This window comes from Streptomyces xiamenensis (genome assembly GCF_000993785.3).
Taxonomy (GTDB): Bacteria; Actinomycetota; Actinomycetes; order Streptomycetales; family Streptomycetaceae; genus Streptomyces; species Streptomyces xiamenensis.
This window is the reverse complement of sequence record NZ_CP009922.3, coordinates 2384971-2441039: the sequence shown is the minus strand read 5'-3', so window position 1 is coordinate 2441039 and position 56069 is coordinate 2384971. Positions and strand designations below refer to the sequence as shown.

General features: G+C 70.4%; 49 protein-coding genes, 3 rRNA genes and 1 pseudogene (2 of these 53 only partly in view). 24 read left to right on the top strand and 29 right to left on the bottom strand.

Going from position 1 to position 56069, the window contains the following annotated elements; translation table 11 throughout:
- Window positions 1-263, bottom strand: partial view of an HhH-GPD family protein gene (locus tag SXIM_RS11190; RefSeq protein ID WP_046723804.1) — the beginning only. The gene continues 649 nt to the left of window position 1, outside the view; only the first 263 of its 912 coding nucleotides appear in the window; the start codon lies at window positions 261-263; its stop codon lies beyond the left edge, outside the window.
- 151 nt (window positions 264-414) lie between these two features.
- On the opposite strand from SXIM_RS11190, the gene SXIM_RS11185 reads away from it, so the two are divergent.
- Complete coding sequence (locus SXIM_RS11185; protein ID WP_030734904.1) at window positions 415-1272, top strand: hypothetical protein; 858 nt, start codon at window positions 415-417, stop codon at window positions 1270-1272.
- A 41-nt stretch (window positions 1273-1313) separates the two neighbouring features.
- Here SXIM_RS11185 and disA read toward each other — a convergent pair whose 3' ends face one another.
- Both disA and radA read right to left on the bottom strand, forming a co-directional pair.
- Complete coding sequence (gene disA / locus SXIM_RS11180; RefSeq protein WP_030734901.1) at window positions 1314-2468, bottom strand: DNA integrity scanning diadenylate cyclase DisA; 1155 nt, start codon at window positions 2466-2468, stop codon at window positions 1314-1316.
- 40 nt (window positions 2469-2508) lie between these two features.
- Complete coding sequence (gene radA / locus SXIM_RS11175; RefSeq protein WP_046723801.1) at window positions 2509-3954, bottom strand: DNA repair protein RadA; 1446 nt, start codon at window positions 3952-3954, stop codon at window positions 2509-2511.
- 117 nt (window positions 3955-4071) lie between these two features.
- On the opposite strand from radA, the gene SXIM_RS28535 reads away from it, so the two are divergent.
- On the top strand, window positions 4072-5784 hold the full coding sequence (locus SXIM_RS28535; protein WP_030734895.1) for a BACON domain-containing protein: 1713 nt from the start codon (window positions 4072-4074) through the stop codon (window positions 5782-5784).
- A 50-nt stretch (window positions 5785-5834) separates the two neighbouring features.
- On the opposite strand, the gene SXIM_RS11165 is transcribed toward SXIM_RS28535, so the two are convergent.
- On the bottom strand, window positions 5835-6542 hold the full coding sequence (locus SXIM_RS11165; protein WP_046723800.1) for a TetR/AcrR family transcriptional regulator: 708 nt from the start codon (window positions 6540-6542) through the stop codon (window positions 5835-5837).
- The gene (locus SXIM_RS11160; protein WP_046725586.1) at window positions 6532-7371 is read right to left on the bottom strand and encodes a sugar phosphate isomerase/epimerase family protein; all 840 of its coding nucleotides are present in this window, start codon (window positions 7369-7371) and stop codon (window positions 6532-6534) included. The genes SXIM_RS11165 and SXIM_RS11160 overlap by 11 nt, the downstream gene beginning before the upstream one ends.
- Before the next feature lie 259 nt (window positions 7372-7630).
- On the opposite strand from SXIM_RS11160, the gene SXIM_RS11155 reads away from it, so the two are divergent.
- Window positions 7631-8404, top strand: a complete 774-nt coding sequence (locus SXIM_RS11155; protein WP_046723798.1) for an ABC transporter ATP-binding protein — start codon at window positions 7631-7633, stop codon at window positions 8402-8404.
- A complete protein-coding gene (locus SXIM_RS11150) occupies window positions 8401-9138 on the top strand; it encodes an ABC transporter permease (RefSeq protein ID WP_046723797.1) in 738 nt (245 codons plus the stop codon). The genes SXIM_RS11155 and SXIM_RS11150 overlap by 4 nt, the downstream gene beginning before the upstream one ends.
- A 69-nt stretch (window positions 9139-9207) precedes the next feature.
- On the opposite strand, the gene SXIM_RS11145 is transcribed toward SXIM_RS11150, so the two are convergent.
- Window positions 9208-10152, bottom strand: a complete 945-nt coding sequence (locus tag SXIM_RS11145; RefSeq protein ID WP_030734880.1) for a Ppx/GppA family phosphatase — start codon at window positions 10150-10152, stop codon at window positions 9208-9210.
- On the opposite strand from SXIM_RS11145, the gene SXIM_RS11140 reads away from it, so the two are divergent.
- Together SXIM_RS11140 and ilvD are read left to right on the top strand one after the other, a co-directional pair.
- Window positions 10151-11089: a DUF3109 family protein gene (locus tag SXIM_RS11140; RefSeq protein ID WP_078846887.1), complete on the top strand. Its 939-nt coding sequence runs from the start codon at window positions 10151-10153 to the stop codon at window positions 11087-11089. The genes SXIM_RS11145 and SXIM_RS11140 overlap by 2 nt on opposite strands.
- 42 nt (window positions 11090-11131) lie before the next feature.
- Window positions 11132-12976, top strand: a complete 1845-nt coding sequence (gene ilvD, locus SXIM_RS11135) for a dihydroxy-acid dehydratase (RefSeq protein ID WP_030734874.1) — start codon at window positions 11132-11134, stop codon at window positions 12974-12976.
- A gap of 164 nt (window positions 12977-13140) precedes the next feature.
- On the opposite strand, the gene SXIM_RS11130 is transcribed toward ilvD, so the two are convergent.
- Window positions 13141-15300, bottom strand: a complete 2160-nt coding sequence (locus SXIM_RS11130; protein ID WP_030734871.1) for a protein kinase domain-containing protein — start codon at window positions 15298-15300, stop codon at window positions 13141-13143.
- Window positions 15301-15370: 70 nt separating this feature from the next.
- Between SXIM_RS11130 and SXIM_RS11125 the strand changes: the two genes are divergently transcribed.
- Window positions 15371-15877 (top strand): hypothetical protein, encoded by a 507-nt coding sequence (locus SXIM_RS11125; RefSeq protein ID WP_030734868.1) that lies wholly within the window; start codon window positions 15371-15373, stop codon window positions 15875-15877.
- Window positions 15878-16010: 133 nt separating this feature from the next.
- Complete coding sequence (gene proC / locus SXIM_RS11115) at window positions 16011-16817, top strand: pyrroline-5-carboxylate reductase (RefSeq protein ID WP_030734865.1); 807 nt, start codon at window positions 16011-16013, stop codon at window positions 16815-16817.
- Between the two features lie 73 nt (window positions 16818-16890).
- Here proC and SXIM_RS11110 read toward each other — a convergent pair.
- The 4 genes and pseudogenes from SXIM_RS11110 to SXIM_RS27390 all read right to left on the bottom strand — a co-directional run bounded on the left by SXIM_RS11110 (window position 16891) and on the right by SXIM_RS27390 (window position 19734).
- Window positions 16891-17894 (bottom strand): annotated as a pseudogene (locus tag SXIM_RS11110) (ABC transporter ATP-binding protein).
- Between the two features lies 1 nt (window position 17895).
- Window positions 17896-18660 (bottom strand): ABC transporter permease, encoded by a 765-nt coding sequence (locus tag SXIM_RS11105; protein WP_078635682.1) that lies wholly within the window; start codon window positions 18658-18660, stop codon window positions 17896-17898.
- 31 nt (window positions 18661-18691) lie between these two features.
- The gene (locus SXIM_RS11100; protein ID WP_030734857.1) at window positions 18692-19501 is read right to left on the bottom strand and encodes an ABC transporter permease; all 810 of its coding nucleotides are present in this window, start codon (window positions 19499-19501) and stop codon (window positions 18692-18694) included.
- Window positions 19502-19566: 65 nt separating this feature from the next.
- Entirely contained in the window at window positions 19567-19734 is a 168-nt protein-coding gene (locus SXIM_RS27390) for a hypothetical protein (RefSeq protein WP_168222761.1), read from the bottom strand.
- A gap of 99 nt (window positions 19735-19833) precedes the next feature.
- On the opposite strand from SXIM_RS27390, the gene SXIM_RS11095 reads away from it, so the two are divergent.
- From SXIM_RS11095 to SXIM_RS11075, 5 genes are all read left to right on the top strand, one after another.
- Window positions 19834-20934, top strand: coding sequence for a DUF5937 family protein (locus SXIM_RS11095; RefSeq protein ID WP_046723793.1), 1101 nt, complete (start codon window positions 19834-19836; stop codon window positions 20932-20934).
- A 442-nt stretch (window positions 20935-21376) separates the two neighbouring features.
- Window positions 21377-22906, top strand: a 16S ribosomal RNA gene (locus SXIM_RS11090).
- Window positions 22907-23096: 190 nt separating this feature from the next.
- A 23S ribosomal RNA gene (locus SXIM_RS11085) occupies window positions 23097-26219 on the top strand.
- A gap of 49 nt (window positions 26220-26268) precedes the next feature.
- Window positions 26269-26385 (top strand): 5S ribosomal RNA (gene rrf, locus SXIM_RS11080).
- Together the 16S, 23S and 5S rRNA genes form the textbook arrangement of a ribosomal RNA operon.
- A 61-nt stretch (window positions 26386-26446) precedes the next feature.
- Window positions 26447-26953, top strand: coding sequence for a GNAT family N-acetyltransferase (locus tag SXIM_RS11075; RefSeq protein ID WP_030736722.1), 507 nt, complete (start codon window positions 26447-26449; stop codon window positions 26951-26953).
- Here SXIM_RS11075 and SXIM_RS11070 read toward each other — a convergent pair.
- From SXIM_RS11070 to SXIM_RS11030, 8 genes are all read right to left on the bottom strand, one after another.
- On the bottom strand, window positions 26937-28151 hold the full coding sequence (locus SXIM_RS11070; protein WP_053116163.1) for a hypothetical protein: 1215 nt from the start codon (window positions 28149-28151) through the stop codon (window positions 26937-26939). The genes SXIM_RS11075 and SXIM_RS11070 overlap by 17 nt on opposite strands.
- A complete protein-coding gene (locus tag SXIM_RS11065; RefSeq protein ID WP_030736717.1) occupies window positions 28148-29611 on the bottom strand; it encodes an ATP-binding protein in 1464 nt (487 codons plus the stop codon). The genes SXIM_RS11070 and SXIM_RS11065 overlap by 4 nt, the downstream gene beginning before the upstream one ends.
- A gap of 37 nt (window positions 29612-29648) precedes the next feature.
- A complete protein-coding gene (locus SXIM_RS11060; protein WP_030736715.1) occupies window positions 29649-31199 on the bottom strand; it encodes an SCO6880 family protein in 1551 nt (516 codons plus the stop codon).
- Complete coding sequence (locus SXIM_RS11050; protein WP_046723791.1) at window positions 31196-32500, bottom strand: hypothetical protein; 1305 nt, start codon at window positions 32498-32500, stop codon at window positions 31196-31198. Before SXIM_RS11050 ends, SXIM_RS11060 begins: the two co-directional genes overlap by 4 nt.
- A complete protein-coding gene (locus SXIM_RS11045) occupies window positions 32490-33323 on the bottom strand; it encodes a DUF8175 domain-containg protein (protein WP_046723789.1) in 834 nt (277 codons plus the stop codon). The genes SXIM_RS11050 and SXIM_RS11045 overlap by 11 nt, the downstream gene beginning before the upstream one ends.
- A 136-nt stretch (window positions 33324-33459) precedes the next feature.
- Window positions 33460-33651 (bottom strand): DUF397 domain-containing protein, encoded by a 192-nt coding sequence (locus SXIM_RS11040; protein ID WP_046723787.1) that lies wholly within the window; start codon window positions 33649-33651, stop codon window positions 33460-33462.
- On the bottom strand, window positions 33648-33830 hold the full coding sequence (locus SXIM_RS11035; RefSeq protein ID WP_078846886.1) for a DUF397 domain-containing protein: 183 nt from the start codon (window positions 33828-33830) through the stop codon (window positions 33648-33650). Before SXIM_RS11035 ends, SXIM_RS11040 begins: the two co-directional genes overlap by 4 nt.
- Window positions 33817-34719, bottom strand: coding sequence for a helix-turn-helix domain-containing protein (locus SXIM_RS11030; protein ID WP_046723786.1), 903 nt, complete (start codon window positions 34717-34719; stop codon window positions 33817-33819). The genes SXIM_RS11035 and SXIM_RS11030 overlap by 14 nt, the downstream gene beginning before the upstream one ends.
- A gap of 222 nt (window positions 34720-34941) precedes the next feature.
- Here SXIM_RS11030 and SXIM_RS11025 point away from each other — a divergent pair, with 222 nt between their 5' ends.
- Together SXIM_RS11025 and SXIM_RS11020 are read left to right on the top strand one after the other, a co-directional pair.
- Window positions 34942-35394, top strand: a complete 453-nt coding sequence (locus SXIM_RS11025) for an ATP-binding protein (protein WP_046723784.1) — start codon at window positions 34942-34944, stop codon at window positions 35392-35394.
- Between the two features lie 62 nt (window positions 35395-35456).
- Complete coding sequence (locus SXIM_RS11020) at window positions 35457-35954, top strand: Uma2 family endonuclease (RefSeq protein ID WP_053116162.1); 498 nt, start codon at window positions 35457-35459, stop codon at window positions 35952-35954.
- Here SXIM_RS11020 and SXIM_RS11015 read toward each other — a convergent pair.
- From SXIM_RS11015 to SXIM_RS11000, 4 genes are all read right to left on the bottom strand, one after another.
- Window positions 35948-37996: a serine/threonine protein kinase gene (locus SXIM_RS11015; protein ID WP_052385414.1), complete on the bottom strand. Its 2049-nt coding sequence runs from the start codon at window positions 37994-37996 to the stop codon at window positions 35948-35950. The two genes, SXIM_RS11020 and SXIM_RS11015, sit on opposite strands and share 7 nt — an antisense overlap.
- 267 nt (window positions 37997-38263) lie before the next feature.
- Window positions 38264-38794, bottom strand: a complete 531-nt coding sequence (locus SXIM_RS11010; RefSeq protein ID WP_148236100.1) for a hypothetical protein — start codon at window positions 38792-38794, stop codon at window positions 38264-38266.
- 63 nt (window positions 38795-38857) lie between these two features.
- Window positions 38858-41215 carry a hypothetical protein gene (locus tag SXIM_RS11005; protein WP_046723781.1) on the bottom strand — a complete coding sequence of 786 codons (2358 nt, stop codon included), beginning with the start codon at window positions 41213-41215 and terminating at the stop codon, window positions 38858-38860.
- Complete coding sequence (locus SXIM_RS11000; RefSeq protein ID WP_053116161.1) at window positions 41215-41628, bottom strand: hypothetical protein; 414 nt, start codon at window positions 41626-41628, stop codon at window positions 41215-41217. The genes SXIM_RS11005 and SXIM_RS11000 overlap by 1 nt, the downstream gene beginning before the upstream one ends.
- Window positions 41629-41724: 96 nt before the next feature.
- Here SXIM_RS11000 and SXIM_RS10995 point away from each other — a divergent pair, with 96 nt between their 5' ends.
- Window positions 41725-42150, top strand: a complete 426-nt coding sequence (locus tag SXIM_RS10995) for a GNAT family N-acetyltransferase (protein WP_030736682.1) — start codon at window positions 41725-41727, stop codon at window positions 42148-42150.
- On the opposite strand, the gene SXIM_RS10990 is transcribed toward SXIM_RS10995, so the two are convergent.
- The gene (locus SXIM_RS10990; RefSeq protein WP_046723780.1) at window positions 42134-43057 is read right to left on the bottom strand and encodes a sigma-70 family RNA polymerase sigma factor; all 924 of its coding nucleotides are present in this window, start codon (window positions 43055-43057) and stop codon (window positions 42134-42136) included. The two genes, SXIM_RS10995 and SXIM_RS10990, sit on opposite strands and share 17 nt — an antisense overlap.
- 246 nt (window positions 43058-43303) lie before the next feature.
- Window positions 43304-43942: a SecDF P1 head subdomain-containing protein gene (locus tag SXIM_RS10985; protein ID WP_148236099.1), complete on the bottom strand. Its 639-nt coding sequence runs from the start codon at window positions 43940-43942 to the stop codon at window positions 43304-43306.
- A 131-nt stretch (window positions 43943-44073) separates the two neighbouring features.
- Here SXIM_RS10985 and SXIM_RS10980 point away from each other — a divergent pair, with 131 nt between their 5' ends.
- Complete coding sequence (locus SXIM_RS10980; protein WP_148236098.1) at window positions 44074-45675, top strand: protein kinase domain-containing protein; 1602 nt, start codon at window positions 44074-44076, stop codon at window positions 45673-45675.
- Here SXIM_RS10980 and SXIM_RS10975 read toward each other — a convergent pair.
- The 4 genes from SXIM_RS10975 to SXIM_RS10960 all read right to left on the bottom strand — a co-directional run bounded on the left by SXIM_RS10975 (window position 45658) and on the right by SXIM_RS10960 (window position 49205).
- Window positions 45658-46569 carry an Fpg/Nei family DNA glycosylase gene (locus SXIM_RS10975; protein WP_030736669.1) on the bottom strand — a complete coding sequence of 304 codons (912 nt, stop codon included), beginning with the start codon at window positions 46567-46569 and terminating at the stop codon, window positions 45658-45660. The genes SXIM_RS10980 and SXIM_RS10975 overlap by 18 nt on opposite strands.
- Before the next feature lie 34 nt (window positions 46570-46603).
- Entirely contained in the window at window positions 46604-47257 is a 654-nt protein-coding gene (locus tag SXIM_RS10970; protein WP_046723779.1) for an O-methyltransferase, read from the bottom strand.
- Between the two features lie 13 nt (window positions 47258-47270).
- Complete coding sequence (locus tag SXIM_RS10965; protein ID WP_030736663.1) at window positions 47271-47945, bottom strand: rhomboid family intramembrane serine protease; 675 nt, start codon at window positions 47943-47945, stop codon at window positions 47271-47273.
- A 111-nt stretch (window positions 47946-48056) separates the two neighbouring features.
- Complete coding sequence (locus SXIM_RS10960) at window positions 48057-49205, bottom strand: hypothetical protein (RefSeq protein WP_030736659.1); 1149 nt, start codon at window positions 49203-49205, stop codon at window positions 48057-48059.
- Between the two features lie 213 nt (window positions 49206-49418).
- Between SXIM_RS10960 and SXIM_RS10955 the strand changes: the two genes are divergently transcribed.
- From SXIM_RS10955 to SXIM_RS10925, 7 genes are all read left to right on the top strand, one after another.
- A complete protein-coding gene (locus SXIM_RS10955) occupies window positions 49419-50111 on the top strand; it encodes a UbiX family flavin prenyltransferase (RefSeq protein WP_030736657.1) in 693 nt (230 codons plus the stop codon).
- A gap of 75 nt (window positions 50112-50186) precedes the next feature.
- A complete protein-coding gene (locus tag SXIM_RS10950; RefSeq protein ID WP_030736651.1) occupies window positions 50187-50648 on the top strand; it encodes an Lrp/AsnC family transcriptional regulator in 462 nt (153 codons plus the stop codon).
- 83 nt (window positions 50649-50731) lie between these two features.
- The gene (gene mqnE, locus SXIM_RS10945; protein ID WP_030736649.1) at window positions 50732-51898 is read left to right on the top strand and encodes an aminofutalosine synthase MqnE; all 1167 of its coding nucleotides are present in this window, start codon (window positions 50732-50734) and stop codon (window positions 51896-51898) included.
- A 16-nt stretch (window positions 51899-51914) separates the two neighbouring features.
- The gene (locus SXIM_RS10940; RefSeq protein WP_234306954.1) at window positions 51915-52433 is read left to right on the top strand and encodes a GNAT family N-acetyltransferase; all 519 of its coding nucleotides are present in this window, start codon (window positions 51915-51917) and stop codon (window positions 52431-52433) included.
- A 75-nt stretch (window positions 52434-52508) separates the two neighbouring features.
- Entirely contained in the window at window positions 52509-52820 is a 312-nt protein-coding gene (locus SXIM_RS10935) for a DUF4229 domain-containing protein (RefSeq protein ID WP_030736643.1), read from the top strand.
- A gap of 355 nt (window positions 52821-53175) precedes the next feature.
- Entirely contained in the window at window positions 53176-54558 is a 1383-nt protein-coding gene (locus SXIM_RS10930; protein ID WP_030736641.1) for a dicarboxylate/amino acid:cation symporter, read from the top strand.
- Between the two features lie 294 nt (window positions 54559-54852).
- Window positions 54853-56069 carry the 5' portion of an AMP-dependent synthetase/ligase gene (locus tag SXIM_RS10925; RefSeq protein WP_030736637.1) on the top strand. It continues 685 nt past the right edge of the window, so the window shows 1217 of its 1902 coding nt (coding positions 1-1217); its start codon is at window positions 54853-54855; its stop codon lies beyond the right edge, outside the window.

Genomic DNA, 56069 nt, shown 5'->3' with positions numbered 1-56069 from the left:
CCCCAGGCGCGGACCGCCTCTCCGGCGGCCTCGGCGGCCAGGTCGGCGGGGCGTGGCCAGCGGGTGAGCCACTCCTCGTACACCGGCAGCACCCGGTTGACCGGGGTCTGCTGAAGCATGAACTCGCTGACCATGACCCCCCACGCCCCTGCTTCGGGGCGCCGCCAGGGCAGATCGCGGGCATGCTGGTCGAACCAGTCGATGACGGGGGTGTGGAGGGCGGTGGGTTCGGCTTCTCGCGTCGTCGTGCTCGTCGCAGTCATGGCCTGATGATCCTGGCATGTCCGGCGCACGGCGCCCAAGCGGCCCCGCCGTTGTGACAGCCCTGCGGGCTAACCGTTCGATACGCAATGGTGCCCTGCCCGGACCCGGGTGAGGCGTCGGAGCCCCGCCACCGTCTCGTAAGGTTTCCGCGTGGGATCTCTGCGCACTCCTGTCGGTCCGCTGCCCTCCTCCATCTATTGGCGGCGGAGGGTCGTTGTGCTGCTGGTGGTCGCGCTGGTGGCGGCGCTGGCCTTCTGGGCCACCCGCTCGGGCGGCGGCACGCAGAACACCGGCGCCTCGGACGGCGAGGACGGCCCCGCGCAGTCCATCACCCCCGGGCCCACCGCAGACGAGGACCTCATCGACGAACGGCCGGGCGGCCGTGAGGAGGACGAGGAGGACGGCGCGGGCGAGAGCGCGGGAGAGGACGATGCCGAGGGGAACGGCGCCGACTCCGGCGGCGAAGGGGACGACGCCTCCGGGGGCGGGAACGCTGACGGCGGCGACGCGGCCGGCGGGGACGGTTCGGACGGCACCGACGACGCGGAGGCCGGCTCCCGGACGAGCGGCGGCAGCGGGAACGGCGGTACGAGCGGGGCCGGGCTCCCCGGCTGCGGGCCCGGCGCGGTGACCCTCTCGCTGCGCAGCGCGGAGAACGCCTACGCACCCGGCGAGAAGCCCGAACTGCGGCTCAGCGCCGAGAACTCCTCGGGCGACGCCTGCGCGCTGGACTTCGGCCACGCCTCACTGACGCTCACCGTCGCTGACAGCGAGGACGAGGAAGTGTGGTCCTCCGCGGTGTGCCCCACCGGCAAGAGCCGTCAGCTGGTGGCCGTCCCGGCCGGGGACAGCGCCACCCACACCGTGCTGTGGGACCGCCGGCACAACGCCGGTGACTGCGACAGCGGCGAACCGGGGGCGCCGGCCGCCGCCGGGACGTACGTCGCCGAGGCCGCCGTGGACGGTTTCCCCGTCGCGAAGACATCCTTCCGGCTGAACCGCGACTGACCGCGGACGCGGGCCCGCCCCCTCGGGAGCGGGCCCGCCGCCTACACGTACCGTTCCAGGATCGAGGACTCGGCCAGCCGGGACAGGCCCTCGCGCACCGAGCGCGCCCGGGTCTCCCCGACGCCGTCCACCGCCTGCAGGTCGTCCACACTCGCCGCCAGCAGCTTCTGCAACCCGCCGAAGTGGTCCACGAGCCGGTCGATGACCAGACCCGGCAGCCGCGGAACCTTCGCCAGCAGCCGGAAACCCCGCGGGGAGACCGCGCCGTCCAGCGCCTCGGGCGAGGCGCCGTGGCCCAGCGCCCGCGCCACGATGGGCAGTTCCAGCAGCTCGGCGTGGGTCAGCGCGTCCAGCTCGGACAGCGCCGTGCCCACCCGGCGCGAACGCTTGCCGCCCGGGGGCTCCGTGCCCTGCGGCGATTCCGGCAGGTAGTCGCGCACGATCAGCTGCCGTTCCGGCTCCACGCCCGCGATCAGCTCGTCCAGCTGGAGCGACAGCAGCCGTCCGTCCGTGCCCAGCTCCACCACGTACTCGGCGATCTCGGCCGCGATCCGGCGCACCATCTCCAGCCGCTGCGCCACCGCCGCCACGTCGCGGACCGTGACCAGGTCCTCGATCTCCAGCGCCGACAGGGTGCCCGCGACCTCGTCGAACCGCAGCTTGTACCGCTCCAGGGTGGCCAGCGCCTGGTTCGCCCGCGACAGGATGGCGCCCGAGTCCTCCAGGACCCGCCGCTGCCCGTCCAGGTACAGGGCGATCAGCCGCATCGACTGGCTGACCGACACCACGGGGAACCCGGTCTGGATGGAGACCCGCTGCGCCGTACGGTGCCGGGTGCCGGTCTCCTCGGTCGGGATGCTCGCGTCCGGGACCAGTTGCACACCCGCGCGGACGATCTTGGTGATGTCGCGGTCCACGATCACCGCGCCGTCCAGCTTGCACAGCTCGCGCAGCCGGGTCGCGGTGAACTCCACGTCCAGCACGAAACCGCCGGTGCACAGGGATTCGACGGTACGGTCCACGCCGAGGACGATCAGGCCGCCCGTGTTGCCCCGCAGGATGCGCTCCAGGCCGTCCCGCAGCTGGGTTCCGGGGGCCACCGCGCTCAGCGAGGCGCGCAGCAGTCCGTCCGCTCCGGAACCTCCCCCGGCACCCCCGGCCCTGCCGGGACCCGCCGGCCGGTCGTTGGCTGCCATCTCTTCCTCCGGTGACGAAACCGCTTGAGTCCGGATGAGTCTACCGGCGTGCCCCCGTCACCCGTTCTGACGCTCCGCTCCCGGCCCGCTCACCGCCCCCGTCATCGGTGCCCCGCGAGCGGCGCGGCCCGCGCGGCAGTACCCGCAGCGCCTCGCCGATGTCCGCGACCTCCAGCACCCGCATGCCCGCCGGGGCCTCGCCAGAGTCCGCCGGGACCAGCGCGTGCGTGAACCCCAGCCGGGCCGCCTCCGCCAGCCGCCGCTGCACCCCGGTCACCCGCCGCACCTCGCCGGCCAGACCGACCTCGCCGATCGCCACCAGGTTGTTCGGCAGCGGGGTGTCGCTGGCGGCGCTCGCCAGCGCCAGCGCCACCGCCAGGTCGGCGGCCGGCTCCGAGAGCCGCACCCCGCCCACGGTGGCCGTGTAGATGTCGTTCTTGCCCAGCGAGGTGATCTGCCCGCGCTGCTCCAGCACCGCCAGCATCATCGACACCCGGGAGGTCTCCAGGCCCGAGGTGGTACGGCGCGGCGACGGGATCTGGGTGCTGACCGTCAGCGACTGCACCTCGGCGACCAGCGGGCGCCGTCCCTCCAGGGTGACCGTCAGGCAGGTGCCGGGCACCGGCTCCTCGCGCCGGGTCAGGAACAGGCCGGAGGGGTCGGCGAGCGAGGTGATGCCCTGGTCGTGCAGTTCGAAGCAGCCGACCTCGTCGGTGGCCCCGTACCGGTTCTTCACGCCGCGCACCAGGCGCAGCCTGGCGTGCCGGTCGCCCTCGAAGTGCAGCACCACGTCCACCAGGTGCTCCAGCAGCCGGGGCCCGGCGATCGCTCCGTCCTTGGTGACATGGCCCACCAGCAGCGTGGCCATGCCGCGTTCCTTGGCGGCCCTGATCAGCGCCCCCGCCACCTCCCGGACCTGGGCCATGCCGCCGGGCGCGCCGTCGATCTCTGCGGAGGCCACGGTCTGCACCGAGTCCAGCACGAGCAGGGAGGGCTTCACCGCGTCCAACTGGCCCAGCACGGACGCCAGATCGGTCTCGGCGGCCAGGTACAGCTCGTCGTGGACCGCCCCGATCCGGTCCGCCCGCAGCCGCACCTGACCGGCCGACTCCTCGCCCGTGACGTACAGCGTGCGGTGCTCGGCCGAGGCGGCCTTGGCGGCCACGTCGAGCAGCAGGGTGGACTTGCCGACCCCCGGCTCGCCGGCCAGCAGCACCACGGCGCCGGGCACCAGGCCGCCGCCCAGCACCCGGTCCAGCTCCGGCACCCCGGTGCTGCGCGCGGTCACCCGCCGGGTGTCGACCTGGCCGATCGGCACGGCCGGGGACACGACCCGGGCCACCGCCGCCGTCCGCACCGCGGGGGCGCCGCCCACTTCCTCCACGGTGCCCCACGCCTGGCATTCGGGGCAGCGGCCCAGCCATTTGGCGGTGGACCAGCCGCACTCCGTACACCGGTAGGCGGGGCGATCAGATTTACGAGCCATGCGTCGACGTTAACCCCGGGCACTGACAGCGGATCAGCGCCCCTTGTCACCCATTAGGAGGAACCTTGTGCCGGTCGGGTTCTTGGGCGTCCGCCGGGCGCCTACCGTCGCCTGGTAATGAACAGCTGCCCCGAGCGTGCCACACGCACCACGACGCGCCCCCGCCCCGCCTCGGCGCCCGGCGCTCATCGCGTTCCCCGCGGGCGGGCGGCGGCGGACAAGGCCGCCTCCGGCAAGGCGGCGGGCAAGGGGACGGATCGGCGGGGCCGCCGGGCGGCGTACGAGGACGCCCATCTGGACGGCCTGTTCACGTACTGCCTGTCCATCATGTGCGAGCACGACACCGCGACGGCCGCGCTCGGCGAGGCGCTGGCCCTGGCGCGGCGGCAGCACGACCGGGGCCGCCGGCCGGCCGCCCCCGGCCAGTCCCGGGCGTGGCTGTACGCGCTGGCCCGCTGGACGTGTCTGCGGCGGCTCGCCGTGCAGCGGGAGGCGGGCGGCGCGGCGGAGCCCCGGGCGGCGGGCACGGCCGGGGCGGAGGCCCAGCTGCGCCGCCGTGAACTGGCGGCGCTGGCCTGGCCGGAGGCGGCGGGCACCAGCCCGGAGCAGCGGGAGGCGCTGGAGCTGGCGGTGCGTCACCAGCTGTCGCCGGCCGAGGTGGCGCTGGTGCTGCGGCTCTCGGTGGACGCGGCGCGGGCGTTGCTGACCAGCGGGGCGTGCGAGGTGGAGCGCACCAGGGCGTCGCTGGCGGCGGTGGAGACGGGCGGCTGCCCCACGGTGGCCTCCCTGGCCGGCGAGGACCGGCTCATGCTGCTGCGTCCCGGTCTGCGCCGGGAGCTGGTGCGGCACGTGGACGGCTGCGCGGTGTGCCGGCGGGCGGCCCAGCGGGCGATGGCGGGCGTGACCTGGCCGGGGACGGCGCCGGGCGAGGCGCGGCTGGCCGTCGTGGCGGCGCCGCGTTCGGCCGTGCACGCCGCGCTGCTGGTGGTGGAGCGGGCGCGGGCCCAGTACACGCCGCGGTTCGACCGCTCGGGGTTCCCGCTGACGGAGAAGGACCGGGCGGCGCGCCGGGACCGGCTGCGCAGCCGGGCGGTGACCACGACGGTAGTCGCCACGGTGCTGGCGGCGCCCGCGCTGGCGCTGTGGGCGGCGTACCGGGGCGCGCCGGTGACGGGGGAGGCGAGCGGGCAGGACGCGTCGGCGTCCGAGGACGACCGCGGCCTGGGCACGGCCGGCGGCGACGACTACGCGTACGAGAACACCGGGCGCTGGGAGGACTCGGCCGAGCTGGACGCGGACGGCGGGCGCGAACCGGCGGGCGAGGCCACCAGGGAGACGCAGGAGCGGGAGCCGGTTGACGCCTCGCCCGAGGCGGACCCCCAGTCGCCGTCGCCGCCCGCCGCGTCGGACGGGGGCTCGGGCGGGGGCACCCGCCCGGCGCGGCCGGGGCGGCTGACGGTGGACGCCATGTCCACCGGCACCGGTACGGAGATCACACTGACCGCCTCGGGCGGCGCGCCGGTGCGGTGGAGCGCGGTGTGGTCGGCGGAGTGGCTGTGGCTGAGTGCCACGTCGGGCACGTTGCAGCCGGGGGAGTCGGTCACGCTGGTGGTGACGGTGGACCGGGCGCGTGAGCCGTCCGGGCCCTGGCAGGGCCGGATCACCATCGAGCCCGCCGGTGCCACCGTCACCATCGAGGGCCACGGCCGGCAGTCACCCGAGCCGACCCCGACCCCGCCGCCGCCGACCGAGGAGCCCACCCCGGAGCCGACGGAGCCGCCCGCGACCGACCCGGCCCCGTCGGACCCGCCGCCCGCCGAACCGACCTGACCGGAGCCGAACTGACCCGAGCCGACCGGACGGTGCGGCGTACGGCCCGCTCAGCCCGTCGGGGCGGTGCCGGTCAGGTGGTGCTGGACCACCGGGGCCAGGCGGGCGATCAGGGTCTCGGCGTCCTCGGTGGCGATCGGCGGCATCTTCAGCGCGTACCGCAGCAGCACCGTGCCCACCAGCTGGGCCGCCGCCAGTTCGGCGCGCAGCTGCGCGTCGGCCGCGTCCAGGGTTCCGGCCAGCCGCGACAGCAGCTGGCCCGCGATGAACTCGCGGAAGATCCGGGCCGCCGTCTCGTGAGTGAGGGCCGAGCGGACGATCGCCAGCAGCGGCGCGCGGGTCACCGGGTTCTCCCAGATCCGGAAGAACATCCGGGTGAACTCCTCGCCCGCCCGTTCCGGCGCGACCCGGTCAAGAGCGGCGATCCGGTCGGTCACCGGCGCCGCCGTCAGGGCCACGGCCGCGGAGAACAGACCTTCCTTCGTACCGAAGTAGTGGTGCACCAGTGCCTGGTCGACCTCCGCGCCGCGTGCGACGGCCCGGACCGAGGTCTTCTCGTAGCCGCGCTCGGCGAACAGCTCGCGGGCCGATGCCAGGATCCGCTCCTGGGTGCCGGGCCCGCCGCCGCCCTCGCCCCTGGCCGGCCGGCCCCGTCGCCTGCGCGGTGTTCCGTCGCGCCCCTCCGTCCCGTCCGGCGGGGCCCCGTCGGCGCGCCCGGCGGATCCGTCCGTGGTGGCCCGGGTGTCCTCAGCGCTCACCGTCGGGGCCTCCGGCCGCCGCCCCGGCGCGCAGGTGCATCCGGGTGTAGGCCAGCGCCTCGGCCAGGTCGGCCTCCCGCTCGGCCGCGGACATGGCGCGCCGGGTGTTGACCTCGATCACCACGTGCCCGTCGTACCCGGCCGCCGCCAGTGTGTGCAGCAGCTCCGCGCAGGGCTGGGTGCCGCGTCCCGGCACCAAATGCTCGTCCCGTCCCGATCCGCTGCCGTCGCCCATGTGGACGTGCCCGAGCCGGTCGCCCATCCGGGTGGCCATGGCCAGGGCGTCGCTGCGGGAGGTCGCCGCGTGCGACAGATCGAGGGTGAAGTGCCGGAAGTCCTCCTCGGTGGGGTCCCAGCCGGGCGCGTACGCCAGCATCTCGCGGTCCCGGTACCGCCAGGGGTACATGTTCTCCACGGCGAACCTGACGTCCGTCTCGTGTGCCATCCGGCCGACGCCGGCCACGAAGTCCCTGGCGTAGCCGCGCTGCCAGCGGAACGGCGGGTGCACGACCACGGTGCTCGCGCCGAGCCGGTCGGCGGCGTCGCGGGCCCGGAGCAGCTTGCGCCACGGGTCGGTGGACCACACCCGCTGGGTCACCAGCAGGCAGGGGGCGTGAATGGCGAGCACCGGGACCCCGTACTGGTCGGAGAGCCGGCGCAGTGCCTCGATGTCCTGGCTCACCGGGTCGGTCCACACCATGATCTCCACCCCGTCGTAGCCGAGGCGAGCGGCTATCGCGAAGGCGGCCGCGGTGTTCTCCGGATACACCGAGGCGGTCGACAGCGCGACCTTCGTCCCCGGTTTCGCCTGATGTGCCACGCGCTCCAGCCTAGGGCCTGTCGTCAAAGTAGCGCCGTCCGCCCGTAGGGCGGGCCCCGCGGTGTCCGGTGCGGTGCATCGCAAGGTGGAGGGTCGCCCTCATAGCGGGTTATTCGGGCGATGCGACAACGCAGCGAGGTGCCGTGCCTGGGGGCACCTCCCGGCCGAAGGCTGGGGGAGCGCCGTGGGGCAGGCGGGACTTTGACGACAGGTCCTAAGGGTCCGCTTTCGCTTGACGGGCGCAGCCGTGCGCAGCAATATTCATCGCATGATGAATAAACGCCCGGATGCGGAGGCCGTCGCCGCCGCGGTACGGGCCACCGGTCTCGATGTCGTCCGCGGCGGCGCCCGGGTGATCAGGGATCTCGACTTCACCGTCCCATCCGGCAGCGTCACCGGGCTGCTGGGCCCGTCCGGCTGCGGCAAGACCACCCTGATGCGCGCCGTCGTCGGCGCCCAGGCCCGGGTCGGCGGCTCCCTGGAAGTGCTCGGCCTCCCGGCCGGCAGCCCGCCGCTGCGGCGCCGGCTCGGGTACGTCACCCAGGACCCGTCCGTCTACCGGGATCTGACCGTGCGGCAGAACCTCGACTACTTCGCCGCCGTGCTCGGCATCCCGCGCGCCCGGCGCGCGGGAGTGGTCTCCGCGGCGCTCGGCGACGTGGACCTGACCGGCAAGGCGGACGCGCTCACCGCCTCGCTCTCCGGCGGTCAGCGCTCCCGCGTCTCGCTGGCCGTAGCCCTGCTCGGCACCCCCGAGCTGCTGATCCTGGACGAGCCGACGGTCGGCCTCGACCCGGTGCTGCGGCGCGATCTGTGGGACCTGTTCCACCGGCTGGCCGCCGAACGCGGCACCACGCTGCTGATCTCCTCGCACGTGATGGACGAGGCCGACCGCTGCCACCGGCTGCTGCTGATGCGCGAGGGCGTCCTCCTCGCCGAGGGCAGCCCGGACGAACTGCGCGCCACCACCGGCACCGCCACCATCGAGGGCGCGTTCCTGCGCCTGGTCGACACCGCCGCCGAGGGAGGCGCGTCCGCGTGAGCCCCGCCCGTACCCTCGCCACCGCCCGCCGCGTCCTGCGCCAGCTGCGCCACGATCCGCGCACCGTGGCGCTGCTGCTGCTCGTCCCGGTGCTGCTGCTGACGCTGCTCTACTACGTCTTCGACAACAAGAACGCCGAGTTCGACCGCATCGGATCGTCCCTGCTCGGCATCTTCCCGATGCTGACCATGTTCCTGGTGACCTCCATCGCCACCCTGCGCGAACGCACCTCCGGCACCCTGGAACGGCTGCTCGCCATGCCCCTGGCCAAGGCCGACCTGATCCTCGGCTACGCGCTGGCCTTCGGCACCCTCGCCGTCCTCCAGGCGGGACTGGTCACCGGGCTCGCCGTGTGGCTGCTGAACCTCACCGTCGCCGGATCGCCCTGGCTGCTGCTGCTCGTCGCCGTCCTCACCGCCCTGCTCGGCACGGCGATGGGCCTGTTCGTCTCGGCCTTCGCCGCCTCCGAGTTCCAGGCGGTGCAGTTCATGCCGGCGTTCGTCTTCCCGCAACTGCTGCTGTGCGGGCTGTTCACGCCCCGCGACACCATGCAGCCGGTACTCCAGTACGTCTCCAACGTGCTGCCCATGTCCTACTCCGTCGATGCCGCCGAGCAGGTGCTCCGGCACAGCGGCATCACCGGCCACTACCTGCGCGACCTGGGCATCGTCGCGGCCGTCGCACTCGGCGTCCTGATCCTGGGCTCCGCCACCCTGCGGCGGCGCACCGCATAGGACCGCGCGCCGCGCAGGACCTCACCCGGGAACCGCGCCCGCCCGTCCGGGCGGGGCGGCCGGGCATCGTCACCGCTCGGGCGAGCCGTTGCGCATCCCGTCCAGCCGGCGCAGGATCACCCCTTCGCGCAGCGCCCACGGGCAGATCTCCACCGACTCCACGTCGAACAGATCCAGCGCCGCCTCCGCGACCACCGCCCCGGCCAGCAACTGCGGAGCCCGCCCCTGCGAGACCCCCGGCAACTGGGCCCGCTCCGCCGCCGGCATCACCGTCAGCTTCGGCGCCCACGAGCGCAGGTCCTCACGGCTGAGGTCACGCCGTACGTACAGCCCTTCCGCCGCCCGTGCCGCGCCCGCCAGCCGCGCCAGCTGCCGGAACGTCTTGGAGGTGGCCACCACCCGGTCCGGTGCCCCGAAACGGGTGAAGTCGCCGACCACCCGGGCGATCTCGCTCCGCACCTCGCGCCGCAGCGCCTTCACCGCCGCCGGGTCCGGCGGATCCCCGGGCAGCCGCGCCGCCGTCAGCCGCCCCGCGCCCAGCGGCAGCGACACCGCCGTGTCCGGCGCCTCGTCCACCCCGTACGCGATCTCCAGCGAGCCGCCGCCGATGTCGAACAGCAGCAGCCGCCCCGCCGACCAGCCCAGCCAGCGGCGCGCGGCCAGGAACGTCAGCCGCGCCTCGTCCGCCCCCGAGAGCACCTGGAGCGTCACGCCGGTCTCCCGCGCCACGCGTTCCAGCACCACGTCCGCGTTGCTCGCCTCGCGCACCGCCGAGGTCGCGAACGGCAGCAGCTCCGCCACCCCCTGGTCCTCGGCGACCTCCAGCGCTTCCTTGACCACCGCGATCAGTCGCTCTATCCCGACGGTGTCGATCGCACCCTTGTCGTCCAGCAACTCCGCCAGCCGCAACTCCGCCTTGTGCGAGTAGGCCGGCAGCGGCCGCGCACCCGGATGCGCGTCGACGACCAGCAGATGCACCGTATTGGATCCCACGTCGAGAACACCGAGCCTCATGAGGGTCAACGCTACCCGGGGCCCTTACCCTGGCGTGGTGGCAATCACGAAGAGGGCGAAGGCGGGCAGAACAGTCAGGCAGCTCGATGGAGCACGGCGGCGTGCCGCCGGCGACGAGGTGGCGCTGGATCACCCCCGCGCATGGGTGGAGTTCCCCGATCCCGCCGACCCCGAGCAGGTCTTCCGCTGTGATCTGACCTGGCTGACGTCCCGCTGGCACTGTGTGTTCGGCGACGGCTGTCAGGGCATCAAGGCGGGCCGCGCCTCCGACGGCTGCTGCACCCTGGGGGCGCACTTCTCGGACGAGGAGGACGAGGCCCGGGTGGCCTCGCACGCCGCCCGGCTGACCGCCGAGACCTGGCAGTTCCACGCCGAGGGCACCTCCGAGCGCGGCTGGATCCAGCTGGACGACGACGGGGAGCGGCAGACCCGGCGCTTCGAGGGGGCGTGCATCTTCCTCAACCGCCCCGGGTTCGGCGCGGGCGCCGGCTGCGCGCTGCACACCATGGCGCTCGCCGAGGGCCGCGAGCCGCTGGAGACCAAGCCCGACGTCTGCTGGCAGCTGCCGGTGCGACGCACCTACGAGTGGGTGGAGCAGCCGGACGGCGAGGAGCTGCTGTACGTGTCGATCGGCGAGTACGACCGGCGCGGCTGGGGCCCCGGCGGCCACGACCTGCACTGGTGGTGCACGGGCGCGCCCAGCGCGCACGGCGCCGGGCGCCCGGTGTACGTCTCCTACCGGCCCGAGCTGATCGAGCTGATGGGCAAGGACGGGTACGAGGAGCTGGCCCGGCTGTGCGAGCAGCGGCTGGCCGTGCACGCCGCCGTGCCCCCGGGAGCGCGCCCGCTTCCGCTGCTGGCGCCGCACCCCGCCGACCCTGTGTGCTCCGTCTCGGATTCCGGGATGTCCGTCCCACCTCCCGGGCGGGAGGCGTAGCCTCGACGTACGCAGCTCCATGTCCTGAAGGAGAGCAGAATCATGGCGACCCTGAGGTCCCGCACCGTCACCCACGGCCGCAACATGGCGGGCGCCCGCGCCCTTCTCCGGGCCGCCGGCGTAGAGCGGGAGGACTTCGGCAAGCCGATCATCGCCGTAGCCAACAGCTTCACCGAGTTCGTGCCGGGCCACACCCACCTCCAGCCGGTGGGGCGCATCGTCTCCGACGCGATCAAGGCGGCCGGCGGCATCCCGCGCGAGTTCAACACCATCGCGGTGGACGACGGCATCGCCATGGGCCACAGCGGGATGCTGTACTCCCTGCCCTCGCGCGATCTGATCGCCGACTCCGTGGAGTACATGACGGAGGCGCACTGCGCGGACGCGCTGATCTGCATCTCCAACTGCGACAAGATCACCCCCGGGATGCTGATGGCCGCCCTGCGGCTGAACATCCCCACCGTCTTCGTCTCCGGCGGCCCGATGGAGGCCGGCAAGACGACCCTGGTGGACGGCACCGTCCGCTCCAACCTCGACCTGGTGCACGCCATGTCCGAGGCCGTCTCCGACGCGACCTCGGACGAGGACCTGCTGCGGATCGAGGAAGCGGCCTGTCCGACGTGCGGCTCGTGTTCCGGGATGTTCACCGCGAACTCCATGAACTGCCTCGTCGAGGCGCTGGGCCTGGCCCTGCCCGGCAACGGCTCGGTGCTGGCCACCCACACCGCCCGCAAGGAGCTGTACGAGGCGGCCGGCCGTACCGTCGTGGAGATCACCCAGCGGTACTACGACCAGGACGACGCCACGGTGCTGCCGCGCGCGCTGGCCTCGCGGGCGGCGTTCGAGAACGCGATGGCGCTGGACGTGGCCATGGGCGGCTCCACCAACACCGTGCTGCACCTGCTGGCGGCGGCGGTCGAGGCGGAGCTGGACTTCGGCCTCGCCGACATCGACGCCGTCTCGCGCCGGGTGCCGTGCGTGTGCAAGGTCGCGCCGAACGGGGCGTACCACATGGAGGACGTGCACCGGGCCGGCGGCATCCCCGCCATCCTGGGCGAGCTGCACCGCGCCGGGTTCCTGAACGAGGACGTGCACGCGGTGCACGCCGACTCGCTGGACGAGTGGCTCAAGCAGTGGGACATCCGGGGCGGCTCGCCCGCACCGGAGGCGGTGGAGATGTTCCACGCCGCGCCGGGGTGTGTGCGCTCGGCCAAGGCGTTCTCGCAGTCCGAGCGGTGGGCCACGCTGGACGTGGACGCGGCCGGCGGGTGCATCCGGGACGCGGCCCACGCGTACTCGGCGGACGGCGGGCTCGCCGTGCTGACCGGGAACCTGGCGCCCGACGGCGCCGTGGTGAAGACGGCCGGCGTGGACGAGTCGATCTGGACCTTCACCGGCCCGGCCGTCGTCGTCGAATCGCAGGAGCAGGCGGTCGACGCGATCCTGGCCAAGCGGGTCAAGGAGGGCGACGTGGTCGTCGTCCGCTACGAGGGCCCCAAGGGCGGCCCGGGCATGCAGGAGATGCTGTACCCGACCGCGTTCCTGAAGGGCCGCGGGCTCGGAGCCAAGTGCGCGCTGATCACCGACGGCCGGTTCTCCGGCGGCACCTCGGGCCTGTCCATCGGCCATGTCTCCCCGGAGGCGGCCTCGGGCGGCGCGATCGCGCTGGTCCGGGACGGCGACATGATCAGCATCGACATCCCCAACCGGGCCATCGAGCTCCAGGTGCCGGAGGCCGAGCTGGCGGCGCGCCGCGAGGCGCTCGGCGGCCGGTACGCGCCGGTGGGGCGTGAGCGCAAGGTGTCGCTGGCGCTGCGCGCGTACGCGGCGATGGCCCTGAGCGCGGACAAGGGCGCGGTGCGCGACATCAGCAAGCTGGAGGGCTGACCTTCCGGGGCCGCCCCGAGCCCCCGGGCCGACGGCGGCGCCGGAGCGCTCCGTACGCGGGTCTCGCCGGCCAGGACGGTTCACCCGTCCTGGCCGGGGAGACCCGCGACGGCGTTCCGGGGAGAAGCCGCCGTCCGGAGCGAGCACCCACCCTCCGGCGCGGGTCACAGGTCGGGCAGCCGCACCGAGTAGAGCGTGTTCCCCAGCGTCACCACGTACGCCCAGCCGTCCGCCACCACCGGCGCCGGCGCCCAGGCGCCGCTGCCCAGGCCCGGGGTGCCCTCGTGCGGCTCACCCGACCACAGCGTGCCGCCGTCGGCGGCGTCCACGATGACCAGCCGCCCCCGCCCGTCCACGGTGTACAGCCGGCCGTCCGCCACCGTCGGCGCGGACGCGCCGCTCACCCCGGTGTCCTCGCTCCAGCGGATCTCGCCCGCCGCCGCGTCCACCGCCGTCACCCGGCCCGCCGAGTCCGTCGCGTACACCAGGCCGTCGTCCGCGAGCACCGAGCGCGGATCGGCCATGTGCGGCAACTCCGTCCGCGTCCACTCCCCGGTGTCCAGATCCATCCGCTGCACGGCCACCGACACCGGCAGCTCCGGGTCCCACTCGTCGAAGTACGCCGCCTGGCCGTCGAGCCCCACCAGCTCCAGCAGACTGCCGGTGTCCGGGGGCGTGCGCGGGGCGTGCCAGCGCGGATTGCCGGACTCGTCCAGCAGCATCAGCTCGGGGAAGCCCCCGGACTCCTCCTCACGGCTCACCACCAGCAGCCGGTCCTCGTGGGCCCGCATGTCCGTCAGATAGCGCCCCGGGGCCTCCCACACGCCCACCCGCTCCGGGGCGTCCTGGGCGTAGAACCGCACCGTGCTGTCGCCGTTCCGCAGCGCGATCCGGTCGCCCACGGCCACCAGCTCCCCGTTCAGCTCCGGCGCGTCGATCTCCCACAGCTCCTCGCCGCCGGCCGGATCGAGGGCGACCAGGCCCTGCTGCGAGCGGGCGAAGACCACCTCGCCCGCCGCGAGCCCTTCCGGCGGCAGCATCGCGGTGCGCGGCCCGTCGTGCCGCCACAGCTCGTCGCCGGACACCTCCAGCGCGACGGTACGCAGCCCCTGCGCCGTGCACAGCAGACCGTCCGGGGCCAGCGTCCGGCAGCGGAACCCCTCGGTCGGCGCGTCCTGCACCCCGAACGCGGTCAGGTCCAGCTCCCACGGCTCGGCGGCCGGCGCGGGGGCCGCCGACGTCCCGCCGGGGTCTCCCGCGGGCGGCGCCGTCGAACCGTCGTGCGGCCACAGCAGCCGCGCCCCGACCCCGGCCGCCGCCAGGACGGCCACCGCGACCGCCGCCACCAGCAGCCTCCCCCAGGCTTCGCCCGGGAGGTACCCCCAGCGTGTGCGCGGTCCGCGCGGCCGGCCCGTGACGGGCCCGGGCCCCGTGGCCGGCTCCGCCGTCCCCTGCGCGGCCTGCCACACCGGCGACGCCCGTACCTCACCCGCCTGCGCCCGGGAGTCCGCCCACGCCGCCATCCGCAGCACCGTGGCCACGTCCGGCCGCCGCTCCGGGTCCTTCGCCAGACACAGCGCCACCAGCTCGCGCAGCGGCTCGGGCACCGCGGCGAGATCCGGCTCCTCGTGCACCACCCGGTAGGCCACGGCCAGCGGATCGGGCCCCGGCAACTCGCCGCCCGACTCGAACGGGCTGCGCCCGGTCGCCGCGAACGCCACCACCGCGCCCAGCGCGAACACATCCGCCGCCTGCGTCACCTCGGCGCCGCCGGTCAGCTGCTCCGGCGCCATGAACGGCGGCGAGCCCAGCACCGCGCCCGTCTCCGTCAACCGGTGCGAGTCCGACAGCGCCCGCGAGATGCCGAAGTCGATGACCCGCACCCCGTCCCCGGCCAGCAGCACATTGCCCGGCTTCAGATCCCGGTGCACCAGCCCCCGGCCGTGGATGTCCCGCAGCGCCTCCGCCAGCTGCGCGCCCACCCGCGCCGCCTCGCGCGCCCCCAGCGGGCCGTCGCGGCCCACCCGGTCGGTGAGCGAACCGCCGGGAACGAACAGCGTGGCCAGCCACGGCGGATCGCCGTCCGGGTCGGCGTCGATCACCGGGGCGGTGTACGCGCCGCCCACCTTGCGGGCCGCGGCCACCTCCCGGCGGAACCGGGCCCGGAACCCCGGGTCCTGGGCGTACTCCCGGCGGATCACCTTCACCGCGACCTGCCGCCCCGCGACCGTGCGGGCGAGGTACACCACCCCCATGCCGCCGCTGCCCAGACGCCGTTCCAGCACGTAGTCGCCGAGCCTGTCCGGCGCGGTGCCGTCCGTCATGGCCGCTCCCCTGAGACAAGTGGAAACTCACCCTACAAAGGGCACGGGCCCGCCCGTCATAATCGACAACATGTCCACACCCCAGACACAGCGACCCCAGCCGGACCCGATCCGCTTCTACGGCACCAGCTGGGTGGACCACACGCGCGGTTACGGCGCGCGGCGCTTCGCGCTCGGCCTCGGGGCGTCCCTGCTGGCGGCCCTCGGCATCCTGGGCCTGAAGCTCGGCTACAACGGGCTGACGCTGTCGCAGAGCGCGTCCTGGCTGCGCATCCTGGTGATCGTCGCCTTCGCGGGCTGCACGGCCATGGCCTTCACCCGCGCCATGCGCGGCTGGACCCGCCCCCGGCCTTCGGCCGGCGAGGACGAGGCCGCCTTCCGCAGCATCAAGATCATCGGCTTCGTCGGGATCCTGCTGGCGTACGCGCTGCGCAGCGCGGTCGAGGCGCCGGGCGAGCGGATGCGCCGCCTGGACCACGAGGCGGCCGTCGAGCAGTACGAACGCCTCACCTCCAAGCGCTCCCGCAACCCCTCCCGCAGGGCCGGCCGTGCCGGGGCGGGTGCCAGGCGCCGCTGAGCTCCTCGGGGCCGAGCGCGCCGCGCTGCGCGAGGTCTTCCCGGACAGACAGGTCACCGAGCCGTACCTCGTGCGGCTGACCGCTGTGCGGACACCCGCCTGACACCGCCGGCCCGCGGTGCACCATGGGGGAATGACTCAGAAGATCGCTGTTCTCGGCACCGGCAAGATCGGTGAGGCCCTCCTCGGCGGCATGCTGCGCGGCGGCTGGGCCCCCGGCGACGTGCTGGTGTCCGCGCGCCGGGCCGAGCGGGCCGAGGCCCTGCGCGCCCGGTACGGGGTCACCACCGTCTCCAACGCCGAGGCCGCCAAGAGCGCCGACACCCTCATCCTGGCCGTCAAGCCCCAGGACATGGGCGCCCTGCTCGACGAACTCGCCCCGCACACCGCCGCCGACCGGCTCGTCATCTCGGTCGCCGCCGGCATCCCCACCGCCTTCGTCGAGGAGCGCCTGACCCCCGGCACGCCGGTGGTGCGGGCCATGCCCAACACCGCCGCGCTCGTGGACGAGGGCATGACCGTCATCTCCGGCGGCGCGCACGCCACCGAGGAGCAGCTCGCGCACGCGGAACGCCTCCTGGGCGGCGTCGGCACGACCATGCGGCTGCCGGAGTCCCAGCAGGACGCCGCCACCGCGCTGTCCGGCTCGGGGCCCGCGTACTTCTACTACCTGGTCGAGGCCATGACGGACGCGGGCATCCTGCTGGGCCTGCCCCGCGACAAGGCGCACGACCTGATCGTGCAGGCCGCCGTCGGCGCCTCCGTGATGCTGCGCGACAGCGGCGAACACCCCGTGGTGCTGCGTGAGGCGGTCACCTCGCCCGGCGGCACCACCATCAACGCGATCCGCGAACTGGAGAAGCACGGGGTGCGCGCCGCCCTCATCGCGGCGCTGGAGGCGGCCCGCGACCGCAGCCGCGAACTCGCCTCCGGACGGTAGCCGCCGCGCGGGCCCGCCGGGCGACGGCACCGCTCGCGGCGGACCCCGCACGACGGTGCCCGGCCCCGCACCCTCAGCCGGTCACCCCGACCGCCTCCCCCTCGGCGTCCCCGGCGTACATCCGGGCGATGACATCCTCGATGTCCGGCTCCCGCACCGACAGATCGACCAGCGGATACGCCTCGGCGACCCGCGCCACCAGCGGCGCCGCGCTCGCCCCGGCCGGGAACGCCAGCCACTGGCGCGGGCCCTCCACCCGTACGGTGCGCGCCCCCTCGACGCTGATCGGCGGCTGCTCGCGCTCCAGATCCACCACCAGCTGCCGCTCGCTCGCACCGGCCTCGTGCAGCCCGGCCAGGTCACCGTCGTACATCAGCCGTCCGTGGTCGATCACCATCACCCGGCGGCACAACTGCTCGATGTCGGTCAGATCGTGGGTGGTGAGCAGCACCGTCGTGCCCCGCTCGGCGTTCAGGTCCCGCAGAAACCCGCGCACCTTCGCCTTGCTGATCACATCCAGCCCGATCGTCGGCTCGTCCAGGTACAGCACCTCAGGATCGTGCAGCAGCGCCGCCGCGATGTCGCCGCGCATCCGCTGCCCGAGCGACAGCTGCCGCACCGGCACGTCCAGCAGCTCCGCCAGGTCCAGCAGTTCCACGCAGCGCTCCAGGTTCTCCCGGAACCGGTCCCGCGGCACCCGGTACATGCGGCGCACCAGACCGTACGAATCGCGCAGCGGCAGATCCCACCACAGCGTGGTGCGCTGCCCGAACACCACCCCGATCCGCCGGGCCAGCCGGGTGCGCTCGCGCTGCGGATCGATGCCCGCCACCCGCAGCCGGCCCCCGCTCGGGTCAGGATCCCGGTCAGCATCTTGATGGTGGTCGACTTCCCGGCACCGTTCGGGCCGATGTACCCGACCATCTCGCCGCGCCGCACGGTGAACGAGATGCCGTCCACCGCCCGCACCTCGGTCCGGGTCCGCCGGAACCGGCCCGCCTTCCGCCGCACCTGGAAGACCTTCTCCAGGTCCTCCAGCACGATCAGCTCGTCCCGCGTCGTGTCCATGCCGCTCATCTCAGCTCCCCGTACTCCGATAGGTCCGGATCCCCACCCGCCACACCACGGCGGTCAGCACGCACAGGGCGACCGCCACCAGCGGGGAGAGGAAGTCCACCCAGCCGGGCAGCCCCAGAGGGCTCTCCCGGTCCAGCAACCGCAGCAGCGGTATCCAGTTCACAAAGGCGAGCGGGACGAGGTACGTCACCCCGCGCAGCAGCTCGGTGCCGTAGATCGTCGGCGGGTACTGGAGCAGCCGGTTGCCGCCGTAGGTCACCGCGTTCTGCACCTGGGCCGCGTCCTGCGCCCAGAACTGGAACGCCCCGCCGAGCGCCCACAGCGCCCCGAAGATCACCGCGCCGCACCCGATCACCCCGGCCAGCAGCACGTACTCCAGCGGCGAGAACGTGGTGTCCAGGCGGGAGATCGCCCAGCCCAGCACCAGCACCCCCTGGATGATCCGGCCCACCCGGCGCAGCACGAACCGGTCGGCGGCTACCTGGGCGAACAGCGGAACGGGACGGATCAGCATGGTGTCCACGCTGCCGTCCCGGATCCGGGCGCCCAGCTGGTCCATATTGCCGAGGAACAGATCCGCGAGCCCCAGGGAACAACTGGCGGTGGCGTACATGAGCGCCACCTCGCCGACCGAGAAACCGCCCAGCTGGTCGACGTGCGAGAAAATAATCAGAATGCCCGCGAATTCCAGCGCGCTGCTCGCGGCGTGCCCGAGCGTGGTGAGCAGGAACGAGGCGCGGTACGCGAGTGTGGAACGGAACCACATCGCGGCGATCAGCGCGTAACCGCGCAGACCCTCAACCACCCTGCACCACCACACGCCGCGTCGCCGCCGCCTGCACGGCGCGGCCCAGCAGCAGCAGGACGACCGCCCACACCAGCGGGAACAGCAGCACGGCGAACGCGCCGGCGCCCGAGTACCGGCCCAGCAGCACATCGGCCGGCACCTGGAGCAGCGCCGCCCACGGCAGCCACTGGAGGAAGGTGCCGAGCTGTTCGGGGAACACCGTCAGCGGCATCACCATCCCGGAACAGAACATCCCGAGCAGATTGCTGACCATGTTCAGCCCGTTGCCGTCCAGCAGCCAGAAGGCCACCAGCGCCACCAGGAAGTTGATCGCGAAACTCACCAGCAGCGCCAGCAGCACCGCGCAGCAGAACAGCAGCCAGCGCAGCGGATCGGTGGGCAGCGCCAGCTCGAAGACCAGCGCCCCGACCGCCAGCGGCACCACCCCGCGCCCCAGCAGATGGAAAACGGCCCGGCCGAGATCGGCCGAAAGCCACCACATCTGGAGATCCACCGGCCGGTAGAGATCGATGGAGACCTCTCCGGTCCGGATCCGCTCCTGCAGTTCCTCACGGAAACCGCCGCCGATGACGGCGGTGGCGGCGAGCAGCCCCTGGCCCACCCACGCGAAGGTGAGCGCCTGCGCCTGGTCATAGCCCCCGAGATCGGGGCGCTGATCCCACAGCGCGATAAACGTGTAGCTCATGAAGAAACCGAAGATCGTATTGGTGAACACACCGGCGGCAGTAGCGACCCGATAGGTCGCATAACGCCGGAAACTACTGCCCGCGACAGCGCGGTACAGCCCGGACGTCCGCATGTCAGAAACCCCCTTTTCCTCCGGAGCCAAAACGCCGGAGCCTAAGGGCGCGCGGGAGCGGACCGCTACCGAATATCGGGGCCGCGCCGGCGGAATCGGCGGACACGCAGGAACGCCCGCGGTCGCCGCCGCGTCCGGTGCAGCCGTACGGCGTCCCAATAGGCCGCGTCGAGTTCGCCGGTGGAGGAACGCCAGGGATGGCGGGGATCGAAGAACGAGGTGTCGGTGCCCATGGCCACCACGCTGCGCCGGGCAGCGGCCAGGGCGCGCGTGGATTGACGAGGACAGTCAACCGACTCCCCCATGGGGCCCGCGCTCACCAGAATGGGGACATGACCGTGGTCATCGACATCGCAGGACTGCCGGCCGAGCACTTCCACTTCGGTCCCTCCCCGCTGGCCGAACTCGGCGCGGCGCTGCACGTGCTGTCCGAGCCGGGCCACCATCCCGACCGCGCGGAATGGGCCGCCGCCGTGCACCGCGCGCTGCCCGCCGACCTGGCCGACCGGCTGACCGAGGCGGACTTCCTGTGGCGTTCGACCCGCTCCGACATCCTGCTGCCGACCGCTCCGGGCCGCACGTTGCAGGAGGAGCTCGACGTGGCGGAGGAGATGAGCGACGAGCGGTACGTCGGGGCCGCCCTGGAGATCTCTTGCGCGGCCTGGCGGTACGGGGATCCCGGCGCGACGAATCCGCTGACGGACCCCCGGGGACGGGAGCACGCCCTGGAGCGCGCGGCGGCCCGGGGCCCGCGCCAGCGGGCCTTCGTGGAGCGGCTGCTGCTGGACCCGGCGGCGGTGCGGGCGTGGATACGGCGGCTGCTGGAGGACTGCCACGAGGCGTTCTTCGCACAGGTGTGGGAGGAGATACGCCCCGGGCTGGCCGCCGACGCCCGGCACAAGACCGAGCTGTTGCGGCACAAGGGGCTGGCCCCCGCGATGCGGGCGGTGTCGCCCGTCATCACGGTGGACGAGGCCGGGCGCCGGCTCACGATCGACAAGATCTACGACGGGCGGACGACGGCGCTGGACCGGACGGCGGGCCTGGGCATCGCCCTTTTCCCGACGGCTTTCGGCTGGCCGCATCTGATCGCGCTGCACGCCACCGGATGGCGGCCGGTGATCCAGTACCCGGTGGCCTCCTCGAACCTGCCGCACCCGGCGACGCCGGAGACGCTGGCGCGACGGCTGGAGGCGCTGGCCCATCCGACACGGCTGCGGATGTGCCGCAGTCTGGCCCTCGCCCCGCACACGACGGGGGAGTTGGCCGGCTCGCTGGGGATGAGCGCGCCCGAGGTCTCCCGTCATCTGGCGGTGATGCGCAAGGCCGGCCTGCTGACGACGCGGCGCCAGGGGCGGTACGCGCAGCACAGTCTGGACCTGGGTGTGGTGGCCCGGCTGGGGACCGAGTTCCTGGAAACGGTGCTGCGTTGAGGCCGGTCCGGGGGTGGTCGGAGAGCACCTGGGACAGGGGTGCGCCCGGCCGTGTGACCTCGATTTGACACTGTCTCCACAGGGTCCGTAAGGTCCACCAAGTTGCCGCCCAGGGGGCAGGTTCTCAGGCCAGGATCCGGATTTGGATCGGCCGGGGAAATCCCCTAAAGTGGTGGACACGCCGGAGGGCGAAAAACTTACCGGGCCGAAAGGCTCAACTCCTCCCAGCGGAGGCCAAGTTCGGGAAACCGAGTGTGGTAAGCTGGGAAACACGAAGGGAAAGCCCGGAGGGGCCCGAGAGGGAACCAAAGGAAGCATCCGTTCCTTGAGAACTCAACAGCGTGCCAAATAGTCAATGCCAGATTATTTACTGAGTCTGCATCTCGACCTCGTCTGAGGTGCAGCATTTAAGCGAGGATTTTCCTTGCTCTTACATGAAGCATTCATGGAGAGTTTGATCCTGGCTCAGGACGAACGCTGGCGGCGTGCTTAACACATGCAAGTCGAACGATGAACCGGTTTCGGCCGGGGATTAGTGGCGAACGGGTGAGTAACACGTGGGCAATCTGCCCTGCACTCTGGGATAAGCCCGGGAAACTGGGTCTAATACCGGATACGACACATGAGCGCATGCTCGTGTGTGGAAAGTTCCGGCGGTGCAGGATGAGCCCGCGGCCTATCAGTTTGTTGGTGGGGTAGTGGCCTACCAAGACGACGACGGGTAGCCGGCCTGAGAGGGTGACCGGCCACACTGGGACTGAGACACGGCCCAGACTCCTACGGGAGGCAGCAGTGGGGAATATTGCACAATGGGCGAAAGCCTGATGCAGCGACGCCGCGTGAGGGATGACGGCCTTCGGGTTGTAAACCTCTTTCAGCAGGGAAGAAGCGAAAGTGACGGTACCTGCAGAAGAAGCACCGGCTAACTACGTGCCAGCAGCCGCGGTAATACGTAGGGTGCAAGCGTTGTCCGGAATTATTGGGCGTAAAGAGCTCGTAGGCGGCCTGTCGCGTCGATTGTGAAAGCCCAGGGCTTAACCCTGGGTCTGCAGTCGATACGGGCAGGCTAGAGTTCGGTAGGGGAGATCGGAATTCCTGGTGTAGCGGTGAAATGCGCAGATATCAGGAGGAACACCGGTGGCGAAGGCGGATCTCTGGGCCGATACTGACGCTGAGGAGCGAAAGCGTGGGGAGCGAACAGGATTAGATACCCTGGTAGTCCACGCCGTAAACGGTGGGCACTAGGTGTGGGCAACATTCCACGTTGTCCGTGCCGCAGCTAACGCATTAAGTGCCCCGCCTGGGGAGTACGGCCGCAAGGCTAAAACTCAAAGGAATTGACGGGGGCCCGCACAAGCGGCGGAGCATGTGGCTTAATTCGACGCAACGCGAAGAACCTTACCAAGGCTTGACATACACCGGAAACGGCCAGAGATGGTCGCCCCCTTGTGGTCGGTGTACAGGTGGTGCATGGCTGTCGTCAGCTCGTGTCGTGAGATGTTGGGTTAAGTCCCGCAACGAGCGCAACCCTTATCCTGTGTTGCCAGCGGATCCCTTCGGGGGTGCCGGGGACTCACGGGAGACTGCCGGGGTCAACTCGGAGGAAGGTGGGGACGACGTCAAGTCATCATGCCCCTTATGTCTTGGGCTGCACACGTGCTACAATGGCCGGTACAATGAGCTGCGATACCGCGAGGTGGAGCGAATCTCAAAAAGCCGGTCTCAGTTCGGATTGGGGTCTGCAACTCGACCCCATGAAGTCGGAGTCGCTAGTAATCGCAGATCAGCATTGCTGCGGTGAATACGTTCCCGGGCCTTGTACACACCGCCCGTCACGTCATGAAAGTCGGTAACACCCGAAGCCGGTGGCCTAACCCCTTGTGGGAGGGAGCTGTCGAAGGTGGGACTGGCGATTGGGACGAAGTCGTAACAAGGTAGCCGTACCGGAAGGTGCGGCTGGATCACCTCCTTTCTAAGGAGCTTCTAGGCTGCCTTTTGGTAGTCCAGAGCCACTACGCCGGCGAGTGTCCGGCGGTGGTTTGCTCATGGGTGGAACATTGACTGCAACATTTGGTTCGCTGTTGGGTGTCTGAAGGTACGGCTGTGAAAGGTCGAATCTTCGGTTGTTGTTTGAGAATTGCACAGTGGACGCGAGCATCTGTGGCCAAGTTTTTAAGGGCGCACGGTGGATGCCTTGGTACCAGGAACCGATGAAGGACGTGGGAGGCCGCGATAGTCCCCGGGGAGTTGTCAACCTAGCTGTGATCCGGGGGTTTCCGAATGGGGAAACCCGGCAGTCGTTATGGGCTGTCACCCACTGCTGAATGTATAGGCGGTGTGGAGGGAACGCGGGGAAGTGAAACATCTCAGTACCCGCAGGAAGAGAAAACAACCGTGATTCCGGGAGTAGTGGTGAGCGAAACCGGAGGAGGCTAAACCGTATGTGTGTGATACCCGGCAGGGGTTGCGCATGCGGGGTTGTGGGAGCTTTTTTGATCGTTCTGCCGGACGGTCGGTGAGTAAGAAACTGTGTGGATAGGCGAAGGGCATGCGAAAGGCCCGGCGTAGAGGGTAAGACCCCCGTAGCTGAAATCTGCATGGCTCACTTAAAGGTTTCCCAAGTAGCATGGGGCCCGAGAAATCCTGTGTGAATCTGGCGGGACCACCCGTTAAGCCTAAATATTCCCTGGTGACCGATAGTGGATAGTACCGTGAGGGAATGGTGAAAAGTACCGCGGGAGCGGAGTGAAATAGTTCCTGAAACCGTGTGCCTACAAGCCGTGGGAGCGTCGTCATCTGTGCTTGCACGGGTGGCCGTGACTGCGTGCCTTTTGAAGAATGAGCCTGCGAGTTTGCGGTGTGTTGCGAGGTTAACCCGTGTGGGGTAGCCGTAGCGAAAGCGAGTCCGAACAGGGCGACTCAGTAGCATGCCCTAGACCCGAAGCGGAGTGATCTAGCCATGGGCAGGGTGAAGCGAGGGTAAGACCTCGTGGAGGCCCGAACCCACCAGAGTTGAAAATCTGGGGGATGACCTGTGGTTAGGGGTGAAAGGCCAATCAAACTCCGTGATAGCTGGTTCTCCCCGAAATGCATTTAGGTGCAGCGTCGTGTGTTTCTTGCCGGAGGTAGAGCACTGGATAGGTGATGGGCCTTACCGGGTTACTGACCTTAGCCAAACTCCGAATGCCGGTAAGTGAGAGCGCGGCAGTGAGACTGTGGGGGATAAGCTCCATGGTCGAGAGGGAAACAGCCCAGAGCATCGACTAAGGCCCCTAAGCGTGTGCTAAGTGGGAAAGGATGTGGAGTCGCAGAGACAACCAGGAGGTTGGCTTAGAAGCAGCCACCCTTGAAAGAGTGCGTAATAGCTCACTGGTCGAGTGATTCTGCGCCGACAATGTAGCGGGGCTCAAGTACACCGCCGAAGTCGTGTCACTGCAACAATACTTCTAACGAAGGTTGTGGTGGGTAGGGGAGCGTCGTGTGCCGGGTGAAGCAGCCGTGGAAACGAGTTGTGGACGGTATGCGAGTGAGAATGCAGGCATGAGTAGCGATACAAGAGTGGGAAACTCTTGCGCCGATTGACTAAGGGTTCCTGGGTCAAGTTGATCTGCCCAGGGTAAGTCGGGGCCTAAGGCGAGGCCGACAGGCGTAGTCGATGGATAACCGGTTGATATTCCGGTACCCGTTGTGGAGCGCCAACGCTGAATCAGGCGATGCTAAGCCCGCGAAGCCGCCATCTGTCCCTTCGGGGGTGGGTGGAGTGGTGGAGTCGGTGGTCCAGACCTGTAGTAGGTGAGTGATGGGGTGACGCAGGAAGGTAGTCCAGCCCGGGCGGTGGTTGTCCCGGGGTAAGGGTGTGGCCCGTGGAGCAGGTAAATCCGTTCCACACGAGGGTGAGACCTGATGCCGAGCCGATTGTGGTGAAGTGGATGATCCTATGCTGTCGAGAAAAGCCTCTAGCGAGTTTCACAATGGCCCGTACCCTAAACCGACTCAGGTGGTCAGGTAGAGTATACCGAGGCGTTCGGGTGAACTATGGTTAAGGAACTCGGCAAAATGCCCCCGTAACTTCGGGAGAAGGGGGGCCATTTCTGGTGATGAGACTTGCTCTCTGAGCTGGGGGTGGCCGCAGAGACCAGCGAGAAGCGACTGTTTACTAAAAACACAGGTCCGTGCGAAGCTGTAAGGCGATGTATACGGACTGACGCCTGCCCGGTGCTGGAACGTTAAGGGGACCGGTTAGTCACATTTCGGTGTGGCGAAGCTGAGAACTTAAGCGCCAGTAAACGGCGGTGGTAACTATAACCATCCTAAGGTAGCGAAATTCCTTGTCGGGTAAGTTCCGACCTGCACGAATGGCGTAACGACTTCTTGACTGTCTCAACCATAGGCCCGGTGAAATTGCACTACGAGTAAAGATGCTCGTTTCGCGCAGCAGGACGGAAAGACCCCGGGACCTTTACTATAGCTTGATATTGGTGTTCGGTTCGGTTTGTGTAGGATAGGTGGGAGACTGTGAAGCCTGGACGCTAGTTCAGGTGGAGTCGTTGTTGAAATACCACTCTGATCGTGCTGGATGTCTAACCTGGGTCCGTGATCCGGATCGGGGACAGTGTCTGGTGGGTAGTTTAACTGGGGCGGTTGCCTCCTAAAGAGTAACGGAGGCGCCCAAAGGTTCCCTCAGCCTGGTTGGTCATCAGGTGGTGAGTGTAAGTGCACAAGGGAGCTTGACTGTGAGACTGGCAGGTCGAGCAGGTGCGAAAGCAGGGACTAGTGATCCGGCGGTGGTTTGTGGAAGCGCCGTCGCTCAACGGATAAAAGGTACCCCGGGGATAACAGGCTGATCTTCCCCAAGAGTCCGTATCGACGGGATGGTTTGGCACCTCGATGTCGGCTCGTCGCATCCTGGGGCTGGAGTTGGTCCCAAGGGTTGGGCTGTTCGCCCATTAAAGCGGTACGCGAGCTGGGTTTAGAACGTCGTGAGACAGTTCGGTCCCTATCCGCTGTGCGCGTTGGAGTCTTGAGAAGGGCTGTCCCTAGTACGAGAGGACCGGGACGGACGAACCTCTGGTGTGCCAGTTGTTCTGCCAAGGGCATGGCTGGTTGGCTACGTTCGGAAAGGATAACCGCTGAAAGCATCTAAGCGGGAAGCCTGCTTCGAGATGAGGACTCCCACCCACTTGATGGGGTAAGGCTCCCTGTAGACGACAGGGTTGATAGGCCAGATATGGAAGCCTCGTGAGAGGTGGAGTTGACTGGTACTAATAGGCCGAGGGCTTGTCCTCAGATGCTCGCGTCCACTGTGAATTTTTTTCGAATGACAACCATTAGAGTTTCGGTGGTCATGGCGAAAGGGAAACGCCCGGTTACATTCCGAACCCGGAAGCTAAGCCTTTCAGCGCCGATGGTACTGCATGGGGGACCGTGTGGGAGAGTAGGTCGCCGCCGAACAATTTTTATACAGAGTAGGCCCGTTGGGGATTCCGATCCCCAACGGGCCTACTCTTGTTTCATGGACTCGTCGGACCCGTACACGATCCGCAGGACCCGCCGTGAGGACTGGGCGCGGCTGCGGGAGCTGCGACTGGCCGCGCTGCGGGACCCGTTGGCCGGCGTGGCGTTCTACCAGACCCACGAGGCCGCCCTGGAGATCCCCCGGGAGGAATGGGAACGGCGGGCCGCCGGCGCCCGTACCGTCACCTTCATCGGGGAAACCGGGGAGCACCGGCCCTGGGCCGGCATGGTCAGCGTGTATCCCGAGCCCGACCCCGCGGCGGACCACGTGGTCGTGGTGGGGGTGTACGTGCGGCCCGAGCACCGGGGCACCGGCATGGCCGCGGAACTGATGGAGGAAGCCATCGCCTGGGCCGGCGACCGCGAGATCCGGCTCCGCGTCCACGAGAACAACCCGCGCGCGGCCCGCTTCTACGCCTCGCTCGGCTTCCTCCCCAACGGCAGGAGCCACGTCGACCCCCGGGCCCCCGGGACACGGGCGCTGGAGCTCACACTCTCCCGATGACCGTCAGCTTCGGCTGCTCGGCCACCAGCGCGTCCACCAGGGCCGCCCGGAACGGCGCCGTCGGCGCGTGGTCGCCGACGACGTACAGGGTGGCGCCCTCGTTGGCGAGATTGTCCAGCGCCAGGGTGTCCACCCGGCCCGGGGTGCAGGACTGACGGATGTGCAGCTGGTCCAGGCCGTCCAGCGCGCGGCCGATGAGCACCAGCGCGGCGTCCCTGCGGTCGGGCATCGAGGTGAGGGCGCTCTCCAGCTCCATCGAGGCGCCGCCGGCCGCGCGCGGGTGGGTGCGCAGGATCTTGCCCGGCTCGCCGCCCGCCTTCCCCTGGGCCCAGCGCTGGACGCTCTGGATCGGCTCCCCGGCGAGGGCGGCTGCGTGCAGATAGCAGCGCAGCAGCGTCTCCGCGGTCTCCGCGTCCAGTTGGAAGATGGGCTCGGTGGGCCGTACCGGGCTCAGCAGAGCCCTCGCGCGGCTCCGTGCGGCCGGCATGTCCTCCGCGCCGCGCTGGGGCGTCCAGCGCAGGCGTACGGGCGCGTCCGAGGCGTGGCCGGGATCGTAGACGTGGACGGGCCCCTGTTTGCCGCGCCGGGCCGCCGTCCTGGCCCACAGCCGGGTGTCGGGGTCGATGACGATCAGGCCCTCGGGGGCGGCCAGCACTGCCGCGGTGAAGTCCGGTGCGGGGGCGGGCGGGGCGGGCATCGGCTCGGCCGGGGCGGGCTGCTGGGGGTGGGGCGGCTCGTACGTACGCGGTGCGGGTGCCGGTGCCTCCGCCGGTGCCGCTGCCCGTACGGCCTGCGGAGCCTCGTAATCCGCCGCTTCCTCCTGCACCGGCCGGCGGCGGGGGCGGGCGCGCCAGCGCGAGACGCGGATGGCGATCCACAGGACGCCACCGAACAGCATGATGACCAGCACCAGGAAGATCAGCCACAGCAGCCCGGCGCCGGGCAGGGTCTCCGCGTCGGCCTGCGGCCAGGCCGCAGGCACGTCGCCCGGAGCCGTCAGGAAGGACCGCAGGGCGGTGGCCGTCCGCAGGAAGGTGACGCCGTCCGGCCAGGCGCCGTGCGCGACCCAGCCGGCGAGGCCGGTGGCGGTCCAGGTGAGGACGGTCAGACCGAGGACGAACCCGAGCCCGCCGACGAGAAGGGTGTCCGGGACGCCGCCGCGGCGGTCGCGGTCCGGGGGTGGGGTGCTGCCGCTCATCCGACGCCCTGCCGTTTCTCGAAGGAGATGACCCGTTCCTCCGTCTCGGCCTCGAAGGGGTCGGCGAGGCCCAGCGGGTTCTCGTCCCCGGAGCCGGCCTCCAGCGCGGCGGGCCCCTGTGCGAGGGCATCCCGCTGGGCGGAGGACTCCGTCATGGCGCGGTCGGTGAAGACGAGGGGGCGTTCGGACTCGGTCACCAGGTGCTTGACGACCTGGACGTTGCCGTTGACGTCCCACACGGCCATACCCGGGGTGAGGGTGGGGATGATCTCCACGGCCCAGCGGGGCAGGCCCAGTACCTGCCCGGTGGCGCGGGCCTCGTCCGACTTCTGGGCGTAGATGGTCCGGGTGGAGGCCATCTTGAGGATCGCCGCGGCCTCCTTCGCGGCCGCTCCGTCCACGACGTCCGAGAGGTGGTGGACGACGGCGACGAAGGACAGGCCGAGCCGGCGGCCGAACTTCAGCAGCCGCTGGAAGAGCTGGGCGACGGAGGGCGAGTTGATGATGTGCCACGCCTCCTCGACCAGGAAGATGCGCTTCTTGCGGTCCGGCCTGATCCAGGTGTGTTCCAGCCAGACGCCCACGATCGCCATCAGGATCGGCATCGCTATGGAGTTGCGGTCGATGTGGGAGAGGTCGAAGACGATGAGCGGGGCGTCGAGGTCGATCCCCACGGTCGTCGGGCCGTCGAACATGCCGCGCAGGTCGCCGTCGACGAGACGGTCCAGGACCAGGGCCACATCCAGGCCCCAGGCGCGGACGTCCTCCAGCGCGACGTTCATGGCGTCGGCGGACTCGGGGAGCGGGTGCCGCAGCCGTTCCACGATGTCGGTGAGGATCGGCTGGCGGCGCTGCGGGCTCTCGGCGGCGGCCTTGTTGACGTAGGCGTGGGCGACCTTGAGGGCGAAGCCGGAGCGTTCGTCCAGGCCGCGGCCCAGGGCCACCTCGATGATGGTGCGCAGCAGGGCGAGCTGGCCGGTGGTGGTGATGGCGGGATCGAGGGGGTTGAGCCGTACGGTGCCGTCGAGGGCGGCCATCGGGTCCAGGCGGATGGGGGTGATGCCCAGCTGCTGGGCGACCAGGTTCCACTCGCCGACGCCGTCCTCGCCCTGGGCGTCCAGGACGACGACCTGCCGGTCCCGGAAGCGCAGCTGGCGCAGGACGTACGTCTTCTCCAGCGCCGACTTGCCGTTGCCGGACTCGCCGAGGACCAGCCAGTGCGGGGCGGGGAGTTGCTGGCCGTACAGCTGGAACGGGTCGTAGATGTAGCCCTTGCCGGAGTAGACCTCGCGGCCGATGATCACTCCGGAGTCGCCGAGGCCGGGGGCGGCGGTGGGCAGGTAGACGGCCTGGGCCTGCCCGGTGGAGGTGCGTACGGGGAGCCGGGTGGTCTCGGTGCGGCCGAAGAGGAGGCTGGTGAACGCTTCGGTGATCAGGCTCAGCGGGTCGCGGGCCGGCATGGCGGCTCCTCCCTGGAGGGAATGAGCGGGGGGACGGTCATCGCCTGATCCCGGTGGCGAAGGGGAGGGTGTTGACGAACGCGCGGTGGTGTTCCCGGTCGCACCACTCCAGTTTGAGGTACGACTTGCCGGCGGAGGCGCGGATGGTGCGCTTGTCGCGGGCGAGGGCCTCGGGGTTGGGGGAGGAGACCGTCAGGTAGCCGACCAGGTTGACGCCGGCGGCACCGGAGGCGAGGTCGTCGCCGCGCTGGTCGACGCGGCTGTGGGCGGCGACGTCGCGCGGGTCGACGGTGCGGTTCATCTTCGCGGCGCGGGAGGCCTCGGCGTCGTCGTTGGTCTTCTCGGTGAGCATGCGCTCGATGGCCAGCTCGGTGGGTTCGAGGTCCATGCAGACGGCGACGGTGCGGATCACGTCCGGGGTGTGGACGAGGATCGGGGCGAGGAAGTTGACGCCGACCGGGGTCATCGGCCACTCCTTCACCCAGGCGGTGGCGTGGCACCACGGCTCGCGGGTGTCGGACTCGCGGGTCTTGGCCTGGAGGTAGGTGGGCTCGCGGGCGTCGAGTTCGGCCGGCCAGGCGTTGCGGCGGGACATGGCCTGGAGGTGGTCGATCGGGTGGTCCGGGTCGTACATGGAGTGGATGAGGGAGGCCAGCCGGGCCTCGCCCAGGGGCTGGCGGACGCGGATGTCGGCCTCGGTCAGGCGGGCGCAGATGTCGGCGAGTTCGCGGGCCATGATGACGGCCAGGCCCTCGTCCTGGGACATGCGGCGCCGGCCGGTGGCGCGGTCGGCGCGGGCCACGGCCTGCGCCTCGTTGCTGAGGTCGCGGGAGTGGTGCATGCAGGCGACCAGGTAGGCGCGGTGCTGCTCGCTGGAGGTGGACACCATGGACTGGAGCTGGTCGTAGGAGTCCTGGAGCCAGGCGGGGGAGCCCGGGTCGCCGCGGTCGGCGACATCGTTGGCGTGCGCGTCGGGGTCGGCCGGGAGCGTACGGGCCAGCATCTGGAGCCGGGTGACGTGGCCGTCGCCGTTGGCGACGTGCTTGAGGAGCGTGCCGAAACGTTCGACCAGGGCCTCTTGGTCCTCGCTGTCGCGCAGGCCGACGCCGGGGCCCTCGATCTCTATGGCCGCGGTGATGGTGCGTTTCTCCGTGTGGAGGAGGACGGCGATCTCGTCCGGGCCGAAGGGCGCGGCCAGCCACTGGACGCGGCCGACGCCGGGGGGCGCGCCGATCTCGACCTCACGGCCGCTGAGGCTGGTGCCGGCCTCGGCGGCGCCGGAACGGTAGGTGGCGCCGGTGCGCTGGGTGCGGCGGAAGTGTCGGTTGATTTCGTACCACTTGTAGAACGTGCGGCCGTTGTACGGCATGTAGATGGCCGCGAGGGCGAGGAAGGGGAAGCCGACGAGGCCGACGATCCGCAGCGTGAGCTGCGGGACGAGGATGCCGCTCATCATGCCGAGGAAGGCCCCGGCGACGATCAGGGCGATCTCGCCCGTCTCGCGGTTGCGGCCGACGAGGGCCTGGGGGCGGGCGCGGCCGATGAGGTACGTACGGCGGCGGGTGAGTGTGTGCGGCGGGCTGGTCACCTGTTGCCTCCTCCTCGGTTACCGGGGGCCGGGCCGCTGGGCGATCCGGTGGACGACGTTCCGGTGCCGCGGTTGCCGTGGGCGGCGACGCCGCCGGAGACGGCGCTGCCGCCGGCCCCGCCGCGCTGGCCGCCGCCCGTGGCCTGGGCGCCGCCGGCCGCCGCGCCGTCGCGGGCGCCGTGCGTGCCCATGCCCTGGCGCAGGACGGTGGCGGGGGTGGCGATGGCGGCCTTGGCGGCGCGGCTGGAGGTGTCCTGGCGGGCGGCGCGGTGGCTGACGATCTCGTCGCCGAAGCCGGGGACGAAGCGGTAGATCATGGCGGACGCGAAGATCGCCAGGATGATGATGGCCAGCCCGGAGACGACGGCGGAGAAGGCGGAGGGGCCGTCGGTCGTGGAGAGGGCCGAGGCCAGGCCGAGGACGATCACGATGACCGGCTTGAGGAGGATGACGGCGATCATGATGCCGGCCCAGCGGCGTACGTGGCCCCACAGGTTCTTGTCGACGAGGCCGGCGTAGACGGCGGTGCCGAGCAGGGCGCCGACGTAGAGCAGGGCGGCGCGGATGACGAGTTCGAGCCACAGCACGCCGGCGGCGAGGATGGAGATGAGGGAGACGACGATCAGCATGATGGGCCCGCCGCCGATGTCCTCGCCTGCGGCGAGGGCGGCGGAGAACGAGCCGAAGAACTGGTCGGAGTTGTCCCCTGTACCCGTGACGATGGCGTCGGTGACGCCGTCGGTCGCCGCGACCACCACGTAGAGGATGAGCGGGGTGAAGGCGGAGGCCATGACGGTGAGCCACAGGAAGCCGATGGCCTCGGAGATGGCGGTCGACAGCGGGACGCCGCGGATGGCGCGCTTGGCGATGGCCAGCAGCCACAGGATGAGGGTGAGGACGGTGGAGGCGGCGAAGACGACGGCGTACTGGCGCAGGAAGGCGCCGTTGGTGAAGTCGACGTTGGTGGTGCCGGAGACGGCGGCGGACAGCTGGTCGACGATCCAGGCGGCGGCGTCGGCGCAGCCCTGCGCGAGGGAGGACAGCGGGTCGAGGCTGTCCCCGAGCCGGTTCGTGCCGCCGCCACCGCCGTCACCGGTCCCGGCGTCGCCCTCGCAGTAGTCACGGGCGGAGCCGGTGATGAGTTCGCAGTCGGGGTTGCCCTCGTCGGCGGGGGTTTCGTCCTCGGGGGTCTCGTCGTCCTCGTCGGCGCGGGCGCGCGTGGCGAACGCGAGACCGGTGACGAGAGCGGCGGCGCCGGTGGCCATGAGTGTGGCCAGACGCAGCCGGAGGCTAGCGCGCATAGGTGAACCCTCCGTACTCCTCGACAGCTTCCGCGATCTCCTGGGCGCCGGACGCCCGGTTGTCACCGGGTACCGGGGTCGGCCCCTCGGTCTGGGTGGAGCCGGTGACCTTCCAGTCGCCGTTCTCCCAGGCCAGGGTGAAGTTGATGGTGAACCAGGAGCTTCTGACCGGGGTGAGGGACTCGGTCCCGGCGAGGCCGAAGAGTCCCGAGCACCACACGGACACCTCGGCGGTGGTGTCGGTGTAGGCGGTCAGATAGGAGCCGATGGGGGTGGCGCGGCTGACGAAGGTGAGGCCGTCGGGGGCGTTGCCGTCTGCGTCGATGCCGACGCGTTCGTTGAACGCGGGGCTGTAGTCGGCGTTGAAGGCCTGGAGGAGACCGGCGGTGGCGTCGGAGGCACTGATGGTGGTGACGATCAGCTCGCGCTCCTGCGCGTTGAACATCCCTTCCCCACCGAGCGCCACGGCATAGTTCGTGGCGGCGCTCTCCGCGCCCTCGGCGCTCTGCGGGAAGCCGGAGGGGATGCCGTTGGTGAAACCCTCCACAGGCTGCTGGCCCGAAGGGGCGGTCGGGTTCGCTCCGGGACGGTTGCCGTCGTCCGTTCCGCCGCCGTCCGAGCCGGTGCTGTCGTCGGGGCGGTTGGCGAAGACGATGGCGGCGATCAGGATGAGGACGATGCCGACGATGGTGACCACGCTGCGGCCGGGGGAGGCGGCGGGGCGGCGGTCGGCGAAGCCGTCCTGCTCGGGCAGCCGGGTCCGGGTCTGTGAGGGGACGCCGCGGTCGCGCTCGTCGTCGTAGCCATCGCCGCCATAGCTCATGTCGTGCCCCCTCAACAACCGCCGTGAGTCTATTACCTCCTCACACGACGTTAGCGTCCCAGACCGACAACAGTGCGCTTTGGCCGGAACGATCAGTCAGGGTTGCCTGAGTTGGCCCGGTACGCGTTGTGAAGGTCTAGTGTGTGGCGCCACTTCCGGCCGCACGCAGCAGGGCCGCCCACCGGGCCGGCGTGGTGACCAGGACGGTGCCGGGGTCCTCACTCTCCCGGAAGCGCAGGCATCCTTCGGGGGTGCGCGTGGCCTCCAGACAACTGGTGTTGGGGTCGCCGCTGCTGTAGCTCGACTTCTGCCAGCCGCGTCGCATCATGACTGCCGTGCAAGACGGAGGAGTCCAGCCCAGCGATCGGGGAACGTCGTCAGGATGACGTGGGGGGCATCGCTCTCGCGGAAGTAGAGCTGTCCTTCTGGCCCCTGAGCCGCCTCCAGACAGTCACTGTTCGGATTTCCGCTGCTGTAGGTCGACTTCTGCCACTCAAGGTGCGGCATTCCTTCCCTCCTTCATGAGATACAGGAGATGCTGTACGAGCCCGAGCGAACCTTCCCCGAGCAGGCCGGATGGGTCAAGCGGAGCCAGAGACACTGTGCTGAGACGGCTGAAGTCTGTCGCGAACTGCTCGATGTACGGCCGGTCTCCCAAGAACACCGAGTCCACTGGGTGTTCAACGTAGACCGTGCTGAGCTCGGGCACACCCGCATCAAGGACCGAGAACGGCGCGCCCGGTGTGGCTGGGTGAGCGTCTGCACTGAACGGGAGTACTTGAATGGTGATGTTGGCGAACTGTGCCAACTGGACCAGGTACTCCAGTTGCCCCTGCATGACCTCGCGGCTAACGAACTTCATGTGGAAGGCCGCCTCGTGGATCACCGCGTGATACGTGGGGAGTGGCTCCTCGAAGAGGGTCTGCTGGCGCAGCAGCCGGAAGTTCGCGTACTCATCGATGGCCTCGGCGCTGGCCGCCGGGTCAGTCCGAGTGAAGAGGCTCCGCATGTAGTCGGGAGTCTGGAGCAGCCCAGGGACGTAGAGCCACTGGAAAGACCGGTGTGCAGTTGCTGAGGATTCCAGCTCGGCGAGATCGATGACCCGATGTTCCATCGACTTGGAGTACGCCGACCACCATCCCTTGCCGGTGGCATTGCTCTTCTCTACCAGTGCGTCCACCAGCGCCTTATTTGTACAACCATAAACCTCCGCAAGGGCGCGCAGTCGAGCCTCGGAGCATGCCGTTCGTCCGGCTTCGATGTTGCTCAGATGCGGAGTGTGGATGCCGATGCGGCGGCAGGCTTCAGCGCGGGGCACGTTAGCCGCTTCGCGTAGCTTCCTTAGCTCTTGGCCAAGCCGTCGTTGGCGCTGGCTGACATGTGATCGCAGTCCCATGACTTAACTCCCACCACAGCATCACTCGCTTCGATCCCCTGTTTTGCTTACCTCACTCCATCGGGTGAGTAATCCTTGCTGAGGTTGTATTTGTTACCAGATGAATCCTAGCGTCGTCACGTACCAACCCGGACCGCCATAAGTCCGAAGTGCACCGCGACGGGCGGCCGTTGTGGCGAGCCACGGTGGGCGGCCGGGTACATCCGAGAGGAACTGGTCCGTATGTGTGCTGTCGCTGTCCTCCCCCCGCCCGGCGGGGACTTCTCCTTCACGTTCCCGCCCGACGTCCGCTGGGTGCGGAGCGCCCGGGAGGCGATCCGTACCGCCCTGGGGGCCGTGTCCCCTTCGTCCCCAGAGAAGGCCGACCTGGTCGAAAAAACCACGCTGCTGACGTCAGAGGTGGTGACCAATGCCGTGGTCGCGTCGTTGAACAGCGTGCGGCCAAGCCCCGTCGCGCTCTACGCGGCGTGGACCCCGGCGGGGGCGGTGCGGGTGTCTGTACACGACTCCGCGCCAGGAGTGCCGCAGCCCCCGGCCGGCTTTCCTCTGCCAGAGGACGAGCACGGCCGGGGTCTGCTCCTCATCGACCTCTACGCCTCCGACTGGGGCGTCTGTCATCACACCCCGGGGCCGGGGAAGCTGGTGTGGTTCACGATCACCGGCGGGCTGCGGTGAGGGTCACCCTCAATCACGCGCAACTCCGTTCCGCAGCCAGGGTGGTGGCGCGATGGACCGGCGTGCGGGTCGACGTCCCCGGGGCGCCGGGGCCCCCGCCCCGTGGCAAGCGGTACGGCGTTCTGCGGCAGATCGAGGCACAGCTGGCGCCTCTCGTGGCGCCGGACCTCGTGCCGTTGTGGGCGCCCGCGGTGGCCAGGCCGGACGCAGGTCCGGACGCGTATCTGACGCCGGACCTCGCGGTGTGTCCGTCCGGGTTCCTCAGTTCCGACGAGTCGCTGCTGCATCCGCGCGCCGTGGAACTGGCGGTGATGGTGCAGTCGGTCGCCGGAAGCGGTACCGCCGCCGACGTGAGCGCGTACGCGGGGGCGCGAGTACGGCTGCTGGTGTTGGTGGACCCGCAGTGCGGTCGGTGGTCGTTGAACAGCCATCCACGGGGCGGGCGTTACCGCGTCGTGCGAGGCGGCGCGTACGGGGAAGGGATACCCCTCCCCGTACCGCTCGGCTGCGGGATCGAGACGGCCCGCCTTCCGCGCTACGCGGCCGTCACCGCTCAGTAGCGGTTCGTGGCGACGAAGTGGAAGCCGTCGTCGTCGCGGTTGAGGGAACTGATGCGCAGATCGTCCTCGTCGTCCTCATCGGGGCGCAGGACCAGGGACCTGCTGTCGATGGCGCACGAGTCGTCGTAGTCGTACGTGGGCACCAGCGGGCCCACGAGGACGGTCGTCGGGTCCGCGTAGACCAGCGAAGCGTCCCAGGAACAGGTGTAGTCCGGGGCGTAGATGCTCAGGGTGCGATCGCCGAGGTCGGTGACCAGCAGGCTGACCCGGTAGGGCTCCCCGCCCGGGTACTCGGGGCCGCCGGCCTTCTCGAACTCCTCGGCCTCCAGGTCGTACGAGCCCCCGTACCGCAGCGGTTCGGGGAAGGTCATCTCCTTGTCCTCGAACGAGGGGATCATCGGGAGTTCGAGGTCCATCGCCGAGGAGGTCCAGGTCAGTTCCTCGTCGCCGGTGACGGTGAGGCTCTGGTCGCCGAAGTCGCAGTCCTCGCGCGAGGCGTCCTCGGGAATGACGGTCAGTTCTCCCGGGGAGAACACGAGGTCTCCGGAGGCGCTGGTGGCCACCGTCTGCACGTGGTGGCACAGGACGTACGGGGTGAGGAACCAGGAAGTGGCGCGGGTCTCCGTACGGCTCTGCTCGATGACGACGCGGTGCAGCAACTGGTCGTCGACGCCGTCATCGGCGGTGAGCACGCCGTCCCAGGCACCGAGGTAGGCGCGGTCGACGTCGCCGCTCGCGGGCTCGTCGTCCGGCTCCTCCGGCTCGTCCGGGTCCTCGACGGGGCCGGGGTCCTGCTCGGTGGGTGCGGGGGTGGGGTCGTCGGCCTGGTCGTCCTTGTCGCCGCCCTTGAGGGCGACGGCGGCGACGACCGCGCCGATCACGAGCAGGGGAACGGCGATGGCGGCCGCGATCACCCACGGCGCCGTCTTCTTCTTGACCGGCGGGTGAGGGGCGAAGGGGGCGGTGGCCGGGCCGAATCCGGGCGGCGCCCCGGTTCCGTAACCGTGCGCCGTCGGGGGCAGCGGGCCGGCGGGCCCGTACAGCGCGGGGACGGGCGACGGCGGACCCGGCGGCGCCGGGGGCAGGGACGGCGGCTGCGTGGCCGCCGGCGGGTGGGCGTCGTCCGCGTCCTCGGAGGTGAGGAGGGCTATCGCGTCCTTGCCGAGTCCGGCCAGGACGGAGGCCGGCAGCCAGTGCTCCTGGGCGGCGCGCGGATCGGGGGCCTGCGAGGTGGCGAGCAGCTCGTCGATCTGGTCGGGGGTGGGGCGCCCGGCCGGGTTCTGGGACAGGCATATCTCGATCAGCGGACGGAGTCTGTCGGGGACGCCCGTCAGATCCTCCTCACCCTGAACGATGCGCAGCAGCATGGTGTGCAGCGTGCTGTCGAGGCTGCCGAACGGGCTGCGGCCGGTGGCGGCGAACGTCAGCACGGAGCCGAGCGCGAAGATGTCGCTGGCCGGGGAGACCGGCAGTGCGCGGGCCTGTTCGGGCGACATGAAGCCGGGGGAGCCGACGATGGCCCCGGCGTGCGTCATGGTGGTGCCGCCGGTGCTCTCGACGGCGCGGGCGATACCGAAGTCGATGACGCGGGGGCCGTCGATGGTGATGAGGATGTTCGACGGCTTCAGATCGCGGTGGATGAGGCCGGCGCCGTGGATGTCGCGCAGGGCCTGGGTGAGGCCGGAGGCGAGGTGCCGGATGCTGTGCTCGGGGAGCGGGCCGTAGGTGGAGGTGACCACGGTGTGCAGGGACGGGCCCGCGATGTAGTCGGTGACGACCCAGGGGGCCTCCCCCGTGGAGTCGTGGTCGAGGACGGGGGCGATCCACTGGCCGCCGACGCGGGTGGCCGCCTCGATCTCCGCCTGGAAACGGCGGCGGAAGTCGGGATGTCCGGCGAGCTCGTTGCGGATCAGCTTGACGGCGACGGTGCGCCCACGTGCTGACCTGGCCAGATAGACCTGGCCCATGCTGCCCTCGCCGAGCTTTCCGAGCAGCTTGTACGTGCCGACCTGACGCGGATCGGCCGCCCCCAGCGGTTCCATTCGCCGTTCCTCCCCGTGTGGTTGCCCCCTGCTACGGCGTGGAGCCCGACCGAGCTTACGTGCAGGGGCCTCGCTCCGCCGATATGGGGCAGGCCGGTTCTCGCATCGGAAGCCAACCCGCGACCCTTCTGTTACGGGGCAGTTGCCAGGGGCGGGTCTGGGGCGCCCGGGCATCTACACGGACCGGCTTCTCCTGGGCGGCACGTATTTCGGGAGCGAACCTCGTTGCGTCCGGCCGGGGGGCGTCTGTCGGCCCACAGCCGTCGGTTATGTGAATGTGCAGCTTTCGGGACCGATCTGAGAAATCCGCCCGTCCATGTAGGATTCGAGAGCTGCGCTCAAGGATTCGATGTCCTTCAGTTTCTGCTCCTCTCCGATGTCAATAATGAAACCGACGCCTGAGTTGCCCAGCTGGGATTCAGTGCAGTTGGAAAACCCTACAGCAATATGAGGCCAGGTGAAGATTTCGTAAGAGCCCGTGCTCCTATATTCGGGGTTATCGGTGTCCAACGTGAAGCCTCGTTCGGAGATGTAATCTTCCACACCGTCGGCCTGGGTTGCTGGAATGCTGGAGAGAGAGAAAGCTCGACTTCCATCCACTGTCACGACGCAATTATGGGTAGCGGTCGTATTCTTATCGGTGGTTTCGGTGATGTGTGCATCGGTTTCCAGAGTGTCCCCGGGCGGGAATACCGGATCGAATGATTCCCGATCTATTTGTGTGCCGCACAGCTCGTGCGGAAGGGGGTACGTCCTCGTGGCCTCATCGGCATCCTTGGCGCACCCCACTGCAGCCATGGCTGAGATTCCTAGCAGTCCCAGGATCCTAAGCATTTTCATATCATTCTCCCCCGGTGGGAATCACTTCGGTCGTTCGATGCGAGTCTTTCCGGCGTCATGTCCGTTTCCTGCACCGATTTCCACGGTTTCTTTCATGAGGGGGTAACTCTGGAATTCAGAGGTGTCAATCTGGGCCCTCTCCAATGCAAGGTCCAAGGCGTCCGTTGTCGCCCCCACGTACGCTGTTCTTGAGTTGCTGTAGTTTCTGTCCTCCTGGTGGCGAGCTTCAATGGAATTGTCTACACGGAAAGATTCAAAGATGCTCGAATTGGCCCCCTGGACAAAGCTGTCCGTCATGGAAGCGGATCCCGAAAGCGGTACCGATCCGTAAACAGCTCCGCCCAGCAGGACGGAGGCCATTTCTTCCCATTGATCCACGGACGCATTGGCGGCAGCGTCGGCAGCGATCTGATTGTCGTAGCGAGCGGTTGCATGTGCGTCGGTCAAGATTCCACTGACCTGTCCATTTCGGTTGGCCACGTTTCCTGCCGCCGTCTGCAGCGCGCTTTCGTTGTGGCCGTGCTCATTGACTGCACCGTCCATGGCCAAGTTCATGTCGTACAGGTTGGCTGCCGTGATCAGCTGATAGGCATCGACATTCTTTCCGACCTCATAGAGGAGCGTCGCCGTGTGGTTGCTGAAATCTGCCTCTTGGTTGTCGTGCGTCACATCCGTTACTGCGTGGGAGATGTCGGCTATGTAGTCGGCGGCGATCGTCCCCAGGGTGGGGCGCATGTCCGGAGAATTCAGGTCGCCTCTGGACCTGGCGGGATCTTCGGCGTAGGTGTTCCACACCTCTTCGGCTATACGGACGTTGACTTCCGAATGCCCCTCATAGCCGGGACCGGGCGCTCCGCCCGAAGGACGGCCGGTCGCAGCGGTTTCCAGGGCTGCGGTGAGGCCCGGTGCCTCGTTGAACGAGCGGCCACTGAGGAGATACTGGGTCGGGTCGGAGCCATAAAAAAGATTGCGACTCTTTTCCCCATCTCCAATGAAGTAGTCGAGGTTATCGGTTCGATCGGGGTCGAAGAAGTCAGTTGTCGCGTCGACGTTGTTGCGGGCACCCAACGCGAGGAGGCGGTCCGTTCCGTTGTTCTTCGGGTCCCAGCCGTGCTCGTTGTCGGGGTATCGCTCGCCGGACCAGACGATGGGGCTTTCCTTCTCCGCCGCGACCATGCCGTCGAGCATGTCGTAGTAGAAGATGTCGTTCATCGGCTCGTCCGCGCTCTCCATGAGATCGAGGAAGAGGTCGTAGCCGATTCGGTTGTCTTGGACGGAGTCCAGCCAGGCAGACTCCTCCGGCTCGTGCAGTCGCTCGGGGCCGAGGGCATTCAGGGCGTTCAGCCGGCGTTCGTATGCCTGGCCTTCCTCAGTGCGAAGCCAGCTCTGGTAGGCGCCCGATCCCGGGGGGTGGGTGGAGATATCGATGGACGGCTGCATGGCGGTGTTGAGGGTGTTGGCCATGCCGGTCCTGATGCCGTCGATGTCGACGTTCGCCGAGGCGAGTTCGGTCGCGGAGTGGTCCAGCTCCTGGGCCAGCGTCAGGTACTGCTCCATGCCGAGGGTGTCGATGACGTGGTTCGCGAACTCCGGGTCGTGCGCGTGGAGGGCGAAGTAGTCGCCCATCAGGCGCCAGTCCGCCGCTGTCTTGTTCTCTTTGCCGGCCAGGACGGCAACCGCTTCGGCGTCCTGCTGGACCTGGTTCTCGCGGGCGTCGTCGATGCCGGTCAGGTCGGTGTGGCTGAACCTGCCATCGCCTTCCGCCAGGATGTCCGTGAGCGCGCGGGCCGCGATGCCGTCCGATTCCCCCGCCTTCTCGACGATCTCGTTGATCCGGGAGTGCGCGTGCCACATGGCTTGTTGCGTCTCCGGGGAAACGCCTTCGGGGTCCGGTTCCCCGATACCGCCCATGCCGATGCCCGCGTTCAGCTGGTCCAGTCGCAGATGAGGCGGCCCGGCGCTGGAGACCACCCCCTCCGGGGAGATCCGGAAGCCTTCGGCTTCGGAGTTCGCTTCCAGCCGGAGCAGTCCGTCCTGACAGCCCCGCAGGTCGGTGAGGAGGTCACGGAGGATGTTGTGGAGGGCTTCCGCCTGAGTGCGGGCGTGGGTGAACTTACCGGCGGTCCGGCGGATGTGCGCCCGGGAGACCGTCGCGTTGAGCCCTGCCCACAGCGAGCCGTGCGCCATCCCGTTCATGGCCGCGGCGTCCTGTTCCAGCTCGGTGAGCTTGGCCGTCAGGGCGCTGAGGGAGTCCACGACGCCGCTCAGCGTGCTGAGGTCGGCGTTGCGGACGCTCTCGTAGGTGACGTTCGCCCCGAGGGGGAACGGGTTGATGGTGGAGAAGAGGGAGCCCGCTCCCGCGCCGGTCCAGTCGGGCATCAGGCCTTCCCCCAGTCGATCTCGGTGGGCGGGGGATCGGTGGGCGTCGGATCGGTGACGCCGGCCAGGGCGACGATTCTGTCGTAGGCGGAGGTGGACCGCTGGATCTGATGGAACTCCGCCTGGATCTGGTACTCCAGCTCGGTGTGCGCGCTGACCGTCTGGTCCAGGTGGCCCGAGATGCGGGCGCAGTCGTTCAGCAGGTCGTCGACCTGGCGGCTCCAGCCCTCGGCCAGCAGGGTCAGGGAACGGCCCGTGGCGAAGCGGTGGGCGGACAGGGCCTCGCCGGCGGTGCGTTCGTCGCTCTCGGCCATCCGGCCGTGTTCGGTCAGTTCGTCGTGGAGACCGCGCGCCGCGTCCGCGATCGGGTCCAGTTCGTCCGAGCTGACATACAGGTCCAGTTGATCGGCCATGGCCTGGCGTCCCCCCCGTGCCGGTGTCATGTATCCGATGAGCAAGCCTAGCAATGCGGTGTGTGACCAGGTTGGGGGGCTTGTAGGGTTTTCGGCATGGGTGCTGATGTGACTGTTCGTGCTGCTGGGGTCGATGATGTGGCCGCCGTGCTGGTGTTCTGGAAGGGCGCGGCCGAGGGGACCAGCATCAGCGATGATCCGGCCGGGGTGACGCGGCTGGTGGAGCGGGACGCGGGGGCCCTGCTGCTGGCCGAGCGGGACGGGGAGTTGGTCGGGACCGTCATCGCCGGATTCGACGGATGGCGCTGTCATCTGTACCGGCTGGCCGTCGCGCCCGGGGCGCGGCGGCAGGGGATCGGGCGGGCGTTGCTCGCCGCCGCCGAGGAGCGGTTCGTGGCGCTGGGCGGGCGGCGGGCCGACGCCATGGTGCTGCGGCGGAACGAGACGGCTCACCGGGCCTGGGACGCCGGGGGTTACGGGCCCCAGGAGCAGTGGGTCAGGTGGGTCAAGCCCCTGGGCTGAGCTTCGGCGGCAGGTCGAACAGCGGGAACCAGCGCTCCGTTTCCAGGAACGCGTTGATGCCGCTGATCCTGCCGTCCCTGGTCTCGATGATCTGCAGGGCCCAGGGTTCGCCGCCCGGGCGGTACTGGGCGAAGGCCGGGGCGCCGTTGGCCCGGGTGGGGATCAGGCGGGAACCGCGGCAGCCGATGCCGTGGCCCGTCAGCCAGGCGCGGATGTGGGGAGTGCCGCGCAGCCACAGGTCGAAAGGGGGCATCGTGAGCGTCGCCTCCTCGTGGAGCAGAGCGGTCAGGGCGTCCAGGTCGTACGCCTCGAACGCCACCATGTAGCGGGTCAGCAGCCTCTCGTCCCCCGGGCCGAGCTGCCGGGGGGCCTCACCCCGCACGTTCGCCAGGGTGGCGCGGGCGCGCTGCAGGGCGCTGTTGACCGAGGGGACGGTGGTGTCCAGCAGTTCGGCCACCTCGCTCGCCCGCCAGCTGAGGACCTCGCGCAGGATCAGCACGGCGCGCTGGCGGGGCGGGAGGTGCTGGAGGGCGGCCACGAACGCCAGGCGGACGGACTCCCTCGCCTGCGCCACCTCCGCCGGGTCCAGCCTGCTGTCGGGTATCGGTTCGACCCAGGTGGTCTCGGGCAGCGGCGCGCCCGGGGGGAATTCGGGGGTGCCGGCGGTCGTCAGGTCCATGGGGCGGGCACGGCGCTTGTTGCCGTCCAGCGCCGTCAGGCAGACGTTGGTGGCGATGCGGTACAGCCACGAGCGCAGTGCGGACCGGCCCTCGAACCGGTCCAGGCCGCGCCAGGCGCGGATCATCGTCTCCTGGACCGCGTCCTCCGCCTCGAAGGCCGAGCCCAGCATCCGGTAGCAGTAGCCGGTCAGCTCGCGGCGGTACGGCTCCAGCACGTCTTCCGTCATGCCGTCACGGTAGGACCAGGCACTGACAGTCCCCGCCCGGAAGTTATCCACAGGGGTGGATATCTTTCTCGCTCCCGTGTGTGATCACTCTGTGAGCACGTTCGATGCCGGGTGGGAGGAGCCGGGGGTCAGCCATGGGGGAGTGGTGTTCATGGAGGACATGGTGCGGGCCGGGGTCGGGATCGGCGCGGTGCGCGGGGTGTTGCGGCGGGGCGGCTGTCAGCGGGTGGACGTCTTCTTCGCGGCTCAGGGGGCCAGGCGGGCGGCGAGCGCCTCGGCCTCCTCCCGGGTGAAGCTGCCGGAGATCTGTACCTGTCCGCCGTCGATGCGCTCCATGACGGAGGGCGCGGTGAGCAGTTCGCCGTCGAGCAGCATCGCGAGCTGGTTCCCGGGCGCGGGACGGGCGGCGACGGCTTCCGTCAGGTCGCCGAAGCGGGCGCCGTCCTCGGGGGTGAAGGTCAGCTGGATGAGCCAGCCTCCGGCGGCCGTGTCGTGGTCGGCGGCCACTTCCAGGAGGCGGTCGACGGTCATGGTGTGCGTGACGGTGTCCAGGATCAGGCAGGAGGTGATGTCGGGGGCGAAGACAGCGGTGCCACCGGCCTGTTCGGCGGCGGGGCACTCCTGGTCCGCCAGGATGTCGTCCACGGCGTGGATGTACAGCGGGGCGGCCGGGTCGCCGCCTGGTTCGGTGCGGCCCTGTTCCTGTTTGCCGCTCGCCGACTGGTAGGCCAGGAATCCGAGGAGCGCGCCCACGATGATCAGCGCGGAGATCAGCAGGTAGGGGCCGGGTGAACGGCCCTGTCCACCGGGTGTCGAGTGGGCCGGCGGGTAGGGCGGCCAGGGGGGTTGGGCCGGATTTCCGGTGCCTCCTGCTATGCCACTCATCCCTGTCCCCTCTTCACGGCCGCCTGTGCCGCATAAAGTTAGCGTCAGCGGCGCCCTTTCCGCTGGCAGACAGCAGAACGGCTAACGTACCCGGGGCGGCGAACAGTTCGTTGTGCCAGGGGGTGCAGAAGATGCAGGGCCGGGTTCTCGATGACCGGTACCAGATCGGGCCGCTGCTGGGAGCGGGCGGCATGGGCACCGTGTGGGAAGCGCTCGATATGCGGCTGGAGCGGCAGGTCGCCATCAAGGTGGTGAACACCTCGGCGGTCGGCCGCGATCCGCAGGCCGGGCAGCGCTTCGCCCGTGAGGCCAAGCTGCTTGCGGGGCTGTCCAGTCCGTACATCGTCACCGTGCACGATGTCGGTGAGGCCGAGTTCGACGGCAGCACCGTGCTGTACCTGGTGATGGAGCGGCTGCCGGGGCGGTCGCTGGACCAGGTGCTGGCGGAGGAGATCCCGCCGCTGGGCGAGGTCGCCCGGTGGGGGGAGAAGATCTGCCGCGCGCTGGCGGTGGCCCACGACGCGGGGGTGGTGCACCGCGATCTGAAGCCCGGCAACGTGATGGTCGAGTCGGACGGTCTGGCCCGGGTCCTCGACTTCGGGATCGCCGCCGTGCTCGCCGAGTCCACCGATCACGCCCGGCTCACCTCCACCGGCGTGGTCATCGGTACCCCGGCCTACATGTCGCCCGAGCAGGTCGAGGGCGGCACGGTGGACGCGCGCAGCGACCTGTACGCCTTCGGCTGTGTGCTGTACGCGCTGGCCACCGGCCGGCCCCCGTTCCACGGCGCCTCGCTGTACCAGCTGCTGCGGCAGCAGATGGAGAGCGATCCGCCGCCGCCCAGCGAGCTGCGCCCCGAGCTGCCGGCGGAGTGGGACGAGCTGATCATGACGCTGCTGGCCAAGGACCCGGACGACCGGCCGGACAGCGCCTCGGAGGTCGCCGAGCGGCTGCGCGAGCTGGCGATCCTGGCCGTCGACCTGCCGGCCGAGCCGGTGGAGGAGGCGCTCGCCTACCAGCCGACCCGGGTGGACCCCCGGGCCGTGCTGCTGTCGAGCTGCCCGCGCCCCGGCGGAGGCCGGCTGCCGCTGGCGACCGGGCAGCGGCTGCTGCTCGACGATGTGCTGCCGGGCGCCGAGACGTTCATCATCGGGCTCGACTGGCAGGACCCGGAGGACATGGAGCCGGAGGACGCCCCCGAGGTCGATGCCTCCGCGCTGATCCTCGACGAGGACGGCCAGGTGCTCTCGGACGGGCACTTCATCTTCTACAACAACCTCGACCCGGGCGACGAGAGCGTTCAGCTGGCCGCCGAGGAGCCGGGCGAGGGCGAGGAGGAGGGCACCCGGGAGGCGCGCATCACCGTGCGGCTGCCGGAGCTGGACGAGCGGGCGGTGACCGTACGGTTCGCTCTGTCCGTCCACGACGCCGAGGCGCGCGGGCACGACCTGTCGCACGCGCGGGCGCTGCACATCCGGCTGCTGGACCCGGCCGGTGACACCGAGCTGCTGTGCTACGGCTTCCCGGTCGGCCCGGTGCACTGCACGGGTCTGACGCTGGGCGAGCTGACTCTGGGAGAGGACGGCTGGGGGTTCCACGCCATCAGCCGGGGGTACGCGGGCGGGCTCGGTGAGATCGCCGAGACGCACGGCGTCAATGTCCGCGGCGACGCCGACGGGGACGGGGAAGCGGACGAGGCGGACGAGGACGCGGAGTCACTTCAGGAAGCGTGAGGTGCGCCGGTCGGCCAGCGGTTTGCCGCCGGTCTGGCAGGTGGGGCAGTACTGGAGCGAGGAGTCCCGGTAGGACACCTCGCGGATGGTGTCCCCGCACACCGGGCAGGGTTCGCCGGTGCGGCCGTGGACGCGCAGTCCGCTCTTCTTCTCCGCCTTGAGCTTTCCGGCGGCGACGCCCCGGGAGCGGGCGATGGCGTCACCCAGGGTGGTGCGGATCGCCTCGTGGAGGGCGGCGGTCTCGGATGGGGTCAGGTTGCCTGCGGGCTTGAAGGGTGACATGCGCGCGACATGCAGGATCTCGTCCGAGTAGGCATTGCCGATCCCGGCGATGGTCGACTGGTCGCGCAGCACGCCCTTGAGCTGCCGGCGCTCCCCGTCGAGGATCGCCGCCAGGGCCTCGGCGGTGAACGCGTCCGCGAGCGGATCCGGGCCGAGCCGGGCGATGCCGGGGACCTCGGCCGGGTCGCGGACCACGTACACCGCCAGCCGCTTCTGGGTGCCGGCCTCGGTCAGGTCGAAGCCCTCACCCGCGGGCCTCTCCCTGGAGGAGGAGTCCGGGGGAAGCTCGGCGAGGGTGACGCGCAGCGCCAGCGGGCCCTTGCCGGGGCGCGGCGGCGCGGCCGGCAGCTTCTCCTGCCAGCGCAGCCAGCCGGCCCGCGCCAGGTGGGTGATCAGATGCAGCGGGGGGTCCTGCCCGCCGCCGAGCGTCAGGTCCAGGAACTTGCCGTGCCGGGCCACGCCCGTCACCGTGCGCCCGGCCACGGCGGTCAGCGGCGGGTCGTACGTCTTCAGTACGTGGAAGGCCACCGGCAGCGCGGTGGCCACCTCGCGTCCCACGAGGTGGCCGGTGAGGAAGTCGCGCAGTGCCTCGACCTCGGGAAGTTCCGGCATATGTTCAGCATATATGTCCGGCTTGTCGTGCGGGTCAGCGCTTGCGGACCACCGTCACGCCGTCGCGCAGCGGCAGCAGCACGCTCTCCACCCGCTCATCGGCCGCGATCGCGTCGTTCAGCCCCCGGATCACCACATCCGCCTCGTCCCGCGCCGCCGGATCCACCACCCGGCCACCACGCAGCACGTTGTCCAGCACGATCACTCCGCCCGGCCGCAGCCGCGACAGCAGCTCCTCGTAGTACACGGGGTAGCCGGTCTTGTCCGCGTCGATGAAGGCGAAGTCCAGGTACTCCTCGCGCGGCAGCGCCCGCAGCGTCTCGGCGGCCGGCGCGATCCGCAGGTCGATGCGGTCCGCGACCCCGGCCCGCTCCCAGTAGCGCCGGGCCGTCCCGGTCCACTCCTCGCTGACGTCGCAGGCCAGCAGCCGGCCGCCCGGCGCCAGACCGCGCGCGATGCAGATCGAGGAGTAGCCCGTGAAGGTGCCCACCTCCACGGCGTGCAGCGTGCCGGTCATCTTCACCAGCAGCGTCAGGAACGTGCCCTCGTCGTGGCTGACCTGCATACCGGCATTGCGCGGCAGCACCCGGTGGGTCTCCTCCGCCAGCTCGCGCAGCACGTCGTCCGCCGGGGTGGCGTGGTCGAGCAGATAGTCGTTCAGTGCGGGATTGACGATGTCGATGCTCATGATGTGACTGTAGTCACCCCGGGTGCCCCGGTGGTGGGCCTGTCAGCCCCCGCCGGTCCCACACCGTGCGGCGGCGCGGCCGGGTGCCCGCGCGGTCGCCCCTGCGCAGCCAGAACGCCGAGGCCACGCCGCCCAGCAGCCCGAACAGATGGCCCTGCCAGGACACCCCGTTCTGGGTCGGCAGCACCCCCCACAGCAGCGAGCCGTACAGCAGGAAGACGGTCAGGCCGACCGTGATGTCCAGCGCGTTGCGCTCCACGAAGCCGCGCGCCAGCAGATAGCCGAACAGGCCGAAGACCACCCCGGAGGCGCCGGCCGTGATCGAGCCGCCCGAGGCCGTCAGCCACACGCCGAGCCCCGAGACCGTGATGATCACGAACGACACGGCGAGGAAGCGGGCGATGCCGCGCAGCGCGGCCAGGAAGCCGAAGATGACCAGCGGCCAGCTGTTGGCCGCCAGATGATCGAAGCCGAAGTGCAGGAACGCGGCCGGATAGATGTCCAGCAGACCGCCGGTGTCGCGCGGCTCGATGCCGTACTCGCACACCAGCGGCGGGTCGTAGTCGAACGGCAGACAGTACGGGTCGCCGCCGTCCGCGGCGGCCAGGATCCACAGCAGCCCGAGCCAGGCCAGCATCAGCGCCCCGGCGGCCAGCGCGCGCCGGCCGCGGGTTCCTCCGTACGGCATGGTGTCCCCTCCCTGCTGATGGGTGCCTCGTGCCTCGTATCCGGCGCCTCGTACTCCGTCACCCCTACCCGGTGCGGGGCTCCGTGCCCCGCGAAGACCCGTCGGATCAGCCTAGGGCTGGAGGGGGCCGGGGATGTTGGCCCGCTCCGGGTTCTCGGCACGGATCTCGCGCTGCGTCTCCAGGTACATCAGGGCCACCGTGAGGTCCTGCGGGGTCAGCACGTCCCTGTTCTCCGGCGGCGGGGTCAGCCCGATCGCCGAGCCGCCGGTCAGCGTCATCCGCAGCGGCAGCTCACCGGCGCCCGCGCCGCCGAACTGCCCCAGGTCGAAGGTGACCTCGCTCAGCACGCCGTTGCGGATCGCCAGCCGCGCGCTGACCTCCTCGTCCGGGTCGGCCGGCGGATGGAAGACCGGCGGCAGCCCGAACCGCGCGCCCTGCTCGGTCAGCAGCGTCAGCAGCGGGGACAGCGCCCGCTGCGCCTGCCCGGCCGGCAGCCGCACCTCGACCACGTCCGCGCCCCGCTCCTGCCCGGCGGGCCGCAGGGTCGCCCCCGAGCGCAGCGCCGAGCTCAGATCCGCGGCGAAGCGCCACTGCCCGGCCGGGTCCAGCGTGTTGCCGCCGTCCGACATCGCGGCGGCGAAGACCTCGGCCTCGCGCTCGCCCAGCACCGTGTGCTCGCTGACGGCGCGCGCGTACCCGTCGTACTGGTACGGGTCGATCTCCACCCACTCGCCGCGCAGCGCCCCGCGCGCCACCCGCAGCGAGTCGGGCAGCGCCCCGGCGTCGCGCAGGAAGTACGCGGCCTCGGCGTTGGCGGCCTCGTCGCCCTGGTAGACGTCGCGGACGACGGTGTCCACCGAGACCCGCACGAACGTCCTGCCCAGTATGTTCTTCACGCCGACCGCGTCCAGGCCGCCGAAGTTCAGGGCGACGGCGCCGGCCAGCGGGTCGGCGTTCTCGCGGTCCTTCATCCGGATCTCGCGCTCCGGGTCGCCGATCACCGCGAGCAGTTCCATGTCGGCCAGCAGCCGCGCCTCGTCCATCGACGGCTCGGGGCCGCCGTCCCGCGACGCCATCCGCAGCAGGTAGTCGTACATCTCATCGGGGGTGGCGTCGAGCGTGGCCTGGAGGGACAGCCCTTCCCAGGAGAGCAGCTGATCGGCCGCGCCGCTGACGGTCAGCCCGGTCTGGGCCTGCTGGATCAGGGTGCAGCCGCCGGTGCTGATGGCGAGCGCGGCGACCCCGCCGAGGGCGGCCATCCGGCGCAGTACGGTGCGTCGCGGGGTATCGATGTCGGGCTCCTGGGGCGTACGGGTGGGGGGACGGTGGTGCGGGCCGTGCGGTTCGGTGCGCCTCCAGTTTCCATGGGGCGGGTACCGCAGGAGCGCGCAGGCACTCTTCTGTGGCGAAGGCGTCACCGTCCGGTAAGGGGACTGTTAGCTCCCGCGGGCCGGTTCGTTACGCTCGGACCCATGCCGAGCAGCGCCGGAACGAGTGGGCGACGCCCCTGGATCGTGGGGGTGTCGGGGGCTTCGGGCACCCCGTACGCCGCCGCCGTGCTGCGGGCGCTGCTCGCCGCGGGGGAGGCGGTGGATCTGGTGGTCAGCCGGGCGGCCCGGCTCACCCTTCTGGATGAGACGGGCGCGCCGTTCCGCGACGCGCACTGGCGGGCGGACCTGACCGGCTGGCTGGAGCAGGGCGCCGACGGCAAGCCGGGCGCCTTCACGGTGGAGACGGGGGACGCCGTGCGGTACTGGCCGGCCGGCGACCTGGGCGCGGGGCCCTCCTCCGGCTCGTACCCGGCCAAGGGCATGCTGATCGTGCCGGCCTCGACGGCGGCCGTGGCGGGGGTGGCGCTCGGGCTCTCCAAGGACCTGCTGCAGCGGACCGCCTCGGTGACGCTGAAGGAGCGCAGGCCGCTGGTGGTGGCGGTGCGCGAGTCCCCGCTGACCGGGCCGACGCTGCGCCATCTGGTCGCGCTGGACGAGGCGGGCGCCGTGGTGGCCCCGGCCTCGCCCGCCTTCTACGCGGGGGCGCGCGATCTTCAGCAGCTGGTGGACTTCGTCGCCGGGCGGGTGCTGGACGCGGCCGGGGTGCCCCACGCGCTGTACCGCCGTTGGAATGGAGAGCTGGGGGCGGCCGCCCGGCTGGACGGGCACAGTTAAGGTCACCGGGCTCGTATGCCTTAGATTCATCTGTGCACATCGACCGGACCAGGTGATGAGGAAGGCTCTGTGACGATGGACGCGGTGGACAGGCAGCTCATCCAGGCGTTGCGCGAGAACGGACGCGCCTCGTACGCGGAGCTGGGGCGCCTGGTGGGCCTGTCGGGGCCCAGTGTCACCGACCGCATCAACCGCCTGGAGGCGGCCGGGGTCCTCACGGGCTACCGGGCGACGGTGGACGCGCGCTCGCTGGGTCTGGGGGTGACGGCGCTGATCGGGATCCAGTTGTCGGACGCGGTGGACCACGAGGACGTCGCGGGGCGGCTGAAGGAGCTGGAGGAGATCGAGGACTGCTGGTTCATCGCCGGCGACGACTCGTTCATGGTCAAGGTGCGGGCCCCCGACGTGGACGGCCTGGAACGCACCATCCGGCGGCTCTCGGGGACCCAGGGGGTCTCCCGCACGCGCACCACGATCGTGCTCTCCACGAAGTGGGAGAACCGGGTCGGGGAACTGCCTGTCGGGGGTCAGGCGTAGGGTCAATGGGTGATGTGCGTGGGTACGTACGGGCGTGCGTGCCACGGACCGCCCACCGTGGTCGAGGCGAGGAGGCGCGAGGGATGGACGCGGGGCTCAAGCGGGACCTTGAGGAGAAGGTGCGTGCGGGGGAACGGCTGTCCCGGGAGGACGGCATCGCCCTGTACGAGGCGGACGATCTCGCGTGGCTGGGTGATCTGGCGCACGAGGTCCGTACCCGGAAGAACGGCGACGTCGTCCACTTCAACGTCAACCGTCACCTCAACATGACCAATGTGTGCACGGCTTCGTGCGCGTACTGCTCCTTCCAGCGCAAGCCGGGGGAGAAGGACGCGTACACCATGCGCATCGAGGAAGCGGTGCGGCTGGCGAAGGCCATGGAGGGCGACCGGCTCACCGAGCTGCACATCGTCAACGGGCTGCACCCGTCGCTGCCGTGGCGCTACTACCCGCGGTCCCTGCGGGCGCTCAAGGAAGTGCTGCCGGACACGGTGTCGCTCAAGGCGTTCACGGCGACCGAGATCCACCACTTCGAGTCGATCTCCGGCCTCTCCGCGTCCGAGATCCTCGACGAGCTGATCGACGCCGGTCTGGAGTCGCTGACCGGCGGCGGCGCGGAGATCTTCGACTGGGAGGTCCGCCAGCACATCGTGGACCACCGCACGCACTGGGAGGACTGGTCCCGCATCCACCGCCTGGCGCACGAGAAGGGGCTCAAGACCCCGGCCACCATGCTGTACGGCCACATCGAGGAGCGCCGGCACCGGGTGGACCACGTGCTGCGGCTGCGCGAGCTGCAGGATGAGACCGGCGGTTTCCAGGTCTTCATCCCGCTGCGCTACCAGCACGACTTCGTGGACATGAAGGACGGCAAGATCCGCAACCGGCTCCAGGCCCGCACCACGATGGCCACCGGCGCGGAGGCGCTGCGCACGTTCGCGGTCTCCCGGCTGCTGTTCGACAACGTGCCGCACGTGAAGGTCTTCTGGGTGATGCACGGCGTGCAGACCGCCCAGCTGGCCCTCCAGCACGGCGCGGACGACATGGACGGCTCGGTCGTGGAGTACAAGATCACCCACGACGCCGACAACTTCGGCACCCCGGACAAGCTGACCCGCGAGGACCTGCTGGAGCTGATCCGCGACGCCGGGTTCCGTCCGGTGGAGCGCAACACCCGGTACGAGATCGTGCGCGAGTACGACGGCCCGGACGCGGGGCGGCGCGAGTCGCCGCAGCCGATGCGGGTGTGAGGGGCGGATCGCCGCGGTGAGGTACGTACTCGATCCGGAGATCACCCCTGCCCTGCGCGGGGAGCTGGCCGGGCTGTGGGCCGGCGTGGTCAACGCGGGCGGGGCGGTGGGCTTTCCGCCCGGGATCGGCCCGGCCGACGTCCTTCCCGAGCTGGACCGGCACCTGGCCGGCGTCGCCGCCGGCAGCACCCGGCTGCTGCTGGGCGTCGACGAGCGGGGCGCCGCCGCGGCGACCGCGTTCATCGCGCACACCGGCCACCCGCTGATGGGCCACTGGGTGTGGCTCAAGACGGTGATGGTGCGCCCGGACATCCAGGGCGGCGGGGCCGGGCGGCAGCTGATGGGTGCCGTGGCGGAGGCGGTCCGCGGCTTCGGCGGGATCAGCGCGATACGGCTGACCTGCCGCGGCGGCATGGGCCTCGAACGCTTCTACGCCTCCTGCGGCTACAAGGAGGTCGGCCGGGTCCCGGACGCGATCGCGGTCGGGGGCGGCGAACTGCGCGACGACATCACCATGTGGATGCCGCTGACCTAGGGCCGCCGGCCGTGTGCTTGACTGGAACGGCCAACGACGCAGAAACGCAGAGAACGCAGGAAAAGGGTCCCCACCGTGAGCAGCAGCACCAAGAGCGCGACGCTTCGCTATACGGGTCTGCGGCTGGCGATCTTCGCCGGCTGTTTCGTGGTGGTCGCCGTCCTCGCCTACGTCGGTGTCATCCCGGAGAGCTTCGGCGCCGCCAACCCGCTGTGGCTGCTGCTGCTGTCGATGGTGGTCTCGGCCCCGCTCAGCTTCGTGCTGCTGCGCGGCCAGCGCGACGCCATGTCGCAGGAGGTGGCCCCCCGGGTCGACCGTGCGATGAGCAAGCTGCGCAGCAACCAGGGCATGGAAGACGACGCGGATGACGCCGCCCGTTCCGCCTGAGCCCGCCCGGCCCGCCGCGCGCGGGCCGTTCACCCTTCCCAGCCCTTCCGCTGTCATGGGCGCCGCCCGTGCTACCGGCGCACGCCGGTGTGAGCCGCGTCACGGCGTCCTGGTGCTACCGTGATGGACATGAACACAGCAGCCGCGCCGCGCCCCTTGCACGGGGTGCTCCTTGTCGCGCGCCTGCACATCGATCTGTGCCGCCGCCCCACCGCGGCCTGTCGCAGCTGATTCTTCCGTCGCCGGCCCTCTGGCCTTCCGGCCGCCCCGCGACGATCCTTCCTGCTGTGTGCCCCCGGGGCATCTCCCTGCCCCGAACCATCCCGAGACGTCATCCCTTGACCGGAGTGTGCCCGTGTCCTCCCCGTCCTCCCCCGCGGACTCCGCCGAGCCCGCAGGCCCGGCCTCCACCCCCACCAGATCCCGGCTGTCCCTGCCGCCGTTCTGGGCCCAGATCCTCATCGGCCTCGCCGCCGGTGTGCTGCTCGGCTGGATAGCCCGCAACTGGGAGGTGGACTGGCTGGCCCGCACCCTGGACGAGATAGGCGGCCGGTTCGTCCAGCTGCTGCGGCTGGCCGTCGCCCCGCTGGTGTTCTTCGCCATCGCCGTCTCCATCACCAACCTCCGCAAGGTCTCCAACGCCGCCCGGCTGGCCGGCCGCACCCTGCTGTGGTTCCTCATCACCTCCCTGGTCGCCGTGGCCATCGGTCTGGCCATCGGCCTGCTCACCAACCCCGGCTCCGGCTCGGCGCTGACCGCCGCCGACGGCCAGGCCCCCGAGAACTCCGGCTCCTGGCTGGACTTCCTCACCGGGATCATCCCCACCGACGTGATCACGCCCTTCACCGAGCTGAAGGTCCTCCAGATCGTCTTCCTGGCCGCCGCCGTCGGCATCGCCGCGCTCCAGCTCGGTGAGAAGGCCGCCCCGCTGGTCACCTTCGGCGAGACCGCCCTCGCGCTGCTCCAGAAGGCCCTGTGGTGGATCATCCGGCTCGCCCCGCTGGGCACCCTCGGGCTGATCGGCCGCTCCATCAACAACTACGGCTGGGACCTGCTCGGCGACTACGCCACCTTCACCATCGACGTGTACGTGGGCTCGCTGCTGGTGCTGTTCGGCGTCTACCCGCTGCTGCTGCGCTTCACCGCCGGCCTCAACCCGATCCAGTTCTTCCGCGGTGCCTGGCCCGCCATCCAGCTGGCCTTCGTCTCCCGCTCCTCGGTGGGCACCCTGCCCGTCACCCAGCGCGTCACCGAACGGCTCGGGGTGCCGAAGGAGTACACCTCCTTCGCCGTGCCGTTCGGCGCCACCACCAAGATGGACGGCTGCGCCGCGATCTACCCGGCGCTGGCCGCGATCTTCGTGGCGCAGATCTTCGACATCAGCCTCGGCGTCCAGGACTACGTGCTGATCGCGTTCGTGTCGGTGATCGGCTCCGCCGCCACCGCAGGGCTCACCGGCGCCACCGTGATGACCACGCTGACGCTGTCCACCCTGGGGCTGCCGCTGGAGGGCGTCGGCCTGCTGCTGGCGATCGACCCGATCCTGGACATGATCCGCACCGCCGTGAACGTGGCCGGCCAGGCCGCGGTGCCGGTGATCGTCGCGGCCCGCGAGAACATCCTGGACCGGGACGCGTACGACAACGCCAAGAGCTTCGACATCAACGAGGTGGACCGGGAGGACTCCGAGGCGTCCCGCCCGGCGAAGCCCTCGGGCCCGGCGGTGGCCACCGCCTAGCCCCCCGGCCTGCCGCCTTCGACGCCGCCCGCCCCTCCGCTCCGGAGGCGGCGGGCGGCGTCGTCCGCTTCCGGGACCGGCAGCCCTCCGAGCAGGGCTACCATGCCCATGGCAAGGAGAGAGCCGTGGGTACGCTGTGATCGCGCCGACCTTCCCCCGCCCTTGGGCGGATGTGTGCCGGTACGACCGCCGCCCCGCCGGACAAAGGCGTGCCGGTCCGGTGAAGGAGCCGGTCACGGCGCCACGCGGGCGGGCAGAATCCCGGAGAACCGCCGCACCGTGCCGGGAGTGCCCATGACGCCACCGCAAGACCCCCACGCACCACCCCCCGCCGTCATCCGTCCCCGGCTGCGCCGCGCGCACGGCGCCGTCGTCGAGGCCTCACTGCCCGCGCTGGTGCCCGCCGTCGAACAGGGCAGCCTCGCGGACATCCCGTTCGTCAACGCCCAGCAGGCCCCCGACGCCGTTGCGTTCAGCCGCAAGCACCGCGACGGCACCTGGTACGACGTCACCTGCGCCGAGTTCGCCGGCGAGGTGCTCGCCGTCGCCAAGGGCCTGATCGCCCACGGCCTGGCCCCCGGCGACCGGCTCGCCATCATGTCCCGCACCCGGTACGAGTGGACCCTCCTCGACTTCGCCGCCTGGGCCGCCGGGCTGATCACCGTGCCCGTGCACCCCACCGCCACCGCGCGCCAGGTCAGCTGGATCCTGCGGGACGCCGGAGCCCGGGCCTGCGCCGTGGAGGGCGTGGAGGAGGCCCGCACCCTCACCGCCATCCGCGCCGAACTCCCGCACCTGGAACACCTGTGGCAGCTCACCGCCATCCACGGCAGCGAATCCAGCGCCATCGGCCAGATCTCCGCCGCAGGCCGGGCCCTGCCGCACTCCGCCGTCGGTGAACGCCGCCGGCTGCTCACCCCGGGACACATCGCCACCCTCACCCACACCTCGGGCACCGCCGCCCTCCCGCAGGGCTGCGTCCTCACCCACGCCCACCTGTTCACCAGGATCGACAACGCGATCGAGCTGCTGTACCCCATCCACCGCTCGCTGACCGACCGGCCGGCCGCCACCCTGCTCACCCTGCCGCTCGCCCACGCGCTGGGCCGCACCGTCGCCCTGGGCTGCGTCCGCGCCCGCATCCGGCTCGGGCACGCCCCCGGCGACGCCCTGCCCGACCTGGCCGGCTTCCGGCCCAGCTTCCTGGTCGCCACCCCGCAGTTGCTGGAACGCGTCCACCACGCCACCCGCACCGCCGCCGAAGAGGCGGGCCGCGGCGCCGCCTTCGACCGCGGCGCCGCGCTCGCCCGCCGGATCGGCGCCGCCGTGCGGGCCGAACAGCACGGCACGGGCGACGGCCCGGGGCTGAGCCTGCGCGCCGGACGCTCGCTGTACGAGCCCACCGTCTACCGGCGGGTGCGGGAGGCCCTGGGCGGCGAGGTCCGCTTCGTGATCAGCGGCGGCGCCCCGCTCAGCGACTCCCTGGCGACCTTCTACGAGGGCGCCGGCAT

Coding starts and splice junctions, on each gene's coding strand:
- disA (WP_030734901.1), bottom strand. CDS start 2,468: ATGGCAGCCAACGACCGGCCGGCGGGTCCCGGCAGGGCCGGGGGTGCC.
- SXIM_RS11005 (WP_046723781.1), bottom strand. CDS start 41,215: ATGCCCGACTGGACCGGCGCGGGAGCGGGCTCCCTCTTCTCCACCATC.
- SXIM_RS11010 (WP_148236100.1), bottom strand. CDS start 38,794: ATGGCTGCAGTGGGGTGCGCCAAGGATGCCGATGAGGCCACGAGGACG.
- SXIM_RS11040 (WP_046723787.1), bottom strand. CDS start 33,651: ATGATGCGACGCGGCTGGCAGAAGTCGAGCTACAGCAGCGGCGACCCC.
- proC (WP_030734865.1), top strand. CDS start 16,011: ATGACTCAGAAGATCGCTGTTCTCGGCACCGGCAAGATCGGTGAGGCC.
- SXIM_RS11050 (WP_046723791.1), bottom strand. CDS start 32,500: ATGCGCGCTAGCCTCCGGCTGCGTCTGGCCACACTCATGGCCACCGGC.
- SXIM_RS11130 (WP_030734871.1), bottom strand. CDS start 15,300: ATGACGGACGGCACCGCGCCGGACAGGCTCGGCGACTACGTGCTGGAA.
- SXIM_RS11015 (WP_052385414.1), bottom strand. CDS start 37,996: ATGGAACCGCTGGGGGCGGCCGATCCGCGTCAGGTCGGCACGTACAAG.
- radA (WP_046723801.1), bottom strand. CDS start 3,954: ATGGCTCGTAAATCTGATCGCCCCGCCTACCGGTGTACGGAGTGCGGC.
- SXIM_RS11065 (WP_030736717.1), bottom strand. CDS start 29,611: ATGCCGGCCCGCGACCCGCTGAGCCTGATCACCGAAGCGTTCACCAGC.
- SXIM_RS10985 (WP_148236099.1), bottom strand. CDS start 43,942: ATGAGTGGCATAGCAGGAGGCACCGGAAATCCGGCCCAACCCCCCTGG.
- SXIM_RS11140 (WP_078846887.1), top strand. CDS start 10,151: ATGAGGGTCAACGCTACCCGGGGCCCTTACCCTGGCGTGGTGGCAATC.
- SXIM_RS11025 (WP_046723784.1), top strand. CDS start 34,942: ATGTGTGCTGTCGCTGTCCTCCCCCCGCCCGGCGGGGACTTCTCCTTC.
- SXIM_RS11095 (WP_046723793.1), top strand. CDS start 19,834: ATGACCGTGGTCATCGACATCGCAGGACTGCCGGCCGAGCACTTCCAC.
- SXIM_RS10970 (WP_046723779.1), bottom strand. CDS start 47,257: ATGAGCATCGACATCGTCAATCCCGCACTGAACGACTATCTGCTCGAC.
- SXIM_RS11125 (WP_030734868.1), top strand. CDS start 15,371: ATGTCCACACCCCAGACACAGCGACCCCAGCCGGACCCGATCCGCTTC.
- SXIM_RS11070 (WP_053116163.1), bottom strand. CDS start 28,151: ATGAGCGGCAGCACCCCACCCCCGGACCGCGACCGCCGCGGCGGCGTC.
- SXIM_RS11100 (WP_030734857.1), bottom strand. CDS start 19,501: ATGCGGACGTCCGGGCTGTACCGCGCTGTCGCGGGCAGTAGTTTCCGG.
- SXIM_RS10975 (WP_030736669.1), bottom strand. CDS start 46,569: ATGCCGGAACTTCCCGAGGTCGAGGCACTGCGCGACTTCCTCACCGGC.
- SXIM_RS10960 (WP_030736659.1), bottom strand. CDS start 49,205: ATGGCCGCCCTCGGCGGGGTCGCCGCGCTCGCCATCAGCACCGGCGGC.
- SXIM_RS11030 (WP_046723786.1), bottom strand. CDS start 34,719: ATGGGACTGCGATCACATGTCAGCCAGCGCCAACGACGGCTTGGCCAA.
- mqnE (WP_030736649.1), top strand. CDS start 50,732: ATGGACGCGGGGCTCAAGCGGGACCTTGAGGAGAAGGTGCGTGCGGGG.
- SXIM_RS28535 (WP_030734895.1), top strand. CDS start 4,072: ATGAACAGCTGCCCCGAGCGTGCCACACGCACCACGACGCGCCCCCGC.
- SXIM_RS11145 (WP_030734880.1), bottom strand. CDS start 10,152: ATGAGGCTCGGTGTTCTCGACGTGGGATCCAATACGGTGCATCTGCTG.
- ilvD (WP_030734874.1), top strand. CDS start 11,132: ATGGCGACCCTGAGGTCCCGCACCGTCACCCACGGCCGCAACATGGCG.
- SXIM_RS27390 (WP_168222761.1), bottom strand. CDS start 19,734: ATGGGCACCGACACCTCGTTCTTCGATCCCCGCCATCCCTGGCGTTCC.
- SXIM_RS11045 (WP_046723789.1), bottom strand. CDS start 33,323: ATGAGCTATGGCGGCGATGGCTACGACGACGAGCGCGACCGCGGCGTC.
- SXIM_RS10980 (WP_148236098.1), top strand. CDS start 44,074: ATGCAGGGCCGGGTTCTCGATGACCGGTACCAGATCGGGCCGCTGCTG.
- SXIM_RS10995 (WP_030736682.1), top strand. CDS start 41,725: ATGGGTGCTGATGTGACTGTTCGTGCTGCTGGGGTCGATGATGTGGCC.
- SXIM_RS11000 (WP_053116161.1), bottom strand. CDS start 41,628: ATGGCCGATCAACTGGACCTGTATGTCAGCTCGGACGAACTGGACCCG.
- SXIM_RS11075 (WP_030736722.1), top strand. CDS start 26,447: ATGGACTCGTCGGACCCGTACACGATCCGCAGGACCCGCCGTGAGGAC.
- SXIM_RS10950 (WP_030736651.1), top strand. CDS start 50,187: ATGGACGCGGTGGACAGGCAGCTCATCCAGGCGTTGCGCGAGAACGGA.
- SXIM_RS10990 (WP_046723780.1), bottom strand. CDS start 43,057: ATGACGGAAGACGTGCTGGAGCCGTACCGCCGCGAGCTGACCGGCTAC.
- SXIM_RS10965 (WP_030736663.1), bottom strand. CDS start 47,945: ATGCCGTACGGAGGAACCCGCGGCCGGCGCGCGCTGGCCGCCGGGGCG.
- SXIM_RS11105 (WP_078635682.1), bottom strand. CDS start 18,660: ATGTGGTTCCGTTCCACACTCGCGTACCGCGCCTCGTTCCTGCTCACC.
- SXIM_RS11155 (WP_046723798.1), top strand. CDS start 7,631: ATGATGAATAAACGCCCGGATGCGGAGGCCGTCGCCGCCGCGGTACGG.
- SXIM_RS10955 (WP_030736657.1), top strand. CDS start 49,419: ATGCCGAGCAGCGCCGGAACGAGTGGGCGACGCCCCTGGATCGTGGGG.
- SXIM_RS11035 (WP_078846886.1), bottom strand. CDS start 33,830: ATGCCGCACCTTGAGTGGCAGAAGTCGACCTACAGCAGCGGAAATCCG.